Genomic DNA, 57,302 nt, shown 5'->3' with positions numbered 1-57,302 from the left:
TTGCTTGGCCTGAGAAGCGGAGTAGACATCGCCAGATGCCGTGTTGTCATTCACACAGCCTGCAAGGGTAACACCCGCAAGGGCGACGGCCAGAAAACGCTTAATCATAAATTGCTCCTGTTTAAATTTACGCCACCTCAGCCTGATTCTGTATCAGGCGTTAATAGCGCAGGTCTGACGTTCCACGTTTCAACATCCTGTCGGAGGTGTCGAGTAGCTTAGAAACTCCGACGCACACTAAGGTAACTTATTGAAGCTCATTCCTAATGACGCCAAGAGTACATGAAGTCTGTTCAACTAATAATAAACGGTGGTTTATGATTTAGACAGTGTTTGTGTAAATTCACCCAAAACAGACATTCCTCGCTTAAGAGTAGCCAATTGCACAGACTGGTGGTGTGAAAGGAGCCGTAAAGTTAACAAAAAACAAACGCACCAATCACATAGCGCAATAAAAACAGCGTTACTCATAGCGCTGTCAGATGAATTCTGGTTTATTTGACTATTAAGCACGGGTAATCGTTTTTTCCGGAGGGTTTGAGGATGTTATCTATGAAGTCAGGACGCTATATCGGTGTGATGTCAGGGACAAGCCTTGATGGGGTTGATGTCGTACTGGCTGCAATTGACGAAAGAATGGTTGCCCAGCAAGCCAGCCATTCACATCCGATCCCGATTGAAATAAAAAACGCCATTCTGGGCATGTGTCAGGGACAACAGGTTACGCTGGCTCAGGTGGGCGAACTTGATACCCGACTGGGTATTTTATTTGGCGAGGCAGTTGTCGCGTTGCTGGATAAAGCCGGGATCAGTGCCGATGAAGTGACCGCCATTGGTTGTCACGGGCAGACGGTGTGGCATCAGCCGAAAGGGGAAGCGACATTCTCCATGCAACTAGGCGATAACAACCGTATTGCCGCCATCACCGGCATCACCACGATAGGCGACTTCCGCCGTCGTGATATGGCCTATGGCGGGCAGGGCGCACCACTGGTTCCTGCTTTTCATCAGGCCCTGCTGGCCGATCCTGCCGAACGCCGGATGATCCTCAACATCGGTGGCATCGCGAATTTATCGCTTTTACTGCCTGGTCAGCCCATCCGGGGTTATGACACCGGTCCGGGCAATATGCTGATGGATGCCTGGATTTGGCGTCACCGCGCACTGCCTTATGATAAAAATGCCGAATGGGCAAATGAGGGGCGCGTGAATCTGACCTTGCTGCAACAAATGCTGTCGGATCCCTATTTTGCTGAACCCGCACCGAAAAGCACCGGACGTGAATACTTCAACATTGCCTGGCTGGAAAAACAGCTGACTCGCGTACATTCCCTTGCTCCAGAGGATGTTCAGGCGACGCTGGCCGAACTAACTTCTGTCACTATCGCCGAGCAGGTACAACTGGCGGGTGGCTGTGACCGTCTGATGGTGTGCGGCGGCGGTGCGCGTAATCCGCTGGTGATGGCACGCCTGTCGGCGATGTTGCCAGGAACGGAAGTCTGCACCACTGACACTTTTGGTATCAGCGGCGATGATATGGAAGCGCTGGCCTTTGCCTGGCTGGCATTTCGTACGCTGTCGGGGAAATCCGGCAATTTGCCTTCGGTGACCGGAGCCAGCCGTGAGACGGTGCTCGGCGCGATTTACCCCGCCTCGGCCAACAGCACCCGATGATATCTCGGCTTAATCTCAATGTGTTATGCCGCCCGGCATGGTAATAAAACGGACTAAGCCAGAATCACAAGGAGCTACAGAATGAAAAAGGCGATCTTCGCTTTGGCAGGTTTAACGTTGACAGGGTGCAGCCAGTTTCACCATGAGCCGCCGGCTCCGACGCAACAGTTGCATTATCAGTGCGGTACCACGCCGCTGACCGTTACGCTTGATAAACCGGCACAGCAGGTCGATTTTCTGCTCGATGGCAAACAGCTAAAGCTCAAACAGGTAGAAGCGGCATCGGGCACTAAATACAGTGACGGCCAATATACCTTCTGGTCGAAAGGGCCTGCCGCATTCGTACAGCGTGGGGATGCCGTCATTCTCAACGACTGCGTGCAGAAATAACTTTACAACCACGCCCGCCGAATTTCCCCCGTACCGGCGTGTCAGGATGATTGAGATCCTGACGCGTCAAGCGCAGAATAGTCCTACCTCACTTTCTCGTGTACTGAACTCATATGGCTGATAACAATGAATTTGATGTAGCAGACTCCCGGCGTGAATACACCCGTGGTGGCCTGCGTCGTGCGGATCTCCCGGCTGAGCCTTTGCCGCTGTTTGAACATTGGCTGAAACAGGCCTGCGAAGCCAAACTGGCTGACCCAACCGCCATGGTTGTCGCCACGGTTGATGAGAACGGGCAGCCTTTTCAGCGCATCGTCTTACTCAAACATTATGACGAAAAGGGGTTGGTCTTTTATACCAACCTGGGCAGCCGCAAGGCACAGCAACTGGCAACTAACAGCCACATCAGCCTGCTTTTTCCGTGGCACATGCTGGACCGTCAGGTGATTGTGCTCGGAAAAGCCGAGCGTCTCTCAACCTTTGAAGTGATGAAGTATTTCGCCAGCCGCCCGAAAGACAGTCAGATAGGCGCGTGGGTGTCACAGCAGTCCAGCCGTATCTCCGCGCGTGGCGTGCTGGAAAGTAAATTCCTCGAACTGAAACAGAAATTCAGCCAGGGCGAAGTGCCGCTGCCGAGTTTCTGGGGCGGTTTTCGGGTCAGCGTGGACTCGATGGAGTTCTGGCAGGGCGGTGAGCACCGTCTGCACGATCGCTTCATGTATCAACGTGAAGCTGGCGAAACAGAAAATGGTTGGAAAATAGACCGTCTGGCCCCCTGATTTAATAAAATAACTCGATTTCCTAGCGCTCGGACGATGAGCGCTTTATTCTATGTCGTTCCCCGTAAAGGTGAGAGAAAAGGCACATGCACGGCATGATGTCAGACATGAATTTGCACACATTCAGTACTTAATAGACGGAGTCTTTGATGGCGAGCAGCAACCTGATTAAACAACTGCAAGAGCGGGGCCTCGTTGCCCAGGTGACGGATGAACAAGCGTTAGCAGAGCAACTGGCGCAAGGGCCAATTGCACTCTATTGCGGTTTCGATCCTACCGCAGACAGCTTGCATTTGGGTCATCTGGTGCCTTTGCTTTGCCTGAAGCGCTTCCAGCTGAACGGCCATAAACCGGTTGCGCTGGTCGGTGGTGCCACAGGTCTGATTGGCGATCCGAGCTTTAAAGCCACCGAGCGTAAACTGAATACCAATGAGACAGTGAACGAGTGGGTTGAGAAAATCCGCCATCAGGTTTCACCGTTCCTTGATTTCAACTGTGGCGAAAACAGCGCCATTACCGCCAACAACTACGACTGGTTTGGTGGTATGAACGTGCTGACCTTCCTGCGTGATATCGGTAAACACTTTTCTGTTAACCAGATGATCAACAAAGAAGCGGTCAAACAGCGTCTGAACCGTGATGACAGCGGCATCTCCTTTACGGAGTTCTCTTACAACCTGTTGCAGGGCTACGACTTCTCTGAGCTGTACAGTCGTCATAAAGTCGTGCTGCAGATTGGGGGCTCTGATCAGTGGGGCAACATTACCTCTGGTATCGATCTAACCCGTCGTATGCATCAGAAACAGGTTTTCGGCCTGACAGTTCCGCTCATCACTAAGGCAGATGGCACTAAATTCGGTAAAACCGAAGGCGGCGCAGTGTGGCTGGATCCGAAGAAAACCAGCCCGTACAAATTCTATCAGTTCTGGATCAACACCGCCGACGCCGATGTTTACCGCTTCCTGAAGTTCTTCACCTTCATGAGCCTCGAAGACATTAACGCGCTGGAAGAAGAAGATAAAACCAGTGGCAAAGCGCCTCGCGCTCAGTATGTTCTGGCCGAAGAAGTCACCGGTATGGTGCATGGCGCAGAAGGCCTTGCAGCGGCCCGTCGTATCACAGAAAGCCTGTTCTCCGGCGCACTCAGTGAAATGACCGAAGCCGATCTGACACAGCTCGAGCAGGATGGAATGCCGGTGGTGACTCTGGAGGCTGACGCAGACCTGCAACAAGCGCTGGTGGCCGGTGATATGGCGCCTTCGCGTGGTCAGGCCCGTACCATGATCTCATCTAACGCCATCAGCCTTAACGGGGAAAAGCAGACAGATGCAGAATACCGCTTCACGGAAAGCGATCGTCTGTTCGGGCGTTATGCATTGCTGCGCCGTGGTAAGAAAAACTACAGCCTGCTGATCTGGAAATAAGATTGGCGGCGTAAACAAGGGGCTATTCAGCCCCTTTATGTTAACCCCTTTTATTAAAAACTCTGCCAATGCGCCATCCGCCGATGACGTCAGTATCGGGACTTTTCATGAAAAATATTCTTTCTATTCAGTCACACACCGTTTTTGGTCACGCCGGTAACAGCGCGGCAGAATTTCCTATGCGACGCATGGGCGCAAACGTTTGGCCGCTCAATACGGTACAGTTCTCCAACCATACGCAATACGGTCACTGGACCGGTTGTGTGATGCCAGCCAGCCATTTGACTGAGATAGCGCAGGGTATCGCGGATATTGACCGTCTGAAGGACTGTGACGCAGTGCTGAGTGGTTATATTGGTTCACCAGAGCAGGGGCAAAGTATTTTGCAGATCGTCCGTCAGGTGAAAGCGATAAACCCCGATGCCTGGTATTTTTGCGATCCGGTGATGGGGCATCCTGAGAAGGGCTGTATTGTTGCGCCGGGCGTGGCGGAGTTTCACTGTAAAGAGGCCCTGATCAATTGCGACATCATTGCTCCGAATTTACTTGAACTTGAACTGCTCGGCGGTCATACCGTTCACAATGTAGAAGAAGCCGTAGCGACCGCGCGTGAACTGATCGCCAAAGGGCCGAAAATCGTGCTGGTGAAACACCTCAGCCGCGCCGGTTACCACAGCGATCGTTTTGAAATGCTGCTGGTTACCGCTGATGAAGCCTGGCACATCGACCGTCCGTTAGTTGATTTTGGTGTGCGTCAGCCGGTCGGCGTGGGAGATTTAACCAGTGGCCTGCTGCTGGTTGATTTACTGAAAGGCGAAGCGCTGGATAAAGCCCTTGAACACGTGACGGCTGCTGTCTATGAAGTGATGCTGGCGACGCACGCGATGGGCGAATATGAACTGCAGGTGGTTGCCGCGCAGGACAAATTAGTCAGGCCGGAACATCATTTCCCGGCCGTTAAGCTGTAGTAAGAAACTTTACACGCCTGTAAAAAAACGCCCCGGCTGACTCAGCGCGGGGCGTTTTTTATGCTGAAGGGCTGAAACTTATTTCAGACCTTCAGCTACCAGAGCCGCATCAACCGCAGGGCGGGCTGCTACGCGATCCAGATACGTGTTCAAATCAGTCAGTGCGCTCAGATCAAACTTCAGCGCTTTTGCCCAACCCATCACGGTGAACAGATAGGCATCAGCCACGCTGAAACGTGCACCCAGCAGATACTGATGGCCTTTCAGGGAGTCATTCACGTAGGCAAATTTCTTCGCCAGCGCTTCACGGGTCACCACCTTGAACTCTTCCGGCGTTTTCGGATTAAACAGCGGGCTGAAGCCTTTATGCAACTCAGTCGCGATATAGTTCAGCCACTCCAGCGCGTGATAACGTGCCAGCGTACCCACTTCCGGCAATAACTGACGGTCCGATTTCTGGTCGGCCAGATATTGCACGATGGCCACACCTTCGGTCAGGATGCTGCCGTCGTTCAGTTCCAGCGTCGGGATCTGGCCTTTCGGATTAACGGCAAGGAAATCGTCGCCGCTTTCTGTTTTCTTGGTCGCCAGATCAACCCTGACGATGCTGAAGTCCAGACCGGCTTCACGCAGAATGATATGCGGGGAAAGGGAACAGGCACCGGCTTTATAATAAAGTTTCATACAAACTCCGTAAGTTTGAACAATTGTCACACAGGCCTCGCAGCCGCGGCATCAACAGCAGGGCTGCACAGGGTAAAGAGCTGCCACTATCCTAGGGCCGCAGGTGAAAAAAGTCAGTGACTAAATCGCGTTGTTGGCGTGAATGCTCAGATAATGACTGTCCGCATTTTCTGACTGGCGGCCAGTCATTTTTAATCAGTGATTAGCGGGAATGCAGATTCAGATGGTCACGTACCGCGAATTCTACGTTCTCCGGCGCGGGAAGCAGCGGAGCACGCAATTCGTTATGCAACCTTCCCTCCAGTGACAGCGCGTATTTAATCGCCGCCGGATTCGGCGCGCTGAACATCAGGCGCATCAGGGGCAGCAGCGCGAAAAAGGTCTGACGCGCACCCGACAGATCGGCTGCTTTGATCTGCTTAATGAGTTGAACGAACTGTTCCGGGTACAGATGCGCTGACGCTGCAATCGCGCCGGTACCGCCATGACACAGCGTGGAGAATATTTGCGCATCTTCACCGCAGAGTACGTCCAGCTGACCATCGGCGATCAATGCCAGCGTGAGGTCAAGGCTGCCACCGCAATCTTTAATCGCCACGATTTTCGGATGGGTTGCTAATTGTCGCAGCGTATCAAGCTCCAGATGAATACCGGTACGATACGGTACGTTGTACAAAATGATTGGCACCGTTGAGTGATCGGCCAGCTCGGTAAACCAGGCGGCCAGCGCGGCTTGCGAAGGGCGGATATAGTAGGGGGCTGGCAGCAGAATACCTGTAATTGGGCGTAGTAAAATAGCCTCCTGCATGGCGCGAACCGTCGGCAGATGGGTACCTGAAAGGCCCATCACCACCTGATCACCTGGCACGATCGTCAGCACGGCGTCCAGTACCTGGAGTTGTTCCTCTTTGGTGAGCATCGGCGCTTCGCCTGTCGTACCACAAACAACAACACCATCAATACCCTGTTTCAGATAATGGGTACAAAGCGCCTGTAAGGCAGGGAAATCAATTTCTCCCTGATGGAAAGGCGTGACCAGCGGAACCCAGATACCTGAAAACGATGACATGATTAACTTCCTTCGACGGCGTAATGAATGCCAGCGATGATGTCAGCAAAGCGGGGGATGATGCCAATTGAAAGAATTCATAGCAGGATTTAAGTTATTTACCGGGCTTATATCAACCCCCACGTAACATCTTTAGTTCACCGTTAAGCAGGGTACGCAGAACGTCCACGGGCACCGGCCGGGAGAAAAGATATCCCTGCAGGTGCGAGCAACCTGCTGATATCAGAAAAGATTTTTGCAGCTGATTTTCAACGCCTTCGGCGATGACGTTCAGCTTCATTTTATTGCCCAACTGCGACACCGCAGAAACGATGGCGGCAGTATCGTTCACTTCTGTGACGTATTGCACAAACGAGCGGTCGATTTTTACGCTGTCAACGGAAATGTCTTTCAGTAGACTCAGGCTGGAATAGCCGGTGCCGAAATCATCCAGCGAAATTTTCACCCCGGCTTTCCTCAGGCGGACCAGATGCGTCAGGCTGGTTGAGTTGGCGTTCATGACGGACGTTTCGGTCAGTTCCAGCTCCAGACGCGTGGCAGGGAATCCCTCGTCATCCAGCAGAGTCAGGATCCTGTCGGCAAAATTGGCCTCTCCCAGCTGCACCGCTGAAACGTTGATGGCCAGATTGAGATTTTTGAAGCCTTTAATCTGCTGGCAGGCCTGGCGTAAAATAATTTCGCCCAGCTGAATCACCAGTCCGGTTTCTTCGGCCAGCGCAATAAACTGTACCGGCGAAACCGCGCCGAGCACACCGTGGCTCCAGCGTGCCAGCGCTTCCACGCAGACCACTTTCTCATCGACACTGCGCAGGATCGGCTGATAAACGCAGGTCAGATCACCCTCTTTCGCGAGGGATTCAGCCAGCGCTTTCACCATAATGCGTTTACTGACGCTGCTGGCATCGAGCAACTCGGAATAGAAAGAGAACATATTCTTGCCGCGCTGTTTGGCATCCAACAGCGCAGTGTTGCCACGGCGCATGATCTCGCCGCCGGTAATATTTTCTGCGCCAAACATCACAATCCCCAGGGAGAGTGTCACCATCGGATTCGCGCGTGTCAGGCTGAATGGCTGCCGCATCATCACCAGGATCTCCAGCGCCAGATTATTGGCCTGCTCCTGCGTCGGATTATTGCGTAAAACAATCGCGAACTCATCACCACCGATACGCGATACGGTTCCCATGCTGCCCGTCTCATTGCGTAAACGTTGGCCGAATTCACATAAAATTGCATCTCCGGCCTGATAACCGTAAGTGTCATTGATATAGTTGAATTCATTGAGATTAAGTAGGAAAAGGGCATAAGGTTCAGGGTGATACATACGCTGTGCGGCGATCTGACTGAGCTCTTCATTGAGGGCGGTGCGGTTGGGTAATCCGGTCAGCACATCATGACGGGCGAGGTAGCGGATCTGCGCTTCTGAGCTTCGCAGCAGAGAGATATCCATTATCGAGGTCAGAATAAAGTGGCGGTGTTGCAGTGTCAGACGAGTTTTGCGCACCAGCACGTGGCGGCTTTTTCCATTGGCGTCTATCAGCGTTTCTTCATTGACGTTTCTCTCCCCCGTTGTTAACACCTCTATATCGCGTTCACGCTGTCGGGCGGACTGAATATCCTCAGTAAAGAACGAGATATCTTTACCAATAAGATCCTCGCGACGACGGCCAAACAACTCACAGGCTTTCTGATTAAGGAAAACCAATTTGCGCTCGTCATCTTTGAGCACCGTCGCTTCAGTAAGAGCGTCAAGAACCGCCTGGCATATCGCAATATCAGTAAACATGGGTTAATAATCCTGAGCAGAAAATGAGTCTATCAGGGCGATGGAAGAGCCCAACGCAAAATATAGAAAGCTTGCAGAAATCGAAGAATATTCTAATTATTACTCACATTCAGGTCAGAAGATTACAGTAGTTTTTAAATTTTTAAATTCAATCACTTATCATGTACTAAGTCAGGTAGGCGATATTTTATGCGGAGGAATATCGATCAGTTGATCCGATAAGATTTTTGGCTGCATTGTTAAACAGCAAAATGATCAGAATTTGTCAGGGAAGTTTATCTTTATTGCTGTATTTTTCATTCCATTCGCGGCGGTACTTACGCGACTGGTTACGTCCGCGGATCCAAAGAAAAGTACAGACAATGCAGACCCCGGCTGAAAAGACGATATTACGCATATCCTGATCGTAGAAAATAACCAGGGTGCAATCGAGTGCGGCGATAAACGCAAACCATTTATACATATGCGATTGCCGGCGTGTTTCTGCATTAAGGCGTTTTAACTGCCGTCCCTCGTCCAGGACTTTCTTATTATCCATCACTGTTATCCTGTTATTTTGCGAAGGTGAGCGGTAAGTAAAGCGAAGCAAAAGTGGAATCTCGCAGAAATAACGGTTATCCAGTTCAATACAATTATCGCATTAATGTGCCACAACGTCAGCGGGTTCAATATGTTGATTAACGTCCCTGATTTGCTCGCGCAGCCACTCAAGCGCCGGATCACTGTCGGCATTGACCGGCCAGACGATGGAGTTGGGGAACACTTCCAGCTTTAGCGGAACGGCGCAGAGTACCAGCCCGAAAAGGTCGCAGTAGCGGCGCGCGATGCGGCTTGGCAGCGTGACCAGCACCGGAGAATGCTGTGCAAAAGAGAGCAGGGCCAGAAAATTTGGTGCGGAAAACACGGCGTTGAGTGTGGCGTCCGCGCGGTTAAACGCATTTTCGATACATCCCATCAGGCTGCCGGTAAACGACATCAGCGCATGAGGTTGAGTCAGGTAATCCTGCTTTTTAATCGGTGAGGTGAAAGGCATCAGTGCCGGATTAAAACAGCAGGCCAGCTGCTCTTCGAACAAAATTTCGCTGCGGTGCCATTGCGCCTGTTCGCCAAAACAGCCGACGGCCAGATCGATCTCGCCGTTGTCGAGCAGCGCGTGCAAATTTTGCCGTTCCGCGTGCCGCGCCACCAGACGAACGCCGGGAGCAACTATCCGTAAATGTGCCATCAGTTCGGGCAGCAGATGCACTTCCAGTTCGCTGGAAAATCCCAGGCGGAAGGTGCGTTGCTCCGTGCGGGGGGAAAATTGCTCACTGAATGCCAGTGCATCTTCGGCTTTCTGTAACACCGACCGGACCCGGCTGGCCAGACTGCGCGCACGCGACGTCGGTTTCATCGTCTGTCCGACCCGAACAAACAGCTCATCATCAAACAGCATACGCAGGGTTTTCAGGGAGTGGCTCATGGCCGGCTGTTGGATCTTCAGGCGGGCAGCAGCACGGGTGACATTCAGCTCTTCCATCATCGCATCAAAAGCAATCAGCAAATTCAGGTCAAAATTCCGTAAATTGAAATGATCGATAGTTGTCATGCATGGCATCGATTTGAGTAATGGTTAAGAGATTTATACGATGCTTTCACCCGCTATACAAGTGAAGGTAAGCAATGAAACGCGCAGATAAGATTTTTTACGTCGGTGATCTGAAAATCACCCGCATTGATGAGTTGACGCTGAAGGGGACGGATCCTGCCGTACTGTTTGGGGATAATTGGCAACCTGAAGCGCTGGAAAAGCATCGAGACTGGCTGATGCCGGAAAATCTGGATGCCGACAACCACACTCTGGTGCAGAGCACGCACTGCTGGCTGGTCCAGTCACCGGCTTTTACGTTGCTGGTGGACACGGCGTCCGGCAATGATAAAGAACGTCCGCATAACTTAATATTTCACCACCTGCAAACGGATTTTCTGGCGCAACTGGCTCTGGCGGGCGCCACACCGGAAAGCATCGATTATGTCCTGCTGACCCATCTGCATGTTGACCATGTTGGATGGAATACGCGTTGGGTTGACGGCCAGTGGTTGCCTACTTTCCCCAATGCCACATACCTGATGTCGGCTACCGAGGCGGATTACTACGGGTTCGCGGCCAGCAACAATAAGACCAATATTCCCAGTCTGGGCGTGTTTACTGACAGTGTCCTGCCGGTGATCAGCGCCGGTCAGGCGCGGAGGGTGGCGCGTGGCGGAGGTGAAGTGCTTGAGGGCGTACATTTCGTGCCGACACCCGGCCACAGCCTCGACCATATGTCAGTCAGCATTCAGTCACAGGGGGAAGAGGCCTTTTTCGCCGGCGATCTGATGCATCACCCGTTGCAGGTTTATTACCCGGAACTCAACTCAATGTACTGCGAATTTGCCGGCCCGGCCCGGGTGTCGCGCCTCTGGGGGTTGCAGTATGCCGCAGAGCGCCAGGCCATCTGGTTCAGTACGCACTTTGCGGCCAGTTCGGCGGGGCGGGTCACCCGCGAAGATGACACTTTCCGCTGGCAGTTTCTGTGACCCCATCTCATAAGGTTAATTCTATGAATATCAATGCTGAAACCGTTTTTAATACTGATTCAGTCGTTTCAGAATCCCTCATGATCGACAGTGATACGCCGGGAGTCCAACTGCATCTGCGCCGTAAGTACCTGCGTTCGCAGACGCCATTTACCGCTGAAAACACGCTGGTGATGGTGCACGGCGCAACTTACTCTTCCGGCAGTCTGTACGATGTGCGTCTCAATGGCCTCTCGTTTATGGATGCGCTGGCACTGCGGGGGTTTAACGTTTATGCGGTCGATGTGCGCGGCTATGGTCATTCGACCCGTCCGGCTGAAATGGAGGCGCCACCGGAAGACAATCCGCCGCTGTACGGTACTGAAACCGGCGTTCGCGACCTCGCGCAGGCGGTGGAATGGGTGCGGCATTCGCATGGTCTGGAGCGGGTGCAGATCTTCGGTATGTCATGGGGTGGTACCGTGGCGGGGGCCTATACCAGCCGCAATAATGACAAGGTGAACCGGCTGGTGGTACTGGCGCCTCAGTGGCTAAACGATCAGGGAGCGAGGATTGACGAAGGCGGCAAGTTGGGGGCATACCGTCACGTTGCCGTAGGTGAAAGTAAAATGCGCTGGGTCAGCGCCGCGCCGGCTGAACATCGTGAATCGCTGATCCCGCCGGGTTGGTTTGAGGCGTGGGCGGCGGCGTCGCTGGCAGAGGATCCGCAGAGTGCAAGCCATCATCCCGCTGCGATGCGGGCAGTGAACGGTACGATTCAGGACGTGCGCGATTTCTGGAGTGTGAACCACCCGTTCTATCAACCGCAAGACATTACCCGTCCGGTACTGCTGGTGCATGGTGAGTGGGATGCGGATGTCCCGCTGCGTCTGATGACCGGTTATTTCACCTCGTTAACGGCATCTCCCGAACGCCGCTGGGTGGAGATAGGCGAGGCCACCCATATGATGCTGATGGAGAAAAACCGTTTACAGGTATTTCGTGCCGTAGCCGATTTCTATTTTCTCTAAAAACCGTTATGTACAACCTAATGTAGCGTCGGCTCAGGCTGACGTTTTTTTATTCTATTGATTTCCGGGGACAGGGTAGATTATCGTTTAAGAATATTCTTAATTTATGGTGTGTAAATGACCGATTCTTCTTCGCGGAAAATTGTTGATTCAGCCAATGTTTATCAGGATTTTGAAACCCGCTTCTATGAGTGGGAAGACGGCATGTCCAGTGCGGGTTTTAAGCTGGAACTGCCGGACAATAACCGCGAAGGTTTTGACTGGGGTGTGACGGGCTATAACTTTGGCCGGGTGATCGGGGGCGTGCTGACCGTCAGTGAACATGACATTAACCGCCAGTACGGCAATCTGTTTTCTATGCCCGATCACATCGTCATTTTTATTGTCATTATCGGCGGGATGGATGTGCAGTGTTTTGGCCGGCGGTTCCAGATGGTGCAGGGCGATATCCTGATTCAGGATATGTCACAACCTATCCAGATCCGCGTCTTTCCGGGTGATCTCAAACCCCGCCTCTGTACCTATCAGTACATCATTATGCCCAAGCACAGCCTGCATTTTAATGTCGATATCGCCTCGCTGCACGGCAAGCATATTCCGGCCTCCTCGCCGGTGAATATTGTTTTGCGTAATCATTTCGCCACCATGGTGCAGGTTTTTGACCAGATGACGGAACAGGAAGTGCTGAGCACCGGTGAAGGTGCCGCGGCGGTATTTCTGCAAACGCTGCATCTGGTGGCAGGAAAAAAAGTCGAGCACCCGTTCGAGCAAAGTGCCCGTCTGGAGCGTATCTGCCTGCATATCGAAAAGCATATTGCGTCACCGGTCAGCGTCGACGCGCTGTGTAAAACCTTCGCGATCTCCCGCTCAGGCCTGTACCGGTTATTTGAACCACTGGGGGGCATTGCGCAGTTTGTCCGCAGCCGCCGCCTGTTACTCGCCAAACGTTTATTACGTTCTTCTTCGATGTCGGACCAAAGTCTGGCGGCGATAGCGCGCCAGTGCGGGCTGGAACTGAGTGCTTTACGGCGTTATTTCAATGATGTATACGGTGCAACGCCTAAAGAGATGCGTGAGAGATTCCGGCTGGCAGAGAAGCTGGAAGGGCAGAGTGATGCCACACATGTGAACTGGGTCAGCTCATTGTGAGTGAAAATGTGAGCGACCTGTTGGTTTTTTACGCGAATTTTGATCTGTCACTATTCTGATTTTTGCCCCTGAACGCGCTATTTCCCGCGGTTATGCCGCTAAAAGCAGTAAACTCGACCAAACGACACCGATTTAATTGAGAACGCATTATGGTAGTTCCGCAACTGGCTGTTGACGAAACGGCGCGCCTGAGTTTACTGGCTTCGCTGGGCATTCTCGACATGCCCAGGGTCGAAGAGATTGATCGCATCACCCGTCTGGCCGCCCGGCATTTTCAGGTTAAAGCGGTGCTGGTTTCGCTCATTGATGCAGAGAGACAGTGGTTTCTCTCTTTTGCCGGAATCGATTTCAACGAAGCGCCCCGTGACACCTCGTTTTGCGGCCACACCATTTTGCAACCTGACCCGATGATTGTGATGGATGCCCGATTGGATCTGCGTTTTCACGATAATCCGCTGGTGACCGGAGCCCCGAACATTGTTTTTTATGCGGGGTGTCCGCTGCTGTCGCGGGAAGGCGTTGCGCTCGGAACGCTGTGTCTGGTGGACGACAAACTGCGCGTCTGGAGTCATGAAGATCTGCAAACACTGTGTGATCTGGCGGCGCTGGTGCAGAGTTTTATCTTCAGCATGGAGAATGTGCAGTACAAAGCGCAACTGGAATATGAGGCTAATCACGATGCCCTGACCGGTCTGCCTAACCGCCGGGCCTTCCAGCATTCCCTCAATTATCTGGTCAGACAGCAAAAAAATGCCGACCGGGATATGGCACTGCTGTTTCTGGATATCGACAATTTTAAGAACTATAACGATACCTACGGTCATGAGTTCGGCGATCTGGTCCTGAAGATTTTTGGACATGTGCTGCGCGAAAATGTGCGTACGCAGGATATCGTTGCGCGTCTGGCCGGAGATGAATTTACTATTCTTCTGCACCAGCTAGAGCATAGCGAAAGTGACGTGAGCCAGATTTGTAACGGCCTGCTGGCGGCGCTTGGAAAAATTGAGAAAGTGGCCGGTATCCCGGTGGTGCTGTCAGCCAGTATTGGTGTCTGTCTGGGACGCGCCAGACAGCATCTGATGCCCGATACGCTGATGGCCCGTGCGGACTCAGCCATGTATCGCGCCAAACAGGCGGGGAAAGGACGCTACTTCCTCGGCTGAAGACATTTCCTTCCTGTCCAACCCTGTTTTAAAGCCAAAAAAACGCCCCCTTGCGGAGGCGTTCGTCAACCATCGTGAAATCTGAACAGGGCTTATTTAGCCGCGGCCAGTTCGTGCGCCTTGTCATCGTCTTCACGGTCTAACGTCATACGATGCAGCTTAGAAGCAGTGAGCAGCATCAGCACGGCGATAACGCCGGTGGCGATACCAATCTGCAGGAACACGTGGCTGTAAATCGCCAGAGAAGCGTGGCTGTCCTGAATATCGGCAGGAACGGCTGTCAGGCTGGCAACATAACCGGCAATGATAGCGGCTGCAGCGGTGGTCAGGAACCAAGCGCCCATGATGAAGCCCATCAGACGTTGCGGAACCAGCTGTGCCACCATCGCAAGACCCAGACCAGAAATCATCAGTTCACCGATACTTTGCAGTGCGTAGCTCAGCACCAGCCAGTTTACGGAAACGATGCCATGCTCATTGGCTAAGCTTGCGCCCCACGGCAGCACCAGGAAAGCACCTGAACACAACACCATACCGATAGCAAACTTGTGCGGCATTGGCATACGGTCACCGACTTTGGTGTAAACCGCTGCGAGAATCGGGCTGGCAACCATGATCCAGAACGGGTTCAGTGCCTGGAACTGCTCTGGCTGGAAGCTGATACCCAGCAGGTCGTGCCCGACGTTGTGGATCGCGAAGAAGTTCAGCGACGTAGGCATCTGGCTGTAAAGCACGAAGAACACGACGGCTTCCATCATCAGCAGGAAAGCCACAATCATCTTACGACGTGCAATCCCTTGCATCGCGAACGTTTCTTTCGCAAAAACAATGATGATGCCGACAGACACCACAGCCAATACCAGACGGGCGATGGTTTGGTTATGCAGCAACCAGCTTGAAATGAACACCAATGCGACAACGCCGACCAGAACCATCAGCAGTTTCTTGAACTGCAACGGCGCGAAGTCTGGTTTTGAACCCTGACGTTTTACCCATTTACGGCAGAACATGAAGTTCACAATGGTGATCAGCATGCCGACGACGCTAAGGGAGAACGCGACGCTCCAGCCATACTTCGCGGCTAACCACGGGGTGGCCAGCATAGAGAAGAACGAGCCGATGTTGACCGACATGTAATACATGGTGAAGGCGCCATCAAGACGCGGGTCATCTTTTTCGTAGCAGGTTGAAAGCAATGAGGATGGGTTTGCTTTAAACAGACCGCTACCTACGGCGATGGTCGCCATACCAAGGTAGACCCAGAACACTTCGTGGTTGGAATACGCAACGAAGGAATAACCTAGTGCCAGAACGATCGCACCGAGAACGATGACGCGTTTGGATCCCAGCACTTTATCGCCCAGCCAGCCGCCGATTGCTACGAAGCCATACACCAGCGCACTGAATGAGGAGAACAAGGTGATGGATTCAGCTTCACTCAGGCCAAGTTGTTTGACCAGGTAGACTGCCATGATCCCTTGCAGGCCGTAATAACCGAACCGTTCCCACAGCTCGATAGAGAAGATCAGATAGAAGGCTTTAGGCTGCTTAAAAGCATTCAGGCTGACGTTTTCATCCTTGGATGTGTTTTTGTTTGCTGTTGACACGAGTACCTCTGTTTATCACTCCCTGCCCTGAACGACAGGAGACGCAAAAGTGGCGCATATTAAGCACCCTTCGCATTGTTATAAGATGGGATGACGGCGGGTAATGTTCCCTATCTTCGTAAACGAGGCAAGGAGTTTGACATATCCCGTTACATATATCTGATTCAGCCTGATGAAACTATGTTCGAAATGTTATGCAGAATTAAAATTTATGTTTTTGCTGTACAGCAAATGATTCTATCGTATAAATAATAAACGAGGCTTTTAGTTGCGGATGATAGGGCATTTTCTTACAGAGGTAGTGAATATGTTTGTTATTCAATGAATAAACAATGCATAAACGTTGTGGGGTTATTTCAAGGCGGAGTTTTCTGAATAGTAGAAAGAGCAGGAGGCTTATTTACAAAATCGGTGGCGATTGTAGTGTGATCTACTTCGCTTTTTAACACTAAATTTCAGCTAGAAATTAAGATTCGTACGACTTCTGGCGGTTAGGGGGAAAAATGCGTCATATGATCTGGCGGCAAACCCGGTTGTGCCGCGCTCATCGCCAGGAGGAATGAAGAGGAGAGTTAAGGCGCGACGGTATCACCTAAGGTCTGAATCAGCCGGTTAGACCAGGCAAAAAGTGCCGTGGTCAGCAGAATATCCAGCGACTGCGCAGCGTTGTAACCTGCATCCGATAAGGCATGAAGTTCATCGGCGTTAAATCTCTCAGGCGTACGGGTCAGCGCCGCACTCGCCTGCAATAAAACCTGCTCAGGGGACGGACTCTGAGCCCCCGCAACGGCTGCCGTTGCGGTATGTCCTCTACTGCTCTGTTCCCTGAACAACTCTTCAATGTGCCCCTCTGCGCCACCGGCTTCAAGATAGAACCGGCCATGGATACCGGCGCAATATAGACAACCATTGAGTCTTGAGGTTGCCACGGCCGCCAGCTCGCGCCATAAAACCTTTCTTTGCTCGCGGGCATGCATCACATGGTTAAACACGGCTGAGAATTCGCTGAGACAGGGGGCATCTTGCACCAGCAGGCGGTAGAACGAAGAGGAACGTGCGTCGGGCGCGATGAGATCCAGTACATCTTGCTGGTGCTGGCTGGCAGTGGTCAGATCGACTTCAGGTAATCGCGCCTGCCACTGGCGCAATGTCAGGGAAAAACCTTGCTGAACGCAGGATCCCGGTGGTGGAAAGCCCGGCAACACGGCAGCGATACGTCCGCGCAGCGCGCCCAGTACGGCAAGCACACGCGCCTGATAGCTGACAAAACCAATCAACTGAATAAAGGCCACGATATCCTGCGTACTCAGCCCTACGTCATCCAACTGCTGCAACATGGGCGGCGTAATAAGCGTTGGCTGAGTGGCTAAGAGGCGGGCGAACTGTGTGATGTGAGTCTGTCGGATATTACTTTCGCGCGAGGCATCAGGACTGGCAAGCGGAGCGAGGCGTGCAGCGTAGTGGCTGCAAAGCGGCTGCACGCCGGTGACCTGAGCTACCGTCAGGGCACTACTCAGACGGTCATAAAGTGACAATGTTGCCGTGCGTGACAATGTCACATACTCTGGGAAAAGTGCGTCATAACAAGCACGTGAAGCTTTAAGCAGACCGCTATGTTCATGAATCAGCCGGTGTACCGCTGGGTCCAGATGAGTGTCGAGCCCAAGCAAAAAGCAATCCTGTACCCGCATTGCCTGGGGGGCGGTTGGCAGATGACCCTGCTGGCTGGATTGAGTTTCGTGATACCAGCCGTTGTGTACGGCGCGGCGCTGTTGTTCCATGATCGGGTCCTTTGCATGAGGCAATATTACAGACCCTATCCTTGCCGATACGCGCTGCCAGATAAAATAATGTTAAGCGATAAATAATAGCTAAAAAGAATAGTAAACCTGAAAAAAGTGAAAGAAAGAGATAAAAACCCACTGCGCTCATGCGCGAAATACAAAAAAAGCAGCTCGGGAGAGCTGCTTAACAGCGTCTTCTAGCACTGAAAACGCTGTCTCTTATTTGGCTAGGGTTTTTTACCATCACGGCGCCATGCATCGGCCGTCAGTGCCTCACCAAAATGGCTGGATATGAGTCGCTTGGTTAAATCATGCAGCGGAGCTGCCAGTACTTCGGCGGTATTACCGCGTTCTACCACTTCGCCTTCATGCATCACGATCACCTGATCGCTGATGTGCTTCATCATGCCAAGGTGCTGAGTAACGTAGATGTAGGAGATACCCTGTTTTTCCTGCAACTCGAGCATCATATTGATGATTTGCGAGCGCATTGACATATCCAGTGAGGCCAGGGCTTCGTCGGCAATGATCACTTTGGGTTGCAGGATCAGTGCGCGGGCCAGCGCAACGCGCTGTTTCTGACCCGATGCGAGCATATGCGGGTAATAATAGGCATGGTCCGGCAGCATCCCGACCATGCGCAGAGTCTGGTTGATACGTTGCTCACGTTGTATCCCATCCAGTTCGCCATTAAGGCGCAGTGGTGCTTCCAGCAACTGGCCGATGCGCTGACGCGGATTGAGCGATGTATTAGGATCCTGAAAAATCATGCGGATCTGCTGACTGCGAAAGCGGTAATCGCCGTAGGTCAGCGGATGATCGTCGATTACAATCTCGCCGTCGGTCGGTTCAATCATCCCCGACAGCATCTTGGCAAGGGTGGATTTCCCGGAGCCATTTTCTCCAATGATCGCCAGCGTCTGCCGTTCGCGCAGGGTAAAGCTGACAGGTTTTACCGCGTCGAGATCCATCTTGCGAAACAGGCCGGTGCGATAACGGAACGTTTTTTTCAGATTACGCACTTCGAGCAGGGTCTCAGCCATTATTGCTCCTCCATGTTCAGCGGGAAGTGACAGGCGAAGGCATGGGTTTTCACCAGACGCAGACGAGGCGTTTCAATGCATTTTTTCTGCGCGTACGGGCAGCGCGGGCCAAGACGGCAGCCTATCGGCAAGTGTTCGAGCGAAGGGATCGCTCCGGGTAGCGTATTAAGGCGGCTTTTGTGAGGTAATGAGCGACCAAAGTCAGGCATCGCGCGGATCAGTGCCTGCGTGTAGGGATGATGAGGTGCTACAAGGAGGTCGTCGCACAGCGCACTTTCGACCGTTTGTCCGCAATACAACACATTTATCCGGTTAGCCCATTTGCTCATCATTTGCAGGTCATGGCTGATAAGCAAAATGGTGGTGTTGTTATTCTGATTGAGACGCGATAACAGGCGGAAGATTTGCGCCTGAGTGGTGGGCTCCATGGCGTTGGTCGGCTCATCGGCAATCAGCAAGCGTGGCTGGTTAGCCAGCGCAATGGCAATCATTACTTTCTGACATTCGCCTTCGGTCAGCTCATAAGGGAAGCTGGCCATAATATCTTTATGATCTTTAATCCCGACGCGGTGCAGCAACTCAATGGCACGGCGTTTTCGCCAATGGAAACGTTGATACCAGCGGCCCTTGTAGGTCCAGCCAGGAATGGCCTGCATTAGCTGTTTACCAATATTTTCCGAAGGATCCAGACAGGACTGAGGCTCCTGAAAGATCATCGAAATATTCTGACCAATCAGTTTACGTCGCTCACGCGGCGAGAGGTGCAGCAGGTCAATATCGTCAAACCGCATCCTGTCGGCAGTCACGCGCCAGTTATCTTTGGTCACGCCGCAGATGGCCTTGGCAATCAGACTCTTGCCTGAGCCAGACTCTCCGACCAGACCGCGGATCTCACCGGCATTGAGCGTCATACTGACGCGATCAACTGCTTTAACCGGACCATCTGAGGTCATAAATTCAATGGTCAGATTGCGGATATCGAGTAACGGCATTATTCCACTCCCGCATTAATTGCCCGACGCATTCCGTCACCGAGCAGGTTAATCAGTAATACGCTCACGAGAATTGCGGCACCTGGCAGCATCACTGACCACGGTGCGACGTAAACCAGCTCCAGCGAGTCACCCAGCATCGCACCCCATTCGGGCGAAGGCAGCTGCGCACCTAAATCGAGGAAACCCAGTGCGGCAATATCCAGCACGGCCATGGAGAGGGCGCGGGTGAATTCGGTGACCAGCACGGCAACGATATTTGGTAAAACCGCGTAGCGCAGGATCTGCCAGGTTGACGCACCGTCCAGACGAACAGCAATCACATACTCTTTTTCTAATTCATCATGCACCGCGCTGTAGATGGTGCGGGCGATTCGCGGTAAAAGTGCCAGCCAGACGGCCAGCATGGCGTGTTCCAGCTTAGGACCGAGGAAGGCCACCACAATAATCGCCAGCAGCAGCGAAGGAATTGAGAGCAACGTATCGAGAATGTGGTTAAGAATGGCGGATTTCAGACCTCGGGTGATCCCTGCCAGAACGCCGATGACAACGCCAACGACAGCAGCAGCCAGTGTGATCACTATCGCGCCGCCAATCGTCGGTGCAGCGCCGGTAAGAATGCGGCTTAGCAGATCACGGCCCAGATCGTCGGTGCCGAGGAAAAACGCTACGTTACCATTGCGCGACCAGGACGGCGGCAGCAACTGTGAGCCAAGAAACTGTTGGTCCAATGCGTAGGGTGCCAGCAGGTGCCCGAAGACGCAGACAAACAGCAGGCCGAGCACGCCATAAAAACCAATCATCGACAGCGTGTCGCGATAGAAAATGCTCCACATCTGGTGGAACGGGCTGGGCATCTGTTTTTCACGGTATACGTTATCGTAGGGCATACCATTCCTTATGTTTCAGCGGATTCATCATAGCGCCGAGAATATCTGACAATACGTTCACAACGATCACCAGCGATCCAACGACCATCACGCCGGCGGAGATGGCAGCATAATCCTGCTGGCGGATGGCGTTGATCATCCAACGCCCGATGCCCGGCCAGTTGAAGACCATCTCGGTGATCATAGCCAGCGTCAGCATGGTGGAAAATTGCAGGCCCAGTTTGGGGATAATCGGTGGTAGTGCATTGTGCAGCACGTGGCGACGAATAATCGTCAGGCGTGATAAGCCACGGGTTGCCGCCGCCTTCACATAGTTTTGAGCCAGAACGTCATCGGTGCTGATACGCATCAGGCGGATAACTTCCGTCGTTGGTGCAACGGCAAGGGCTGCAATCGGCAAAATCATATGACGGATTGCGCTGGCAATCATCTCATGGCGATAGGGCGAATCGGACAGCCAGGCATCTACCAGCGTCAGGCCGGTGACCGTCTTTAGCTGATAGAGTAAATCAAGCCGCCCGGAGACCGGCAGCCAGCCGAGTTGCAGCGAGAAGAACAGCATCAGCAACAGCGCGAGCCAGAATACCGGAATCGAAAAACCAATCAGGGCAAGGGTGCTGATGGCAACGTCAGGCCATTTTCCTCTCATCACGCCAGCGGTGATCCCCAGAGGGATCCCCACCAGCAGTGCAAAAGTAAACGCCAGCACGCAGAGTTCCATCGTAGCAGGGAATACGGCTTTCAACTGGGTGCTGATATTTTCGCCGTTAATACTTGATACGCCGAAATCAAACTGCAACAGGCCGGAGAAGTAAAAACGGTAGGCATCCCAGAGTGACGCGCCGCGCAGAGGAGCATTCGGCGTAAAATAGCTCAGGCTGAATGCCACCATGCTGAGAAGAAACAGGGTGATGAGTAACAGCAATAAACGCCGCAAAATGAAGATGATCATGGCGCTTTCCTCGTTTCACTTTCACGGAATACTCCGGCAAACGATGAGTTCCCAAACGGGCTTAGCACTAATCCCTTGATATCATAACGGTAGGCTTGCAGGCGAAGGGAAGAGGCCAGCGGCAGAACCGGCAACTGCTGTTCCAGAATTTTTTGCGCCTGCTGGTAATATTCGATGCGCTGCGAAAGCTGTTGGGACAGCAAGCCCTGACGCAGTAACTGGTCAAATTCAGGGTTACACCAGTGAGCATAGTTGGTCTGCGAACGGATTGCCGCGCAGCTCAGCATCGGGCGGAAGAAACTGTCTGGGTCATTACTGTCGGTTGCCCAGCCGACCAGCGTCAGGTCATGGTTCATTTCCATCAGGCGGGCTTCCTGGAAACGGCCTTCAACCGGCACGATCACTACTTTAATCCCCACCTGAGCCAGATCGGCCTGCAGGAGTTCAGCCGTTTTCAGCGGACTCGGGTTATAAGACTGCGAAACCGTAGGCACCCAGAGATGCAGCGTCAACTTTTCCTGTCCCAGATCTTTGAGGATTTGCCGGGCTTTGTCCGGGTCAAATTCAGTTACTTTGGCATTGCTGTCATAAGCCCAGGAGGCTCGCGGCAAAATAGAGGCAGCCGTTTCAGCCGTACCGTAGTAGATGGATTGCATCAGGCGCTGATTGTTTATCGACAGTGCAATGGCTTGCCGAATACGCGGATCGTTTAGGGGAGCCTTGTTGGTATTGAACGCCAGATAAGCGACGTTCATGCCAGGGCGCAGCGTCAGACGCAGGCGGGGGTCATCGCGCAAAATAGAGAGCTGGCTGGCCGCCGGATACGCGAGCACGTCGCACTCACCGGTCAGCAGCTTTGATAAACGCCCGGTCCCGCCGACACCCATGTCGATCACCACCTGCGACATACGCGGTACGCCTTTCCAGTAATCGCCATTTCGCGCCAGTCGTACATACTGACCGGTACGGTATTCGCTGAGCTGGAAAGGACCGGTGCCCACAGGTTCGCGGTCTATCTGTTCTTCATTCCCCGTCTTTTGCAGATTATCGGCATATTCCGCTGAAAGCACCGGCGCGTAGTGCGTCGCCAGATGCCACAGGAAAGAGGCATCCGGGTTTTTCAGCCGAAATTCAACCGTAGAGTCATCGATTTTTTTCACACTTCTCACTGCACTGGCGAATTGCAGACTGTCGAAATACGGGTATTCGTCGCCGTTAACGCTGTGGTAATGATTTTGCGGATCGATAATACGCTGGGTGCTGAAGACTACGTCGTCAGCGTTCATCATGCGCGTTGGCTTAAACCATGGCGTGCTCTGGAAAGGGACATCTTTACGAAGATGAAAACGGTAGGTTGCGCCGTCATCCAGGACTTCCCAACTCTGCGCAAGTTCCGGGATCAGCCGGTAAGTGTAAGGATCGACGTCGAGCAGCCGGTCATACAATTGAGCTGCGAGCGTGTCGATAATCAGCCCGCTGCTGGCTTTCTGCGGGTTGAAGGTGTTGATCATCCCGTTCACGCAATAGACAAAACCGCTCTGGCGGATGTCATTTTTTTGCGCGGTGGCAGGCGAACTGGTTGTCAGCGGCTTGGCAGGCGGTGAGGGTGGCACGGCGACAGCCGCGTTGGTCAGACCGCCCAGTAACAGCATCCACAAAGGTAAACGACGCATAAGGGCTTCAATGTTAAGTAGCAATAGCTTAAGTGTACCGTACTCTGTCAACCTCCCCAATCCATTGCGCAAAACTCCGCTCCTTCTGCCGAGACTTCATGCAATTTTCTGCAAGTGCTTGCAATAAAGACCTTGAAAATGATCGGTAATTGTAATGTTATAATATAACAATTAATCCGAGTGCATTGTCTTTGCATTCGTCCACGTGAGGTCAAAATGTCTTTATTACCTGTGACTGTGCTGTCCGGATTTCTGGGTGCCGGTAAAACTACCGTGCTAAATCATATCCTTCATAACCGCCAGGGCATGCGCGTAGCGGTGATCGTCAATGATATGAGTGAAGTCAATATCGACGCCGCGCTGGTCGCAAATGAAATTACGCTTGACCGCCAGCAGGAGAAGCTGGTGGAGATGAGCAATGGCTGTATCTGCTGTACGTTACGCGAGGATTTACTGATTTCAGTGCGTGAAATGGCGCAGGCAGGACGCTTTGATTATTTACTGATCGAGTCGAGTGGTATCTCAGAACCGCTGCCGGTGGCTGAAACGTTTACCTTTGAAGATGAAGAGGGGCAGAGTCTGTCACAGTTTGCCCGTCTGGATACGCTGGTGACCGTGGTCGATGGCGTTAACTTCATGCGGCAATATCAGGAAGCGCGCAGTGTAAAGGAAGCGGGTGAGAGCCTTGGGGAAGAGGACGAGCGCAGCGTCACGGATTTGCTGATCGACCAGATTGAATTTTGCGATGTACTGCTGGTCAGCAAAACCGATCTGCTCGACAGCGCACAGCAGCGTGAAGTAGTCGCGTTACTGAAAAGCCTGAACCCGCAGGCGGACATTTTACCCATTTCGCCCGGCAGCCTGCCGCTGGACCGCGTGCTGAATACTCACCGTTTTGATTTTGCTAAAGCGCAGCAGGCACCGGGCTGGCTGAAAGAGCTGCGCGGCGAACATACGCCTGAAACTGAGGAATACGGTATCGGCAGTTTTGTTTATACCGCCCGCCGTCCTTTTGACCCTGACAAGTTTTATCGCGTGGTGCACGGTGACTGGGGCGGTGGCACGCTGCTGCGGTCAAAAGGATTTTTTTGGCTGGCCACGCGTCCGCGTCATGCGGGTAACTGGAGCCAGGCTGGCGGAATTGCACGCTATGGTATGGCTGGAATTTTCTGGCGTGCGTTACCGGAAAGCGACTGGCCACAGGATCCGGAAACTCGTGAGGGCATAATGGAGAAGTGGCGGGAGCCGTTTGGCGATATGCGTCAGGAACTGGTATTCATCGGGCAGCATCTTGATAAAGAAGAGATTATCCGCAGACTGGATGATTGCCTGTTAAGCGAAGAGCAGATGGCGGAGGGGATCGACAGCTGGATGGCGATGGCAGATCCCTTCCCTCAGTGGTGATCCACACCAACTTCAGGGCTATGACTTGTTGATAAACAAGTAGTTGCATCTTTAGTGTGGTAATGAGAAATATTCTCAATAACTACTTTACAGGCGATACTGATAACCATTATCATTCTTTCTACCGGAAGAGAGGCTCCCGCCAGGGTGTCTATTAACCGGTACGACATTGCTCACATTGCTTCCAGTATTACTTAGCCAGCTCGGGTGCTGGCTTTTTTTTTGCCTTTTTTCAGTCACTTTCCTGCGCATTCACCTGAATTTCATGCTTCTTCAGCATTCCACGTAGCTGATGATACGTCAGGGTCAGTAAATCTGCCGCTTTCCGCTGATTAAAGCGCGCCTGATGCAGAGCTTGTTCAATCAACTTTTTTTCCTGTCCGTTCATCCATAATTTTAAATCCAGCGGCAGATCAGGTAAGGCGATGGGAATGTCCGCGTTCAGCGAGGTTTCCTCCACGGGCGAGGATTTCGCAAACGGGTTAAGAATAATGTCATCGAGCTGGAATTCGCTGGTGCCGTGACGGTACATCGAGCGCTCCACCACGTTTTTCAGTTCACGCACATTTCCCGGCCAGCGGTATTGCAGCAGTGTATTTCGGGCGTGGAGAGTGAAACCGGGAAACAGCGGCAGCGAGAGTTCGCGGCACATCTGAATTGCGAAGTGTTCGGCCAGTAACATGATGTCCTGTTGGCGTTCGCGCAGGGGCGGTAACTGGACAACATCAAACGCCAGCCGGTCGAGCAGGTCAGCACGGAATCTTCCGGCGGCGGCGAGTGCGGGCAAATCATCATTGGTGGCGCAAACCAGACGCACGTCCACCTGCAACGGCTGGCTGCCCCCCACGCGTTCAAGATGCCCGTATTCAATCACCCGCAGTAATTTTTCCTGCACCAGCATCGGCGCAGTCGCCAGCTCATCGAGAAACAGCGTACCGCCGTCCGCGCGCTCAAAACGGCCCAGATGGCGCTTCTGCGCCCCAGTAAATGCGCCAGCTTCATGGCCGAACAGTTCTGAGTCCAGAAGGTTTTCATTCAGTGCCGCGCAATTGAGTGAGATAAACGGTCCCTGCCAGCGGGGCGACAGATAATGCAGGCGGTGTGCAATCAGCTCTTTACCGCTGCCACGTTCGCCAGTGACCAGCACGGGTTTATTCAACTTTGCCAGACGGGAAACTTGCTCCAGCACTTCAATAAAGGCGTTGGCTTCGCCGAGAAGGTTGTCTGTTGTGCCGTTCATGGCGATTCCTTATGGTGAAAAATACCAATTCTTAGTGAATTTAATCATACGTCAAATGAGTGTTATCTCATCAAAAAATAAAATTCCATATAATTCAATGGCGTGGCTGTGAGAAAAAGTTGGCACGGGAATTGATATGAATTATGTGTATAGGAAGCCTTGCGGCTGACTCTTTTCACCGGCAACACATTGGCCGGTCGCTAACAGAATCAAAGAGGAATTTCGATTATGGGTATTTTTTCTCGTTTCGCTGACATCGTAAATGCCAACATCAACACGTTGTTGGATAAAGCCGAAGATCCGCAGAAACTGGTCCGCCTGATGATTCAGGAAATGGAAGACACGCTGGTCGAAGTCCGTTCGACTTCAGCCCGTGCGCTGGCTGAGAAAAAACAGCTTAACCGCCGTATTGAGCAGGGCGAAGCCCAACAGGCGGAATGGCAGGACAAAGCCGAACTGGCCTTGCGTAAAGATAAAGATGATCTGGCCCGTGCGGCGTTGATCGAAAAACAAAAACTGGCAGAACTGGTTGCCACGCTACGAAATGAAGTGGTCACGGTTGAAGAGACGCTGGACCGCATGAAGTCAGAAATTGTTGAACTGGAAAACAAACTGACCGAAACGCGTGCCCGTCAGCAGGCGCTGACCTTGCGCCATCAGGCGGCGTCTTCATCACGTGATGTGCGCCGCCAACTCGACAGCGGTAAAATTGATGAAGCGATGGCGCGTTTTGAGCAGTTTGAGCGCCGTATCGATCACATGGAAGCCGAAGCGGAAACTGTCAGTATCGGTAAAAAGAAGTCGCTCGATCAACAGTTTGCTGAACTGAAGGTCGATGATGAGATCAGTGCTCAAATCGCAGCGCTGAAAGCCAAGATGCAGAACACGCCTGAGGCTTAATGGGTATTGTTAAACTTGCCTGCCTGTTCTCTGGCAGGCAAGTTTTCGCAGCATAAACGTCGTGTCGGCAGTAATAAGACTCATAAGGAGATGCAATGAGCTTCCTGTTTTTAGCCATTCCACTGACCATTTTCGTGTTATTTGTGGCGCCGATCTGGCTTTGGCTGCACTACAGTAATCGTTCACAAAATGGCAGTCAGTTAACGCAGCATGAGATGCAAAATCTCACTCAGTTAACGCAAGATGCACGCCGTATGCGTGAGCGAATTCAGGCGCTGGAAGAGATTCTGGACGCTGAGCATCCTACCTGGAGGCAATCATAATGGCGACGGGGCTATCTGAACGAAAGCTGTACCGGGTGCCGGAAGAGGGCATGATCAAAGGTGTACTGGCCGGGCTGGCGCACTATCTGGGTGTACCGGTCAAGCTGCTGCGCATTATGGCCGTGCTGTCGATATTCTTCGGTCTGTTTATGTTTACTTTCGTGGCGTATGTGATCCTCAGCTATGTGCTGGATCCGGTCCCTGCACATGAGTTTGACGATGAAAATGCGCCGTCGCCACGCAATTTGCTGGACGAAGCCGACCGCGAACTGAAGGCCAGTGAGCAGCGATTGCGACAGGTAGAACGCTACGTGACCTCTGAAACGTTCGGGGTGCGTAGCCGTTTTCGCCAACTGTAATATTGCTTCTGGCCGCCGGACGTCGCGCCGGCTGCCACTCTCCCTTTCACGTCCAGCTTAAGGAATCGTTATGACCCGTTTTTTGAATTCCTCGCTGCCGGGTAACAGCAGTCTGTTGAAGAAAATCTTTGGCGTACTCGTTACGCTGGCGCTGACTTTCGGGCCAGCCGGAATGGCTGCCCGCGTGCTGAGAGTGGCAGGAAAAGGTCCTCTGCGTTACGTTTTAGCACTATTATTAGAACCGTTATTCAAACGTATTTTGACCGCGCTGTTTGGGCGCTACGCTAGGGAGAGCAATGAAAAGACTACAAAACGAGTTTAATTCACTGGTCAATCGCGGAATGGACCGGCACTTGCGTCTGGCAGTGACCGGCCTCAGCCGCAGCGGGAAAACCGCCTTTATCACGGCTTTCGTCAATCAGCTGCTTCATCTGCACAGCGGCGCACGTTTACCCCTTTTCTCCGCCGCCCGTGAAGAGCGACTGCTCGGCGTAAAGCGCATTCCGCAGCGCGATCTCGGTGTTTCCCGCTTTACCTATGACGAGGGCATGGCGCAGTTGCACGGCACACCGCCAAATTGGCCTACGCCGACGCGTGGTGTGAGCGAAATCCGCCTCGCGCTCCGTTACCGCTCTAATGATTCGCTGCTGCGTCATTTCAGAGATACCTCAACGCTGTATCTGGAAATTGTCGATTATCCCGGCGAATGGCTGCTCGACCTGCCGATGCTGGAGCAAAACTATCTTGAATGGTCGCGGCAGATGGCAGGGCTGTTACAGGGCGAGCGGGCGGAGTGGGCAAAGCCGTGGCTGACGCTATGCCAGCAATGTGATCCGCTGGCTCCGGCTGATGAAAATCAGTTGGCGGCTATTGCGCAAGCCTATACCGATTACCTGACTCGCTGTAAAAAGGAAGGGCTGCATTTTATTCAGCCGGGCCGTTTTGTACTGCCGGGCGATCTGGCCGGTGCGCCTGCGTTGCAGTTTTTCCCGTGGCCCGAGATGCAGCAATACAGCGATGCACAGCTGGCTCAGGCGAATAAACACAGCAACCTCGGTATGCTGCGTGCGCGTTTCGATTATTACTGCCAGTCGATCGTGAAAGGTTTCTATAAGGAGCACTTCGTCCGTTTTGACCGGCAGATTGTGCTGGTCGATTGCCTGCAACCGCTCAATAGCGGGCCGCAGGCCTTCAACGACATGCGGCTGGCGCTGACGCAGCTGATGCAGAGTTTCCACTATGGGAAGCGTACGCTGTTCCGCCGGCTGTTTAATCCGTGCATCGATAAACTGATGTTTGCCGCCACCAAGGCTGACCATATCACCGGCGATCAGCACGCCAATCTGGTGTCGCTGTTACAGCAACTGGTGCAGGAAGCCTGGCAGAACGCCGCGTTTGAAGGGATCAGTATGGATTGTGCGGGACTAGCGTCGGTGCAGGCCACCGAAACGGGGATCGTCGAGTATCAGGGGCAGCCCCTTCCTGCGCTTAAAGGGCACCGGCTGAGTGACGGCGCGCCGCTGACTGTTTTCCCCGGCGAAGTTCCCGCGCGTCTGCCGGGCGGCGTTTTCTGGCAACAGCAGGGTTTTCATTTTGACGAATTTCGTCCGCGTGAAATGAGCGTGGATGCACCGTTACCGCATATCCGTTTGGACGCGGTGATGGAGTTTTTACTGGGAGATAAAATGCGATGAGCGAGCCAATCAAACCGCGTATCGATTTCGAACAGGGGCTGAAAGATCCAGAGCAACCAGTACTGCGTGCCGGTCAGACTTTCGATGGTGCGCTGGCTGAACGTTTTTTGCCGGTAGACTCCGCAGTGGCTGAGATTGAACAGCAGGAAGGGGAAGCCGAAGCGGTCATCAACCGTGCGCTGAAACCGCGCCGCAGTTTGTGGGGCAAGATGGTCCGGCTGGGGCTGGCCGTTTTTGGTATCAGCGTAGTGGCTCAGGGTGTGCAATGGGTGCATACCGCGTGGATCCAGCAGGACTGGATTGCGCTCGGCGGTTGTATTGCCGGGGGGCTGATTGTGGTGGCAGGCGTGGGTTCAGTGCTGACCGAATGGCGTCGCGTGTACCGTCTGCGCCAGCGTGCCGATGAACGCGATACCGCCCGCGACTTATTGCACAGTCATGGTCTGGGGCAGGGACGGGTGTTCTGCGAGAAACTTGCGGCTCAGGCTGGTTTGGATCAAAGCCACCCGGCGCTACAACGCTGGCAAGCTTCTCTGCATGAAACGCAAAATGACCGCGAAGTGGTGGAGCTCTACGCCCGTCTGGTTCAGCCGGTGCTGGACGCGCAGGCCCGGCGTGAGATTAGCCACTCAGCCGCGGAATCGGCGCTGATGATTGCAGTCAGTCCGCTCGCGTTGGTAGATATGGCGTTTATTGCCTGGCGCAATCTGCGTCTGGTGAACCGGATTGCTGTACTGTACGGCATTGAACTGGGTTATTTTAGCCGCCTGCGCCTGTTCCGTCTGGTGCTGCTAAATATCGCCTTTGCCGGCGCTTCCGAACTGGTGCGGGAAGTGGGAATGGACTGGATGTCGCAGGATCTGGCTGCGCGGCTCTCGGCCCGGGCGGCGCAGGGTATCGGTGCCGGATTACTAACGGCGCGCCTGGGCATTAAAACCATGGAATTATGCCGCCCGCTGCCGTGGCTGGAAGGGGATAAACCTAAGCTCGGAGATTTTCGCAGTGAACTGATTGGCAAGCTGAAAGCCAGTCTGGTGAAGACCGATAAGCGTAATGCCGGTGTTTAAGCGAACTTGCCGTGAAATGAAAAAAGAAGGCGCTCACCGAAGTGAGCGCCAGCATGAACCCAATTGTAAACTCAGGTTGTGAGATACCAGGTTTTGGTACTACGATTCAGAACTAGGTGGTCAGATAATTTTGTGCGTCGGCCAGACCTTTAGAAATCTGGTCATAAGCTTTATTCACAGCATTACCGGTATCACTCACTGCATCCTGACCGAAGCTCGACAGGCGGTCAGCGACTTTATTCACGTCTTCAGACCAACCAGCACCATTAACCATTTCAATGTCACGTTCTGTTAATTGTTTCATCTTGGGTCATCCTCTTGTCTGTTAAACAACGATCCCGTACACCTGGGATCTTATGAAGGCATCGGGTAAATATTGTTACTTGATGTCCTCACGAGACTTAAGACTAGAACAGACCGGCGCAGAGTTGACTAGGATTAATCTCCTTAAGCCAAATTAACTTATAAATCATTGATTTTATGCTGATAAAACTTATCTCCCGAGCATTTTTCACATGTTTTTTGGTTTATTTTTTCAAGCATTCGCTATGAAAACATTATTTCTGCAGAAAAGTTCCCTTTGCGTAAATAGGGTTTTTGAAAATTAGCCACTCAATCCCTTCAATTTTATTTATAACTCTTTTTCTATTGAAATATTCCATCTTCACGTATAAAAGATATTCCCCGTGAGTAACTATTTTCGTTGTGATTTATATTATCCAACCTGTTCAGGTATTTCAGAGTAATCATGATTGCCAGCTTCAGGCCGGCTGACTATCTTCTTATTACTATTATTCTTAGGTGTCATCATTATGTTGATCGGGATTGACCGCCATGCTCTTTCGTAAAGAGGTTAATGAACATCAGCAAAGCCATTGGGCGGGTAAGGCTCTCCTGTTGGCAGGGTGGCCGGTGTGGATTGTTGCCTCCCTGACTGCACTGTTTTTGATTGCACTGATGACATTTTTAATCTCAGCCAATTATACCCGGCGCATTAATGTCAGCGGCGAGATCATCACTCAGCCGCACAGCATTAATCTCTTCAGTCCCGAGCAGGGTGTGATCACGGGGTTATTTGTTGATACCGGCAGACCCGTCAAAAAAGGCCAGCCGCTCTACCAGATAGACGTCAGCCGGGTTACGCAAGCCGGGAATGTCAGCACCACTACGCTTGCGGCCATTAAAAAGCAGCGTGAGCAGATCGATACCATCATTACCCAATTGCAGAACAATAAGCGCGCCACGCTGGAGAATTTGCAGCAGCAGCTGGATCAGTATGAAAAAGCCCATCTGGTATCAAAAAGCATGGTGGATTCCGCCCAGGAAGGGTTGAACGCCATGAAGAAAAGTATGCAGAACTATGGCGCCTATCAGAAGAAAGGACTGATCAATACCGACCAGTTGAATAACCAGCGATACCTCTTTTATCAGCAGCAAACCTCCTTCCAGAGCCTCAATACTCAGTCTATCCAAGAGTCGTTACAGATAACTAATCTGCGCAGCGAGCTGGTAACTAAAGCTGCCGATTTTGATAACCAGATTTCTCAGTACGGTTTTCAGCGTAATGATCTTGAACGGCAGCTGGCGCAGGCGGATGCCAAAGGTTCACTGCTGATCACTGCGCCAACCGACGGGAAAATCTCTTCACTCAGCGTAACACCAGGTCAGATGGTCAATGCTGGTGACAGTCTGGCGCAGCTGGTTCCGGCCAAAAATTCTCCGTTCTTCCTGGTTGCCTGGTTGCCTAACGAAAGTCTGCCTTACGTGAAGCCGGGGGAGCACATCAATATTCGTTATGAAGCTTATCCGTTTGAGAAGTATGGGCAATTCCCCGGCAAGGTGGAGTCTGTCTCGTCAGCCCCTGTCTCCGAACAGGAGCTGAACTCTTACTCCAGCGCGCCTCGTGACGCCAACGGAAAGGTCAATGGGCCTTATTATAAGGTGATGGTATCGCTGGATAAAAACCAGCTTAACTGGCACGGTGAGCAGCTGAATTTATCCAGCGGGATGAAAGCTGAATCGACCATGTTCCTGGAAAAACGTCCGCTTTATCAATGGATGTTGTCACCGTATTACAGCATGAAGAAAAGCGTGGTGGGGCCAATCAATGAATCTCGATAACGTCCGCGAGCTGGCTGACCGCCTGCATTTCAGTTTTCGCCATAAGGTGCCGCAGATTATTCAGACCGAAGCCGCAGAGTGCGGTTTGGCTTGTCTTGCAATGGTCTGCGGTTATCACGGCAAACATGTCGATTTACAAACATTGCGTCAGCGATATGGAATTTCATCGCGCGGGGCGACGCTGCGTACTCTGATGGATATCGGCAACGCCAACGAACTGAAATCACGCGCCTTGAAGCTCGATATTGATGAGCTGAGTGCATTGAAAACGCCCTGTATTCTGCACTGGGATCTCAACCATTTTGTGGTGCTGGTGGCGGTTAAACAAGGCAAAGTGATCATTCACGATCCGGCCTTTGGTCGCCGTTCGCTAGGGATGCGCGAAGTCTCGGAGCATTTCACCGGCGTTGCGCTTGAACTGTGGCCGGACAGTGGGTTTACCTCGGAAAAACCCCGAGTGAGACTGAATCTTCGCAAGATGATGGGCAATGTCAGCGGGCTGGTGCCAGCGCTGACCAAAATCTTCTGTCTGTCGCTGATGATTGAGTCGGTCAATTTGTTGTTGCCGGTGGGGATGCAGTTGGTGATGGACCATGTGATCCCGGCCAAAGATCCGGATTTACTGACGCTTATCTGTCTGGGTTTGCTGTTCTTTATTATCTTCCGCACCGGTGTCAGCATGTTGCGTGCCTGGACGTCGCTGGTGATGAGTACGCTTATCGATGTGCAGTGGAAAGCGCGGCTGTTCGACCATCTGCTCAGATTACCGCTCGATTACTTTGAGAAACGTAAACTCGGGGATATCCAATCCCGCTTTACCTCGCTCGACACCTTACGTACAACGCTGACTACCAATGTGGTCAACAGCATTATCGACGGCATTATGTCCATCGGCCTGATTGTGATGATGGTGCTGTACGGTGGTTGGCTGATTTGGGTGATTCTGGGCTTTACGGCGGTTTATGTGATTTTCCGTCTCTCTACCTATAACGCTTACCGGCAGGTGTCGGAGGAGCAGATCGTTAAAGGCGCGCGCGCTGGCTCGCACTTTATGGAAACGCTGTATGGCATCAGTACGCTAAAAGCGCTGGGGTTGTCGAAAGCGCGGGCGAATTTTTGGTTGAATATGAACGTGGATAATGCCAATGCCACGGTGCGAAAAACCAAATTCGAGATGATGTTCACCGGTGGGAATACGCTTATCGCCACTCTCGATCAGGTCGCGCTGTTGTGGTTGGGTGCGACTCAGGTGATTGATGGGCATATGACGTTGGGGATGTTCGTGGCATTTAACACTTACCGCGGGCAGTTCTCTGAGCGAGCGGCCAATCTGCTGAACATGGTGCTGCAATTGCGCATGCTTTCGTTGCACCGGGACCGTATCGCCGATATTGCCCTGACAGCCCCGGAACAGAGCCTGCCGGAACGCGAGTTATTGCGCGCTGGCGAAGCGGCCTCGCTGGAAGTGCGCGACCTTGTTTTCCAGTATGACAACCTGTCCGCGCCTCTGATCAACGGTCTGAATTTATCGGTCGGTGCTGGCGAGAGCGTCGCGATCGTAGGACCATCGGGGCAGGGGAAAACGACCCTGATGAAAATCATGACTGGTTTACTGTCGCCAACGGAAGGCAGGATCCTGATTAACGACATGGATATCACCACCGCAGGGCTGAACAACTACCGAAGCTGTATCGCCTGTGTATTGCAGGACGACACGTTGTTTGCCGGTTCTATCGGCGAAAACATTGCCAGTTTTGATGAACAAAAAGATGAAGCGCGCATTATTGATTGCGCTCAGCGCTGCAACATTCATGCGGATATCGAAAAGATGCCGATGGGATATGAAACCCTGATCAGTGAACTCGGTGGCAGCCTGTCGGGTGGGCAAAAGCAGCGGTTACTGATCGCCCGCGCGCTGTATCGTCGACCGGCTATTTTGTTCCTGGACGAGGCGACCAGCCATCTGGATCTGGATAATGAAGCCACAATCAATCAGGCTATCAGCCAGCTGGATATTACCCGTATATTCATCGCGCACCGACCATCGACTATTGAGTCAGCGGACAGGGTAATTAAATTAGGGTAGTGGAGGGTTTGGCTCAAACCTTCGGGTTGAAGATTCTCTGTCCTTCTCAATCTGCTTTTCTTTTGAATTGTTTTTTTGGAAGGCAAAGCTTGAGTATTTGAGATGGTGGTGGGGGAAGGATTCGAACCTTCGAAGTCGATGACGGCAGATTTACAGTCTGCTCCCTTTGGCCGCTCGGGAACCCCACCACGAAATTCGTGGATTTCTAATTGTGTACTACGTAACGCAATATCATCATCCACTGCGTCGGCTATTGCGGTGAACGGGGCGCATAATACCAAATGAAACGAAGCTGTAAAGTGCTGAAACTGATAAAAATGTTCGTTTGATGTTTTTTTGCCCGCAGCGGTGCTTCTCTATACAAAAAGCACCGCCGTTGAGTGTATTACAGAATAACGGTACGGTTTCCGTAGACGAATACACGCTGGGCAAGAACATGGTAAAGCGCACGGCTGAGAACGTTTTTCTCGACGTCACGGCCTGCGCGCATCATGTCTTCTGCAGTGTAGGTGTGATCTACATTAATGACGTCCTGCATGATGATCGGGCCTTCATCAAGGCTGTCATTCACATAGTGCGCCGTAGCGCCGATGATTTTCACACCGCGCTCATAAGCCTGTTGATACGGGCGCGCACCGATAAAGGCCGGCAAGAATGAGTGGTGAATGTTGATCACCTGATGGGGATAGTGCTGTACAAAACCTGGTGTCAGAACGCGCATATATTTCGCCAGAACCACATAGTCAGGCTGATACTGATCGATTTGTTCCATCATGGCGGTGTCATGCTGTTCTCGGGTCAGGCCTTCGTGGCTGACCAGGTGGAACGGAATATCAAAGCGCTCGACCAGGTTTTGCAGGGTGTCATGGTTGCCGATGACGGCTGCAATTTCTACATCCAGACCACCATAGACGGATTTCATCAGCAGATCGCCCAGACAATGGGCTTCTTTGGTCACCAGGATCACAATGCGGCGGCGGCCGGTACTGTGTAGTTCGCGCACTGAGCCTTTAGGCAGGGCGCTGTCGAGATCGGCGAGCAACGTGTTGTCGTTGAAAATACCTTCAAGCTCGGTGCGCATGAAGAAACGGCCGGTGCGGTGATCGACGAACTCGTTGTTCTGCACGATATTCAGTTCATGCTTGTAGCAAATATTAGTGATCTTGGCGATCAGGCCCTTAGCGTCAGGGCAAATGGTGCGTAATACCTTGGTTTGTACATTTTGTTGGGGCATGGCGTTGAGGATCCTGTCCTGTGCGTCGAAATTCGTAATGTTGTAATGTGAGTGCGGAATATCTGCCAGGCAGAGTTAGTGGCCGCAGCACTTCTTATATTTTTTGCCGGAACCGCAAGGGCAGGCGTCATTTCTGCCGGGCTGTGGTTTGACTCCGTCAATATAGTACCAGCGTTCATTCACACGAAGAAAGCGCGAACGTTCATGAACCAGATGGGTATCTTCAGCGTCAGTTTCCTGAAAGCGTGCGGCAAATTCTACATAGCCTTCATCACTGTTTTTCCCCTCTTGTTGGGCAATGACATTCAAGCCGAGCCATTCAGTATTCGCGAACCCCTCTTGCAGGCTTTCACGCCAGCGTGCGGGCTGGCAGTCGGGATGCCAGGTTTCAAGCAAATAATCGGCATCTTTCATGACGTATGCGCTGTAGCGCGAACGCATCAGGGCTGACGGGGTTGGTGCAGAACGTGCGTTAAGCAGAAAAGGTTGGCAACACTTTTCAAACGCTGCACCGCTTCCACAAGGGCAGGGATGTGACAAAGTAACTCCTGAATGGGCCTAAACAGCGCTGACTGCGCTATTGAATGCATGATCGCGATATGTTACCTAACAATCTTACCGGGTGACAACGCACTTGCACGATCAATCACAAGCCAGCGGGCTGGAGTCAGCAGAAATGGAAGCAAATACAGGCACGGGCAGGCAATTCAAGATCGGGCTGGCGCTTGGCGCAGGGGCGGCGAAAGGCTGGGCCCATATCGGGGTCATCAATGCCCTGAAAGAGATGGGGATCGAAATTGATGTCGTTGCCGGGTGTTCGGTGGGGGCGTTAGTCGGCGCTGCGCATGTCAGTGGCCGTTTGCCTGCTATGGAGTCTTGGGTGCGTTCGTTCAGTTACTGGGATGTGCTGCGGTTGATGGATTTTTCATGGCGCCGCGGTGGTTTACTGCGCGGTGAACGTGTCTTTAATGCAGTCGGACAACTGATTCGTGTGAGCGACTTTGATCAATGCCACAGTAAGTTTGGCACCGTGGCGACCAACTTGAGCACTGGACGGGAGTTATGGCTGACCAAGGGTGATTTACATCAGGCGATTCGTGCGTCATGCAGTATGCCCGGCCTGCTGGCACCGGTTTGGTATAATGGCTACTGGTTGGTCGATGGTGCAGTGGTGAACCCTGTGCCGGTTTCACTCACGCGAGCCCTTGGTGCCGATATTGTCATCGCCGTCGATCTTCAACATGATGCCCATCTGATGCATCAGGATCTCCTTTCTGCTCCTGTGACGCCGGATCATCTGCAGGATGAAAAAGAACTGGGATGGCGTAATAAAATCCGTCAGCGGTTATCACGCCCGAGGATAAAACGGCCGGATGTCAGCCCTACGGCGATGGAAATTATGTCGACATCGATTCAGGTTCTCGAAAATCGCTTGAAGCGAAACCGTATGGCCGGTGACCCGCCAGATGTCATTTTGCAGCCTTATTGTCCTCAAATTTCCATGCTGGATTTTCATCGTGCAGAGGAGGCAATTGAAGCGGGCAGGCTGGCAGTAGAAAAACAAAGAGAGCAGTTACTCCCTTTGATAAAAAACAAACATTTCTGAGTAACTTAAAAACTCATTGAAGGAATCTGACAATTCTGACAAGCAAAATCAGGCTTTATGGGCCACTATTAAGAGAAGAATTACTGGGAGACCCTGATGGATAAGCCACTTACAAGCAAGCACATTCTGATCGTGGAAGACGAAGCCGTTTTCCGTTCGGTGCTCGCTGGGTATGTGAGTTCATTGGGCGCGACGTTCACTGAAGCAGCGAATGGTCTTGAGGCGCTTGCGCTGGTCGAAGACTACCCCCCAGACCTGATTTTATGCGATCTGGCGATGCCAGAAATGGGCGGCATTGAGTTTGTCGAAAACTTACGTCTGCAGGGCATTAAGATCCCCGTTCTGGTGATTTCCGCCACGGATAAAATGACCGATGTAGCAACCATGCTGCGTCTGGGGGTTGAAGACGTCCTGCTTAAACCTATCAATGATCTCCAACGTTTGCGCGATGCGCTACTTGCCAGTTTATTCCCTAAACTCTTCACGTCTCAGGCCCTGCAAAAAAGCGATTTAATGCAAGACTGGGAGGCGCTGTGCCGTAACCCCAGAGAGGCCGCAAGGTTGTTGCAAGAGCTTCAGCCACCTGTACAGCAAACGCTGGCGAATTGCCGAATCAATTACCGGCAACTGACAATGGCAGAGAATGCAGGGCTGGTGTTGGATATTGCCGCGCTCTCTTCAAAAGATTTGGGCTTTTATTGTCTGGATGTGACTCGGGCGAAAGAAAACGGCGTATTGGCGGCATTATTACTGCGCGCCATTTTTAACGGTTTGTTGCGCGAACATCTTAGCGATCAGCAACAGAGGTTACCCCAAATGTCGACCTTGCTGAAACAAGTCAATCAACTGTTCAAACAGGCGCGTCTTGAAGGGCAGTTTCCTTTATTGCTGGGTTATTATCACGCCGAACAAAAAAATCTGATTTTGGTGAGTGCCGGGCTGCATGCTAACGTGAACACCGGCACTAACATAATTCAGTTGAGCAACGGTGTACCTCTTGGCACGACAGGTTCAACGTATTCCAACCAGATAAGTCAGCGATGTGACGCATTTCAATGTCAGGTTTGGGGGGCTGGCGGACGTTTACGGCTCATGTTGTCCAGTGAATGACTTCTAAGATGTATCATTTTGTTTCACCTGAATTGAAATATCTCCCGCCACACTGTTTTAAATTCCTCTGGACCTCTCTGAAAGTTAGACATAGCACGTGTTTGAAAGCGCCTTGTTCATCGAAGCTGTTATACTGCGCCACAGAATTTTTGCCATTTTCACGTACCAAATAGAAAATCACAGATTAGGAATTCGCTGATGAAAGTAACGGTTTTTGGAATCGGTTATGTTGGGCTGGTCCAGGCTGCGGTATTAGCTGAAGTAGGACACGAAGTGTTGTGTATTGATGTCGACGCCAAAAAAGTCGAAAACCTGAAAAATGGTCAAATCCCTATTTTCGAACCCGGCCTCACTCCGTTGGTCCAGCAAAACTATGAAGCAGGACGTTTACGCTTCAGTACGAACGCAGAGGATGGCGTCGCCCATGCTGAGATTCAGTTTATCGCCGTAGGTACGCCACCTGATGAGGACGGTTCCGCTGATCTCAAATATGTGACCGCTGTTGCCCGCACCATTGCCCAATATATGACTGAACCTAAAGTGGTTATCGACAAGTCTACCGTACCTGTAGGTACCGCCGATAAAGTCCGTCAGGTTATGAGTGAAGCGCTTAAACAACGTGGCAGTGATCTCAGTTTTAATGTCATCTCTAATCCGGAGTTCCTGAAAGAAGGTGCTGCTGTCGCTGACTGCATGCGCCCGGAACGTATTGTGATTGGCACCGATAACCCGGACGCTATTGATCCTATCCGTGAGTTATATGAGCCGTTCAACCGTAATCATGATCGCATGATCCTGATGGATATTCGCAGCGCCGAATTGACCAAATATGCAGCTAACTGCATGCTAGCCACCAAAATCAGCTTTATGAATGAAATGGCAAATTTGGCGGAATTGCTGGGTGCGGATATTGAAAAAGTGCGCCAGGGCATTGGTTCTGATTCCCGTATTGGCTATCACTTTATATATCCTGGCTGTGGCTACGGTGGTTCTTGTTTCCCGAAAGATGTTCAGGCACTTATTCGTACCGCAGAACAAATTGGTTACCAGCCGAAACTGTTACAAGCGGTTGAGGAAGTTAATTTCCAGCAAAAGTATAAATTGCCCACGTTTATTCATCGTCACTTTGGCGAAAATCTGCAAGATAAGACCTTCGCTTTGTGGGGACTTTCATTCAAACCTAATACTGATGATATGCGTGAAGCTTCAAGCCGGGTTTTAATGGAACAATTGTGGGCCGCCGGAGCAAAAATTAAAGCCTACGATCCCGAAGCCATGAATGAGGCTCAACGTATTTATGGACATCGTGATGATTTAGAATTAATGGGCACGAAAGAAGCCGCATTGCATGGAGCAGATGCATTAGTTGTCTGTACTGAGTGGCAAAATTTCCGCGCGCCTGATTTTGATGTGATCAAAAAAACGTTAAAAAATCCGGTTATCTTTGATGGGCGTAATTTGTTTGATCCCGAACGTCTTGAAAAACGCGGTTTCACTTACTATGCCATCGGGCGCGGCGCGTCTGTTAATCCAGTTCTGTAAGGGGAGCCTATGAAGTTTTTAGTGACAGGAGCCGCTGGCTTTATTGGATGTTTTGTAGCACAACGGCTGCTCGATCAAGGGCATCAGGTGACGGGCATAGATAATCTTAACGATTACTATGACGTCAACCTTAAATTAGCCCGCTTAAAGTTGCTGGAAAATAAACCGGGCTTTGAGTTTATCAAAATAGATCTCGCCGATCGTAGTGGCATTGCCGATCTGTTTGCGGCACAGCAATTTGAGCGGGTGATCCATTTAGCCGCTCAGGCGGGGGTCCGTTATTCCCTTGAAAACCCACTGGCTTATGCAGACTCTAACCTGATTGGTTTTGTTAACATCCTGGAAGGATGTCGCCATAATAAAGTGGGGCATCTGCTCTATGCGTCCTCGAGCTCTGTCTATGGTTTGAATAAAAAACAACCGTTCTCAACAGAAGACTCGGTTGACCATCCGATTTCGTTGTATGCCGCGACTAAAAAAGCTAATGAGCTGATGGCGCACAGCTATTCTCATCTGTATGGGGTGCCAACTACCGGAATGCGTTTCTTTACGGTCTATGGCCCATTAGGACGCCCTGATATGGCCCTCTTTAAGTTCACCAAGGCTATTCTCGCAGGGCAGAGCATTGACGTTTATAACCATGGCGAAATGCGTCGGGACTTTACTTATATCGACGATATTGCTGAGACGGTGGTTCGGCTGCAAGATGTCGTTCCTGTCGCGGATAATAACTGGACAGTAGAACAAGGTTCATTGGCCGGCAGCTCAGCACCTTATCGGATATACAACATTGGCAACAGCGATCCGATCAGTCTGATGACCTATATTCATGCGCTGGAGGCTGCGCTCGGCATCGAGGCTCGCAAAAATATGCTGCCGATGCAAGCGGGCGACGTACTTGAGACCAGTGCGGATACGCAACCGCTGTACGAGGCTATTGATTTCAGGCCTGAGACACCGGTAGAGCAGGGTGTAAAAAACTTCGTGAACTGGTATCGCGAGTTCTATCAGAGCTAAACCTGTTGATGTAAGGGCATTTAGAGGCTGCTACGGCAGCCTTTTTTACATCTCAATTATGGCCAGTTAAATCTGATCTTAAAACTGCTGTTTAATAATTCTACAACTGATTATCAGTGCTCATCTATTGGCGAGAAAGTAGGTGATCGTTCTGTATCCTGAAATGAAAAAACCCACCGTTAAGGTGGGTTTGTAAGAAGTATTAAGCGAGAGCAGTAATAGGATATTACAGCAGGAAATCTTCCAGCTTTTTACCTTGTTCTTCGATAGCTTTTTTAATCACTGCAGGAGTACGGCCCTGGCCTGTCCAGGTTTTGTTTTCGCCGTTCTCATCAATGTATTTGTATTTAGCTGGACGCGCAGCACGTTTCGCTTTACCGGTTGCTTTGGTAGCAGCCATGGTTTGCAGCAATTCGTTAGGATCAATGCCGTCAGCAATCAGCATCTCACGGTATTGTTGCAGTTTACGAGTACGCTCTTCGATCTCAACCGCTGCCTGAGAATCTTCCTCACGACGTTCGTTAACTACAACTTCTAATTTCTCAAGCATCTCTTCCAGAGTTTCCAGAGTACATTCTCTCGCTTGGGCACGCAGAGTGCGGATGTTGTTCAGAATCTTTAATGCTTCGCTCATTATACTAGTCTCAATTTATATTGGTGGGGGGCGTTGTTAAGGTAATAATAGATTGCTCTTTAACGTTCTGCAATAGCCAATTTGTTTACTTGACGGGAATTTACCATTTAAATCCTTAATTGCATTTTCTGCTAAAAATATAACCGCCTTATAGAGCCCTATTTATCTGGTGGCTATAAGCGAAATTTCAATATGCCGATGGCTGGTTTTTTGTTAACACGGTCATAGAATTTTATAACTTAAAGCCCTGCACCACCGAATTAAATCCCCTCATTACAACGGCAAAACGTCTGTGCAATGTAAGTAAATCGCCAACACTATCTAAGCTATAAGTGCCCAGCAATGAGACAAAGGCGAATCACTTTGAGTAACTATACTGCCCTGTATCAGGAAAATTCTTACAAGGCACGCTGGGAAAGGGTTTATATAGCAACGAAAGTAAGCATTTTTACCTGCATATCGGGCGGGTTTATATGTTTTAAAATTATTCCTAATATTCGATTGTAAATAACTGTGACTCTTCAGCTGAAAACAAAAGCAGCCATCTGCATGATTTTGTAGCACGTTTACAACCCAATGTCGGTCAGCACGCAGCTTATGATACAATTGATAACACAGTCGTTACCCCCACAATATACTTATGGAGTTGCCTTTTCATGGCTCAACTTTATTTTTACTATTCGGCAATGAACGCCGGAAAATCCACCTCTTTGTTACAGTCATCATATAACTATCAGGAGCGTGGAATGCGCACACTGGTATTAACTGCGGAATTTGACCATCGCTTTGGTGTGGGTAAAGTGAGTTCCCGTATTGGACTATCTTCACAGGCGCAGCTCTACAATAAAGAAAGCGATTTGTACACGATGATAGCGCAGGAACACCGCGAACAAACTGCCCACTGTATCTTGATAGATGAAAGCCAGTTCCTCTCTAAAGCGCAGGTAGCGCAACTCACAGACATTGTTGATGAGTTGGATATCCCGGTGCTCTGCTATGGCTTACGTACCGATTTTCGGGGTGAGTTATTTGAAGGGAGCGAATATTTGCTGGCCTGGGCCGACAAATTGGTTGAGCTTAAAACTATCTGTCATTGTGGCCGTAAGGCCAACCGTGTACTCAGACTGGATGAGCATGGCGAACCGCTTCACGATGGCGCACAGGTGGTTATAGGCGGGAATGAGAGCTATGTATCAGTGTGCCGCAAGCATTTCAAAGAGGCGATGGCAGCGTGCAGTTCAGACGCACCTGGACACTCTGAAAGCCTAGAATAAAGCTGAGCAATGTTTTATAGCCAATAAAAAACCCGCCAAAGCGGGTTTTTTATTTTAGCCAGCGAGCTAATTATTTCTTAGCAGACTTTTTTTCTACTTTTACTGCTGGAGCAGCCACCACGGTATCAGTTTCTTCTTCACTGAATTTACGACCGTAGTAAGTATCCATCAGAATCTGTTTCAGTTCGGCGATCAGTGGGTAACGTGGGTTAGCACCAGTACACTGGTCATCGAAAGCATCTTCAGACAATTTATCAACTTTAGCCAAGAAGTCAGCTTCCTGAACGCCTGCTTCACGGATGGAAGTAGGGATGCCCAACTCTGCTTTGATTTCATCCAACCAGGTCAACAGTTTTTCGATTTTCTGTGCAGTACGGTCACCAGGAGCGCTCAGACCTAAGTGGTCAGCAACTTCTGCATAACGACGACGCGCTTGTGGGCGGTCATACTGACTGAAAGCGGTCTGTTTAGTTGGGTTGTCATTCGCGTTATAACGAATAACGTTAGAAATCAACATGGCATTAGCCAGACCGTGTGGGATATGGAACTCTGAACCCAATTTGTGGGCCATGGAGTGGCAGACACCCAGGAAGGCGTTGGCAAATGCAATACCCGCGATAGTTGCCGCATTGTGAACACGTTCACGAGCAACCGGGTTTTTAGCGCCATCTTTATAACTTGCTGGCAGGAACTCTTTCAGCAGTTTGAGGGCTTGCAAAGCCTGACCATCTGAATATTCGTTAGCCAGTACGGAAACATAGGCTTCCAGTGCGTGAGTTACGGCATCAAGGCCACCGAAAGCACACAGGGACTTAGGCATATTCATTACCAGATTGGCATCAACAATCGCCATGTCTGGAGTTAACGCGTAGTCAGCCAGTGGATATTTTTGACCTGTTGCATCATCAGTTACAACCGCAAATGGTGTAACTTCTGAACCAGTACCTGAAGTGGTTGTAACGGCGATCATTTTCGCTTTTACGCCCATTTTAGGGAATTTGTAGATACGTTTACGGATATCCATAAAGCGCAGCGCCAAGTCTTCGAACTGAGTATTTGGATGTTCGTACAGAACCCACATGATCTTCGCAGCATCCATCGGTGAACCGCCACCCAGAGCGATAATTACGTCTGGTTTGAAGGAATTCATCTGCTCAGCACCTTTACGTACGATACTCAGTGTTGGATCAGCTTCGACTTCGAAGAACACTTCAGTCTCGATACCGTGACCTTTCAGTACGCTGGTGATCTGGTCTGCATAGCCAGCATTGAACAGGAAACGGTCAGTTACGATGAAGGCACGTTTTGCACCGTCAGTCGCTACTTCTTCCAGTGCGATTGGCAGTGAGCCACGACGGAAGTAGATTGATTTCGGAAGTTTGTGCCACAACATGTTTTCTGCTCGCTTCGCTACAGTTTTCTTGTTGATCAAATGTTTAGGACCGACGTTTTCAGAAATGGAGTTACCACCCCATGAGCCGCAACCTAAAGTCAATGATGGAGCAAGTTTGAAGTTGTAGAGGTCACCGATACCACCCTGAGATGCTGGGGTGTTAATCAGAATACGTGCGGTTTTCATTTTGTCGCCAAAATAGTTAACACGTTCTGGTTGGTTATCCTGGTCAGTGTACAAGCAAGATGTATGACCGATACCACCCATTTCTACCAGTTTCTCAGCTTTCTCTACCGCATCTTCAAAGTTCTTAGCACGGTACATCGCGAGGGTAGGGGACAGTTTTTCGTGAGCGAACGGCTCAGATTCATCGACATTCTTCACTTCACCAATCAACACTTTGGTGTGCGATGGAACTTTGATGCCTGCCATTTCAGCAATTTTAGTCGCTGGCTGACCAACGATTGCCGCATTCAGGCCACCATTTTTCAGGATAATATCCTGAACAGCTTTCAGCTCTTTACCCTGCAGCATGTAGCCGCCGTGGGAAGCGAAACGCTCACGAACTGCATCATAGACAGAATCAACAACGATGATTGACTGTTCTGAAGCACAGATCACGCCGTTATCGAAGGTTTTTGACATCAGGATTGAAGCAACAACGCGTTTGATGTCAGCCGTTTCGTCAACAACAACAGGTGTGTTACCTGCACCAACACCGATTGCTGGTTTACCAGAGCTGTATGCTGCTTTCACCATGCCCGGACCACCGGTTGCAAGGATCAGGTTCACGTCTGGGTGATGCATCAGTTGGTTAGACAGTTCTACACTTGGTTCATCGATCCAGCCGATGATGTCTTTCGGAGCACCCGCTGCAATCGCTGCTTGCAGAACGATATCTGCGGCTTTGTTAGTCGCGTTTTTAGCTCGTGGGTGTGGAGAGAAGATAATACCGTTACGGGTTTTCAAGCTGATAAGCGCTTTGAAAATCGCAGTAGAAGTTGGGTTGGTGGTAGGGACGATACCGCAAATGATACCGATAGGCTCAGCGATGGTGATGGTACCGAAAGTGTCATCTTGTGACAGGATGCCACAGGTTTTTTCGTCTTTGTAGGCGTTATAGATGTATTCGGAAGCGAAGTGGTTTTTAATCACTTTATCTTCAACGATACCCATTCCCGATTCTTCTACGGCCAATTTCGCAAGCAGGATACGGGCATCGGCGGCAGCCAGAGCGGCGGCGCTGAAGATTTTATCTACTTGTTCTTGGGTGAAGTTAGCATATTCGCGCTGTGCTTTTCTGACTCGAGCTACGAGTGCGTTCAATTCAGCGACATTTGTTACAGCCATAATGCTCTCCTGATAAAGTTAAACTCTTTTAGTAAATAATCCGCCAGAAACTAGTATAGCTGTGCTAACTCATCCTGTGAAAAACAAATTAAAATCATTGTTCTCAGTATGTTGTCTCTGTCTCTTTATTTGCTCAAACAGCTTTCAATGGAAAAGAACATCCTGTAAGTAGATAAAATGTTAAAACAGCCTGGGAGTATGGTTCTATCCTGTTTGCCCTACTCACTGACTATGCATAAAGCTTACCTACTAATGGCTAGGTCAATTTTGATCTGGATCACATAACACTTCTGCTGATACCTTTCAGCTTTGTGATAATGGGAATTATTCTCAATATTGCTTATGTGCTTCACAATCATAACGGATTAAGAACGATCTAGGTCGATATTTTTTAACATCAGCGATTTAGACTGCTTAATCTTGCATGTCTGGTGCTAAATACTGCGAAACGGCATGGCGTCTAATCCGCAATTCCAGTACATTAGCGGCCAATCTTGACCCATCCTTTACTGGCATATTGTGCGGAGTTCTGCGTGAGCCAATCTTTGTTAGATTTTTCAGGCTACATCAAATTTTTTGTTGGGCTCTTTGCTCTGGTAAACCCGGTCGGAATTTTACCGGTGTTCATCAGCATGACCAGCTATCAGGCAGCGGCAGGCAGAAATAAAACCAACATGACGGCTAACCTCTCGGTAGCCATTATATTGTGGACTGCGCTCTTCTTGGGCGACGCCATTCTGCATGTGTTTGGCATCTCCATTGATTCATTCCGAATTGCCGGCGGCATTCTGGTAGTGACTATCGCCATGTCGATGATCAGCGGCAAGCTCGGCGAGGACAAACAGAATAAGCAGGAAAAGTCAGAAACGGCCATTCGTGAAAATGTAGGTGTGGTACCGCTGGCTCTTCCTTTAATGGCGGGGCCGGGGGCGATCAGTTCGACAATTGTATGGAGTTCGCGTTTTAGCGGCTGGCAAAACTTGCTGGGCCTGACAATCGCGATTGCCTTTTTTGCTTTCTGTTGCTGGCTACTGTTCCGTGCTGCGCCATTGCTGGTCCGTCTGCTGGGGCAGACCGGTATCAACGTAATCACCCGTATCATGGGTTTGTTGCTGATGTCGCTGGGTATCGAGTTCATCGTGACGGGCATTAAGGCTATTTTCCCCGGTCTGCTTTAACTCCTGCAACTCTTCTTCGCAGGTGGATTATCTCAGTATTGGTGGCGTGAGTTATTAACGCCACTAATAACTGGGCGCATTCATATAGTGCAACTAATGACTTATTTATGACCATTTGCACTCAAATGTGGCACAAACTCACTTCCTGAACCTATTTATATCTCAAACAGCTATTTCCCCCTGTTTACCTCCGCGAAAATTCTCTTTATTGGCACTTTTATTGCCCGTTTCGTTGTTAATTTAATCACATCATTCTGTAGGGCTTGTGCAGGATGTATCGAGATGTTATTAGTGTTTACCTCACCACAAATAGGTGTTTATTCTTAAAAGACACTAAATGTTAACTTATTATGTCAGTTGGTTTTTTAGACAAAGATCATGAGGGATTAACCGCTTTTTTGGGTTACATTTCTTTATGAAACATTGAGTTATACACCATTTTCATTCCGTTGCAGAACGTGGAGGAAAACGCTTATTAACAGATAAAGGAGAAATGCTTAACATTTTCGTAAAATTAATTGGCGCAGTTAACAGGGTTCTGATAATTTTCGGGACGTCTCCACAAATGGAAAGTTGTTTCGGGTTAATACCGAAGTGAAATTGGATCTCGCTAAGAGAATAAAAATAAGCACTTTCATTTGTTTTTGGAGCGTACTGTGGTCGAAACTATGCATGTAAAGGAAACCGAACCTCCTTTGTGTTACAGCATCGTTCAGGCAATGTGTTTGGCATCTTTTATGCATAACGTTGCGGCGACCTGCCATCCAGCGAATCAGTTTCCTCTGTCCCCATTTTTGCAGGCTGCTTAATAATGCGGTGCGACAGGTGTCATCTGAATCTGGAAAGTTAAGACAAATAAAGCATTAGCCTGCTGTGTTCTAAAAAGGTATTACGTCCTCAAGTAGAATACTTTTGAACACAGTAAGCGAAAGGAGGGGGTCTTCCTTAAACGATCTCTGAAATTGAAAGACGATTAACAGCCTTAAATTTCATTCATTAGAAAAAGGTAGTAGGGGTTAGCCAGCTTCCTCGCATGGCTAAGACATCGGGTTTTTCTATCGGGTAATTCGTTCCTGCCCATGATCAACCGAAAACCCAGCAGGGGTTTATCTTGCTCCGTAGTGCGCAAGTTCATAATAAAAACTGGAGTTGAATAACAATGACCAACATCACAAAAAAAACTATCCTCGCCGCCTGCATCATGGCCGCAATGGGTGTGGCTACTGCAGGCAGCGCCTTCGCCGCTGACGTTCCGGCTGGTGTGAAACTGGCTGATAAGCAAGAGCTGGTGCGTAACAACGGTTCTGAAGTACAGTCCCTGGACCCACATAAAGTAGAAGGTGTGCCGGAGTCCAACGTGATCCGCGACCTGCTTGAAGGCCTGGTTAATACCAACAACGCCGATGGCCATGTGATCCCTGGCGTCGCCGAAACATGGGAAAACAAAGACTTTAAAGTCTGGACCTTCCACCTGCGTAAAGACGCTAAATGGTCAAATGGCGATCCAGTTACCGCCGAAGATTTCGTTTACAGCTGGCAGCGCCTGGCTGACCCTAAGACCGCATCTCCGTATGAAAGTTACCTGCAGTACGGTCATATCGAAAACATCGATGACATTATTAGCGGCAAAAAAAGTCCTGATACTCTGGGTGTGAAAGCGCTGGATGACCATACTCTCCAGGTAACCCTGACTGAGCCAGTACCTTATTTCGTTAAAATGCTCTCTCACACCGCGATGAAACCGGTGAACAAAAAAGTCGTTGAGAAATTTGGCGACAAATGGACTCAGCCGGAAAACTACGTCAGCAACGGTGCTTATAAGCTGAAAGCCTGGACCGTCAACGAACGTATCGTTTTGGAACGTAACCCTGAGTACTGGGATAACGCCAAGACAGTGATCAATCAGGTGACTTACCTGCCAATCTCTTCAGAAGTGACAGATGTTAACCGTTACCGCAGCGGTGAAATCGACATGACCTATAACAACATGCCGATCGAACTGTTCCAGAAACTGAAAAAAGAGATCCCAACTGAAGTTCATGTTGACCCGTATCTGTGTACTTATTATTACGAAATCAACAACCAGAAAGCCCCGTTCACTGATGCGCGCGTCCGTACCGCACTGAAACTGGGCCTGGACCGCGATATCATCGTGGATAAAGTCAAAGCTCAGGGCGACCTGCCAGCCTACGGTTACACCCCTCCTTACACTGATGGTGCCAAACTGACGCCACCGGCCTGGTTCAAAGAAACTCAGGATCAACGTAACGCCGAAGCGAAGAAATTGCTGGCTGAAGCCGGTTATACTGACGCTAAACCATTAACGTTCAGCCTGCTTTACAACACGTCAGACCTGCATAAGAAACTGGCAATTGCAGCGGCAGCTATCTGGAAGAAAAACCTTGGCGTGAACGTGAAACTGGAAAACCAGGAGTGGAAAACCTTCCTGGACAGTCGTCATCAGGGCAACTTTGACGTAGCACGTGCTGGCTGGTGTTCTGACTACAACGAACCTTCTTCATTCCTCAATACCATGCTCTCTGACAGCAGCAACAACACCGCTCACTATAAGAGCGCTGACTTTGACAAAGCCATTGCTGACACGCTGAATGCGAAGACTGATGACGAGCGCGCAGCGCTTTATCAGAAAGCTGAAACCCAGCTGGATAAAGACTCTGCCATCGTGCCTGTTTATTACTACGTGAATGCCCGTCTGGTGAAACCCTACGTCGGCGGCTACACCGGTAAAGATCCTCAGGACAACGTCTACGTTAAAGATCTGTACATTATCAAACACTAATCAGTGAAAGAGCAGGGCATCCCCGAGCTGTCCTGCTCGTAATTTGATAAAGGTAATGTTCTTGGTACTGACGTTGTCAGTGCTAAAGCAAAGAGCCACCGCTACGGCAATCTCTTTTTGCCGTAGCGATCAAGCCAAAACTATCAAGCTGTAGTGCAGGCTTAGAAACAGGTACGGGCAATGTTAAAGTTTATTTTACGCCGCTGTCTGGAAGCGATTCCGACGCTATTCATCCTGATCACTATCTCGTTTTTTATGATGCGTCTCGCGCCGGGAAGCCCATTTACGGGTGAGCGTAATCTTCCGCCAGAAGTTATGGCGAATATTGAGGCCAAATATCACCTCAATGATCCCATCTATAAGCAATATTTCAATTATTTGGGACAACTGGCCAAAGGTGATTTCGGCCCGTCGTTCAAATATAAGGACTACACCGTTAATGATCTGGTTGCGGCTTCGTTCCCGGTTTCTGCGAAACTCGGACTGGCGGCATTTATCATGGCGATTGTCTTTGGTGTGACCGCCGGTGTAATTGCCGCGCTTAATCAGAACACCAAATGGGATTACACGGTAATGGGGGTAGCCATGACCGGTGTTGTTATCCCGAGCTTCGTGGTGGCACCTCTGTTGGTACTTATATTCTCAATTACCCTGAAATGGCTACCGGGCGGTGGTTGGAACGGCGGCGGGGTGAAATATATGATCCTGCCAATGGTAGCTCTGTCACTGGCTTACATCGCCAGCATCGCGCGTATTACCCGCGGTTCGATGATTGAGATCCTGCATTCCAACTTTATCCGCACCGCACGCGCCAAAGGTTTACCGCTGCACCGCATTATTTTGCGCCATGCGCTGAAGCCTGCGCTACTGCCGGTACTCTCTTATATGGGACCTGCATTTGTCGGCATTATTACCGGCTCAATGGTTATCGAAAGCATCTTCGGGTTGCCGGGCATCGGCCAGTTGTTTGTTAACGGTGCTCTTAACCGTGACTACTCCCTGGTATTGAGCCTGACGATTCTGGTAGGCGCACTGACCATTTTGTTCAACGCGATCGTCGATGTGCTTTACGCCGTAATCGATCCGAAAATCCGTTATTAATGCTGGAGCTTGTCAATGATGCTAAGTAAGAAAAAAAGCGACGCTCTGGAAAACTTCAGCGAAAAGCTGGAAGTTGAAGGCCGCAGTTTATGGCAGGATGCGCGTCGCCGCTTTATGGGTAACCGCGCTGCGGTCACCAGTCTGATTGTACTGGCTATCATCGCGCTGTTCGTGACCTTCGCGCCGATCCTGTCGCAGTTTGCCTACGCAGATACTGACTGGAATATGATGTCAGCCGCGCCTGATTTCGCCTCGCACCACTATTTCGGTACTGACTCATCAGGCCGTGATTTGCTGGTTCGTGTGGCTATCGGTGGGCGTATTTCCCTGATGGTCGGCGTGGCCGCTGCGCTGGTGGCGGTCATTCTGGGGACGCTCTACGGTTCGCTCTCCGGATACCTCGGCGGTAAAATCGACTCCGCGATGATGCGTCTGCTTGAGATCCTCAACTCCTTCCCGTTCATGTTCTTCGTTATCCTGCTGGTGACCTTCTTCGGGCAAAATATTTTACTGATTTTCGTGGCAATCGGCATGGTCTCCTGGCTGGATATGGCGCGTATCGTTCGCGGCCAGACCCTCAGCCTGAAACGCAAAGAGTTCATCGAAGCGGCTTTAGTGAGTGGGGTCAATACTCGCAATATCGTCCTGCGTCATATCGTGCCAAACGTGCTGGGCGTGGTAGTGGTTTATGCTTCCCTGCTGGTGCCAAGCATGATCCTGTTCGAATCCTTCCTGAGCTTCCTTGGGCTGGGTACGCAAGAGCCGTTAAGCAGTTGGGGCGCGTTATTAAGTGACGGTGCCAACTCGATGGAAGTTTCACCGTGGTTACTGCTGTTCCCGGCAGGCTTCCTGGTTGTGACGCTGTTTTGTTTCAACTTTATCGGCGATGGCCTGCGTGATGCCCTCGACCCGAAAGATCGTTAAGGAGTGCGACTATGAGCACCATTGAACATTCCACTTTTGCCGCGCCTGCGGCTGTTGACGGCCAGGTGCCGCCAATCCTGCTCGACGTTAAAGACCTGCGTGTGACCTTTGAAACGCCGGACGGTGATGTCACCGCGGTTAACGATCTCAATTTCGACCTGCGTGCGGGTGAAACACTGGGTATCGTCGGTGAATCCGGCTCCGGTAAATCACAAACTGCCTTTGCCTTGATGGGGCTGCTGGCCAGCAATGGCCGCATCGGCGGCTCAGCAAAATTCAACGGACGTGAGATTCTTAACTTGCCACCGAGACAGCTCAACAAGCTTCGTGCCGAGCAGATTTCGATGATTTTCCAGGACCCCATGACTTCGCTGAACCCGTATATGCGCGTCGGTGAGCAGTTGATGGAAGTGCTGATGCAGCATAAGCACATGAGCAAAAGAGAGGCATTTGACGAGTCTGTGCGCATGCTGGACGCGGTGAAAATGCCGGAAGCGCGTAAACGCATGAAGATGTTTCCACACGAATTCTCCGGTGGTATGCGTCAGCGCGTGATGATTGCGATGGCGTTGCTGTGCCGTCCTAAATTACTGATTGCGGATGAGCCAACAACGGCGCTGGACGTTACCGTTCAGGCGCAGATCATGACACTGCTGAATGAGCTGAAGGCGGAGTTCAATACTGCCATCATCATGATCACCCATGATCTGGGCGTCGTCGCCGGTATTTGTGACAAAGTGCTGGTGATGTATGCCGGACGTACTATGGAATATGGTCAGGCTCGCGACGTATTTTATGACCCGTGCCACCCGTACTCAATTGGCCTGCTTAACGCGGTTCCCCGTCTTGATGCCGAAGGCGGCATGATGACCACGATTGCCGGTAACCCACCAAACTTGCTGCGTTTACCGAAAGGCTGTCCGTTCCAGCCTCGCTGCCAGTATGCGATGGAAATCTGTAGCACCGCACCTCCGCTGGAGCGTTTTGGTGAGGGTCGTTTACGTGCCTGCTTTAAGCCGGTCGAGGAGTTGGTATGACAGATCACACAGTGATGCACAGCCCGTCTGCAAATAATGAAGCACCGCCGGATAAAAAAGTGCTGCTCGAAGTAGCTGATTTAAAAGTTCACTTTGATATCAAAGACGGGAAGCAGTGGTTCTGGCAGCCTTCAAAAACGCTGAAAGCCGTTGATGGCGTCACCCTGCGTTTATACGAAGGTGAAACCCTTGGTGTGGTCGGGGAGTCAGGTTGCGGTAAGTCGACTTTCGCCCGCGCGATTATCGGGCTGGTGAAAGCCACTGAAGGCAAAGTGGCCTGGTTAGGCAAAGACCTACTGAATATGTCGGATGCAGAATGGCGCCATACGCGCAGCGATATCCAGATGATTTTTCAGGACCCGCTGGCTTCACTTAACCCCCGTATGACCATTGGCGAGATCATTGCTGAACCCCTGAAAACCTATAACCCGAAAATGCCAAAGTTGCAGGTGAAGGAGAAGGTTAAGGCGATGATGCTCAAGGTTGGCCTGTTGCCAAACCTGATCAACCGCTATCCCCATGAGTTCTCCGGCGGCCAGTGTCAGCGTATTGGTATCGCCCGCGCCCTGATCCTTGAGCCGAAACTGATCATCTGTGATGAGCCGGTGTCGGCCCTCGACGTATCGATTCAGGCGCAGGTCGTTAACCTGCTTCAACAATTGCAACGTGAGATGGGCCTGTCTCTGATCTTTATCGCCCACGACCTGGCGGTGGTTAAGCATATCTCCGATCGTGTGCTGGTCATGTATCTCGGCCATGCGGTAGAACTTGGTACCTACGACGAGGTTTACCACAACCCGCAGCACCCTTATACCCGCGCGCTGATGTCAGCGGTGCCTGTACCGGACCCGGATAAAGAGCGTAATAAGGTGATACAGCTGCTGGAAGGGGATCTGCCCTCGCCGATTAATCCGCCGTCAGGTTGCGTGTTCCGTACCCGCTGCCCGATTGCCGGACCAGAATGCGCAATTACCCGTCCGTTGCTGGAAGGCAGCTTCCGCCACGCTGTCTCCTGCCTGAAAGTGGATCCCCTTTGATTCACTAACATCCGTTTGGAAGCATAAAAAAACCTGCCACTGGCAGGTTTTTTCTTTGGAGCTGTATGATCACTCTTTCCAGAGGATATGGCAGAGCTTGTTATCTTTTTCACGACACATCAGCACGCGCGCGAAAATGTCGTTGATCGGCTGATCTTCTGCATCCGCCAGACCAATCACCACTTCGGCGAAGAAGTCAGGGTTCAGGTCGTAATCTACATGCTCAACCCAATCTTCGGCCGGGTCATGCAGCTCAGCGCCGCCGCGTTCTTCGAACTCAAGATTGAAGATCAGGATATCAGCAGGATCGAGGTTGTCGCCCGCCAGTTCCAGAAAAATATCGTAGGCTTGTTCAAGGGTTTCGTCTTCGGTCAGGCGATTATTCAGATCCATAACATTCTCATCAGTAAAAGTGGTGTATTGCTGGACGTATTAAAACATTCCCGCCGCGGCTTTTACAGCAACGGGCTGAAAAAGTAGAACAGCCGTTCGATAATCCGGTGCCAGAATGGCCGTTTCAGCCAGGCTTCAACGTCGAGCAGGTGCGAACGGGCAATATAATCATCCTGCACCTGAGCCAGTTCGTTACCAAAACCTGCATCATCGATAACCAGCGTAATCTCAAAATTCAGCCACAGGCTGCGCATATCCAAATTCACCGTGCCGACCAGACTGAGCTGCCCGTCCACCAGAATGCTTTTGGTGTGCAGGAGACCATCTTCAAACTGGTAAATCTTAACGCCGGCTTCCAGTAATTCATTAAAGAATGCGCGGCTTGCCCAGCCTACCATCATCGAGTCATTTTTCATCGGCATCACGATGCTGACATCGACGCCACGCTGTGCGGCGGTACAGATGGCATGCAGCAGGTCATCGCTGGGGACGAAGTAAGGTGTGGTCATCACGAGCTGTTCACGGGCAGAGTATGCGGCGGTTAACAGCGCCTGGTGGATCATATCTTCCGGGAATCCTGGGCCTGAAGCGATCACCTGAATGGTGTGGCCGCTTTCCTGCTCGAAAGGCATCTGATTGACATCAGGCTCAGGTGGCAGAATGCGTTTACCGGTTTCAATTTCCCAGTCGCATGAATAGACAATACCCATTGTGGTCGCCACCGGGCCTTCCATTCGTGCCATTAAATCAATCCACTGGCCGACGCCCGCGTCTTGTTTAAAGAAGCGCGGATCAACCATGTTCATGCTGCCGGTATAAGCCACGTAGTTATCGATTAAGATAATCTTACGGTGCTGACGTAAATCCATGCGGCGCAGGAAAACGCGGAACAGATTTACTTTGAGCGCTTCAACCACTTCGATACCGGCATTACGCATCATCGCAGGATAAGGACTGCGGAAGAAGGCGACACTGCCTGCCGAGTCCAGCATCAGACGGCAATGGATACCGCGACGCGAGGCGGCCATCAGTGACTCAGCAACCTGATCCACAAGGCCACCCGGCTGCCAGATATAGAACACCATCTCGATATTATGCCGCGCCAGTTCGATATCCCGCATGATCGCATGCAGGGTGTCATCACTGGTGGTCAGCAACTGGAGCTGGTTACCTTTAACGCCCGCAATGCCCTGACGGCGCTCGCACAGCTGGAAAAGGGAACTGGCAATTTCACTGTTTTCTGTCGCAAAAATCCGGTGGCAGCCTTTCAGATCATTAAGCCAACGTGCCGTCGAAGGCCACATCGCTTTAGCGCGCTCGGCACGACGTTTGCCCAGATGCAGTTCGCCAAAGGAAAGATAGGCAATAATTCCGACCAGCGGAATGATGTAGATAATCAGCAACCATGCCATGGCCGAAGGCACCGCGCGTCGCTTCATTAAAATGCGCAGCGTGACGCCGGCAATCAGTAACCAGTAGCCAAAAATCAAAAGCCAGCTAATTACCGCATAAAAAGTTGTCATAAAGGCGAAAAGTCCTGTTCGCAAGCCATGGAATGCAGTGTACGCAGTGTGGGTGAAAGGGGATATTGTTTTAACGAATTTACGCCCTTCAATCAATCAGCTACCTCTGAAAACGGTGCCGGGAGTAAAAACCTTCACCGTATTGTCATCAAGGGTAGCTGAAAACTGACATGTTAGGGTGAAACAAGGCTTGGATCACAAAATCATCGGCCTATAATGTGCCCGCAGTCTGTGCAGAATAGAGCACAGAGAAAGTGGTCAACGGGAACAATTTGCATGAAACGCAGCAGGAATGAAGTCGGGCGCTGGCGAATGTTACGCCAGTCTCAGCGCCGCAGAAGCCGCTGGCTGGAAGGTCAGTCCAGACGTTATCGTCATATCTACCGTATCCGGCAGATTCACCACCAGCAGCATCAGCGTCTTTCGCTTTATGCCGTGGCATACGAATGGGGTTCTTGATCAGCGGTCTTTCGGTTGGAACAGGGCACCGCATTTCGGGCAAACCAGCGTTGAATTCTTACGAACTTTTGAGCTTATTTGTTCGGTAACCGCTTTGCATTCCGGGCAGGTCACTTTGGTTTTCTGGCTGGAAAGAAACTTCAATCCGTCGAAGAATGACATAAGAGCGTACCTCTGGGGTAGGGAGCCGCATTCTACCATAGAAGCTGTCGGTTGATTGTGATTGCTTTAACAGCCCGAACTCAGGTGTCGATACGCCTCGCAAAAATGGCCGCACAATGGCGGCCACCTTTCATTGAGATAACATTTTCTGCCGATTCCGGCAGCGTAATGACTCAGAAAACGCGTTTGAACGGCTTCACACTCACGCTTTTATATACTCCCGCTTCTACATACGGATCTGCATCAGCCCAGGCTTTCGCCGCTTCCAGCGTTTCAAATTCCATAATCAGCACCGAGCCGCTCATGCCGGCATCGCCCGGATCATTACTGTCGATGGCGGGCGTGGGGCCGCCAATCAGCACACGGCCAAGTTCATGCATTTTTTGCAAACGTTCAATGTGCGCAGGGCGCGCAACACGGCGTCTTTCCAGCGAGTTTGCCACATCTTCTGAATAAATTACGTAAAGCATGGATCACCTTTACTATCATAAGGTTTATCAGGGAATAACGGGAAAACGGCCTCACATTCAACCGCCTTAATCACCATAACGAAACCTCAAGCGGGAGGAAAGTGCTTTGCGTTAGATCAAATAGACTCTGATTTGAGAATAGTTGTCATCTCGGTGTTGAATATGATTGCTATTTGCATTTAAACTTGCGGCTTCACGGGGAAAATGAATCATTATGCCGCTAAAAAAGTTTGGATTTATTCGCATCACTTTGCCGTTTGCCATTGCC

The 57,302-nt window shown here is 51.0% G+C and carries 54 protein-coding genes and 1 tRNA gene (2 of these 55 running past the window's edge); 31 read left to right on the top strand and 24 right to left on the bottom strand.

What is annotated here, in order from left to right; genetic code table 11:
• On the bottom strand, positions 1 to 108 hold the 5' end (the start) of the coding sequence (locus ACZRKO_RS08055) for an outer membrane lipoprotein (RefSeq protein ID WP_463736688.1). The gene continues 363 nt to the left of window position 1, outside the view; the window shows 108 of its 471 coding nt (coding positions 1–108); its start codon is at positions 106 to 108; its stop codon lies off the left edge, out of view.
• 444 nt (positions 109 to 552) lie between these two features.
• Here ACZRKO_RS08055 and anmK point away from each other — a divergent pair, with 444 nt between their 5' ends.
• From anmK to pdxY, 5 genes are all read left to right on the top strand, one after another.
• On the top strand, positions 553 to 1,674 hold the full coding sequence (anmK, locus tag ACZRKO_RS08050; protein WP_463736687.1) for an anhydro-N-acetylmuramic acid kinase: 1,122 nt from the start codon (positions 553 to 555) through the stop codon (positions 1,672 to 1,674).
• Between the two features lie 81 nt (positions 1,675 to 1,755).
• A complete protein-coding gene (locus tag ACZRKO_RS08045; RefSeq protein ID WP_463736686.1) occupies positions 1,756 to 2,064 on the top strand; it encodes an MliC family protein in 309 nt (102 codons plus the stop codon).
• Positions 2,065 to 2,177: 113 nt separating this feature from the next.
• Positions 2,178 to 2,843 carry a pyridoxamine 5'-phosphate oxidase gene (gene pdxH, locus ACZRKO_RS08040; protein WP_463736685.1) on the top strand — a complete coding sequence of 222 codons (666 nt, stop codon included), beginning with the start codon at positions 2,178 to 2,180 and terminating at the stop codon, positions 2,841 to 2,843.
• Between the two features lie 149 nt (positions 2,844 to 2,992).
• Positions 2,993 to 4,267, top strand: coding sequence for a tyrosine--tRNA ligase (tyrS, locus tag ACZRKO_RS08035; protein WP_463736684.1), 1,275 nt, complete (start codon positions 2,993 to 2,995; stop codon positions 4,265 to 4,267).
• A 107-nt stretch (positions 4,268 to 4,374) separates the two neighbouring features.
• Positions 4,375 to 5,235, top strand: a complete 861-nt coding sequence (pdxY, locus tag ACZRKO_RS08030) for a pyridoxal kinase PdxY (protein WP_463736683.1) — start codon at positions 4,375 to 4,377, stop codon at positions 5,233 to 5,235.
• Positions 5,236 to 5,313: 78 nt separating this feature from the next.
• Here the strand turns inward: pdxY and gstA are convergent, their stop codons facing one another.
• The 5 genes from gstA to ACZRKO_RS08005 all read right to left on the bottom strand — a co-directional run bounded on the left by gstA (position 5,314) and on the right by ACZRKO_RS08005 (position 10,362).
• Positions 5,314 to 5,919: a glutathione transferase GstA gene (gstA, locus tag ACZRKO_RS08025; protein ID WP_463736682.1), complete on the bottom strand. Its 606-nt coding sequence runs from the start codon at positions 5,917 to 5,919 to the stop codon at positions 5,314 to 5,316.
• A 202-nt stretch (positions 5,920 to 6,121) separates the two neighbouring features.
• A complete protein-coding gene (gene dapA, locus ACZRKO_RS08020; protein WP_463736681.1) occupies positions 6,122 to 6,988 on the bottom strand; it encodes a 4-hydroxy-tetrahydrodipicolinate synthase in 867 nt (288 codons plus the stop codon).
• A 112-nt stretch (positions 6,989 to 7,100) separates the two neighbouring features.
• A complete protein-coding gene (locus ACZRKO_RS08015; protein WP_463736680.1) occupies positions 7,101 to 8,774 on the bottom strand; it encodes an EAL domain-containing protein in 1,674 nt (557 codons plus the stop codon).
• 265 nt (positions 8,775 to 9,039) lie between these two features.
• Positions 9,040 to 9,312: a hypothetical protein gene (locus ACZRKO_RS08010; RefSeq protein WP_463736679.1), complete on the bottom strand. Its 273-nt coding sequence runs from the start codon at positions 9,310 to 9,312 to the stop codon at positions 9,040 to 9,042.
• A gap of 102 nt (positions 9,313 to 9,414) precedes the next feature.
• Entirely contained in the window at positions 9,415 to 10,362 is a 948-nt protein-coding gene (locus ACZRKO_RS08005) for a LysR substrate-binding domain-containing protein (protein WP_463736678.1), read from the bottom strand.
• 74 nt (positions 10,363 to 10,436) lie between these two features.
• Here ACZRKO_RS08005 and ACZRKO_RS08000 point away from each other — a divergent pair, with 74 nt between their 5' ends.
• The 4 genes from ACZRKO_RS08000 to ACZRKO_RS07985 all read left to right on the top strand — a co-directional run bounded on the left by ACZRKO_RS08000 (position 10,437) and on the right by ACZRKO_RS07985 (position 14,655).
• Positions 10,437 to 11,333, top strand: coding sequence for an MBL fold metallo-hydrolase (locus tag ACZRKO_RS08000; protein ID WP_463736677.1), 897 nt, complete (start codon positions 10,437 to 10,439; stop codon positions 11,331 to 11,333).
• 80 nt (positions 11,334 to 11,413) lie between these two features.
• Complete coding sequence (locus tag ACZRKO_RS07995; protein WP_463736676.1) at positions 11,414 to 12,343, top strand: alpha/beta hydrolase; 930 nt, start codon at positions 11,414 to 11,416, stop codon at positions 12,341 to 12,343.
• Positions 12,344 to 12,460: 117 nt separating this feature from the next.
• A complete protein-coding gene (locus ACZRKO_RS07990) occupies positions 12,461 to 13,492 on the top strand; it encodes a helix-turn-helix domain-containing protein (protein WP_463736675.1) in 1,032 nt (343 codons plus the stop codon).
• A gap of 149 nt (positions 13,493 to 13,641) precedes the next feature.
• Complete coding sequence (locus ACZRKO_RS07985) at positions 13,642 to 14,655, top strand: GGDEF domain-containing protein (protein ID WP_463736674.1); 1,014 nt, start codon at positions 13,642 to 13,644, stop codon at positions 14,653 to 14,655.
• A gap of 92 nt (positions 14,656 to 14,747) precedes the next feature.
• On the opposite strand, the gene dtpA is transcribed toward ACZRKO_RS07985, so the two are convergent.
• The 7 genes from dtpA to sapA form a co-directional block, all read right to left on the bottom strand.
• Complete coding sequence (dtpA, locus tag ACZRKO_RS07980) at positions 14,748 to 16,262, bottom strand: dipeptide/tripeptide permease DtpA (protein WP_463736673.1); 1,515 nt, start codon at positions 16,260 to 16,262, stop codon at positions 14,748 to 14,750.
• 572 nt (positions 16,263 to 16,834) lie between these two features.
• Positions 16,835 to 18,043: a CMD domain-containing protein gene (locus tag ACZRKO_RS07975; protein WP_463736672.1), complete on the bottom strand. Its 1,209-nt coding sequence runs from the start codon at positions 18,041 to 18,043 to the stop codon at positions 16,835 to 16,837.
• A gap of 230 nt (positions 18,044 to 18,273) precedes the next feature.
• Entirely contained in the window at positions 18,274 to 19,089 is an 816-nt protein-coding gene (sapF, locus tag ACZRKO_RS07970) for a putrescine export ABC transporter ATP-binding protein SapF (RefSeq protein ID WP_463736671.1), read from the bottom strand.
• Positions 19,089 to 20,081 (bottom strand): putrescine export ABC transporter ATP-binding protein SapD, encoded by a 993-nt coding sequence (gene sapD / locus ACZRKO_RS07965; RefSeq protein WP_463736670.1) that lies wholly within the window; start codon positions 20,079 to 20,081, stop codon positions 19,089 to 19,091. The genes sapF and sapD overlap by 1 nt, the downstream gene beginning before the upstream one ends.
• Positions 20,081 to 20,971, bottom strand: coding sequence for a putrescine export ABC transporter permease SapC (gene sapC, locus ACZRKO_RS07960; protein ID WP_463736669.1), 891 nt, complete (start codon positions 20,969 to 20,971; stop codon positions 20,081 to 20,083). Before sapC ends, sapD begins: the two co-directional genes overlap by 1 nt.
• The gene (gene sapB, locus ACZRKO_RS07955) at positions 20,958 to 21,923 is read right to left on the bottom strand and encodes a putrescine export ABC transporter permease SapB (RefSeq protein ID WP_463736668.1); all 966 of its coding nucleotides are present in this window, start codon (positions 21,921 to 21,923) and stop codon (positions 20,958 to 20,960) included. Before sapB ends, sapC begins: the two co-directional genes overlap by 14 nt.
• Positions 21,920 to 23,596: an ABC transporter substrate-binding protein SapA gene (sapA, locus tag ACZRKO_RS07950; RefSeq protein ID WP_463736667.1), complete on the bottom strand. Its 1,677-nt coding sequence runs from the start codon at positions 23,594 to 23,596 to the stop codon at positions 21,920 to 21,922. Before sapA ends, sapB begins: the two co-directional genes overlap by 4 nt.
• 216 nt (positions 23,597 to 23,812) lie before the next feature.
• On the opposite strand from sapA, the gene zigA reads away from it, so the two are divergent.
• On the top strand, positions 23,813 to 25,000 hold the full coding sequence (gene zigA, locus ACZRKO_RS07945; protein WP_463736666.1) for a zinc metallochaperone GTPase ZigA: 1,188 nt from the start codon (positions 23,813 to 23,815) through the stop codon (positions 24,998 to 25,000).
• Between the two features lie 232 nt (positions 25,001 to 25,232).
• Here zigA and pspF read toward each other — a convergent pair whose 3' ends face one another.
• Positions 25,233 to 26,240, bottom strand: a complete 1,008-nt coding sequence (gene pspF / locus ACZRKO_RS07940) for a phage shock protein operon transcriptional activator (RefSeq protein WP_463736665.1) — start codon at positions 26,238 to 26,240, stop codon at positions 25,233 to 25,235.
• Between the two features lie 228 nt (positions 26,241 to 26,468).
• On the opposite strand from pspF, the gene pspA reads away from it, so the two are divergent.
• From pspA to ACZRKO_RS07910, 6 genes are all read left to right on the top strand, one after another.
• Positions 26,469 to 27,140, top strand: coding sequence for a phage shock protein PspA (gene pspA, locus ACZRKO_RS07935; RefSeq protein WP_463736664.1), 672 nt, complete (start codon positions 26,469 to 26,471; stop codon positions 27,138 to 27,140).
• Between the two features lie 95 nt (positions 27,141 to 27,235).
• Entirely contained in the window at positions 27,236 to 27,463 is a 228-nt protein-coding gene (gene pspB, locus ACZRKO_RS07930) for an envelope stress response membrane protein PspB (RefSeq protein ID WP_463736663.1), read from the top strand.
• Positions 27,463 to 27,822 carry an envelope stress response membrane protein PspC gene (pspC, locus tag ACZRKO_RS07925; RefSeq protein WP_463736662.1) on the top strand — a complete coding sequence of 120 codons (360 nt, stop codon included), beginning with the start codon at positions 27,463 to 27,465 and terminating at the stop codon, positions 27,820 to 27,822. Before pspB ends, pspC begins: the two co-directional genes overlap by 1 nt.
• A 70-nt stretch (positions 27,823 to 27,892) precedes the next feature.
• Positions 27,893 to 28,144, top strand: a complete 252-nt coding sequence (locus ACZRKO_RS07920) for a phage shock protein PspD (protein ID WP_463736661.1) — start codon at positions 27,893 to 27,895, stop codon at positions 28,142 to 28,144.
• Positions 28,119 to 29,516, top strand: coding sequence for a YcjX family GTP-binding protein (locus tag ACZRKO_RS07915; protein WP_463736660.1), 1,398 nt, complete (start codon positions 28,119 to 28,121; stop codon positions 29,514 to 29,516). The genes ACZRKO_RS07920 and ACZRKO_RS07915 overlap by 26 nt, the downstream gene beginning before the upstream one ends.
• Positions 29,513 to 30,583, top strand: coding sequence for a TIGR01620 family protein (locus tag ACZRKO_RS07910; protein WP_463736659.1), 1,071 nt, complete (start codon positions 29,513 to 29,515; stop codon positions 30,581 to 30,583). The genes ACZRKO_RS07915 and ACZRKO_RS07910 overlap by 4 nt, the downstream gene beginning before the upstream one ends.
• A gap of 112 nt (positions 30,584 to 30,695) precedes the next feature.
• On the opposite strand, the gene ACZRKO_RS07905 is transcribed toward ACZRKO_RS07910, so the two are convergent.
• The gene (locus ACZRKO_RS07905; protein ID WP_140471671.1) at positions 30,696 to 30,887 is read right to left on the bottom strand and encodes a chemotaxis protein; all 192 of its coding nucleotides are present in this window, start codon (positions 30,885 to 30,887) and stop codon (positions 30,696 to 30,698) included.
• A gap of 530 nt (positions 30,888 to 31,417) precedes the next feature.
• Between ACZRKO_RS07905 and ACZRKO_RS07900 the strand changes: the two genes are divergently transcribed.
• The gene (locus ACZRKO_RS07900; protein WP_463736658.1) at positions 31,418 to 32,704 is read left to right on the top strand and encodes an HlyD family secretion protein; all 1,287 of its coding nucleotides are present in this window, start codon (positions 31,418 to 31,420) and stop codon (positions 32,702 to 32,704) included.
• Positions 32,691 to 34,790, top strand: a complete 2,100-nt coding sequence (locus ACZRKO_RS07895) for a peptidase domain-containing ABC transporter (RefSeq protein ID WP_463736657.1) — start codon at positions 32,691 to 32,693, stop codon at positions 34,788 to 34,790. Before ACZRKO_RS07900 ends, ACZRKO_RS07895 begins: the two co-directional genes overlap by 14 nt.
• 103 nt (positions 34,791 to 34,893) lie before the next feature.
• Here the strand turns inward: ACZRKO_RS07895 and ACZRKO_RS07890 are convergent.
• The 3 genes from ACZRKO_RS07890 to ACZRKO_RS07880 all read right to left on the bottom strand — a co-directional run bounded on the left by ACZRKO_RS07890 (position 34,894) and on the right by ACZRKO_RS07880 (position 36,564).
• Positions 34,894 to 34,978: transfer RNA gene (locus ACZRKO_RS07890), tRNA-Tyr, on the bottom strand.
• Between the two features lie 197 nt (positions 34,979 to 35,175).
• On the bottom strand, positions 35,176 to 36,024 hold the full coding sequence (gene purU / locus ACZRKO_RS07885) for a formyltetrahydrofolate deformylase (protein WP_463736656.1): 849 nt from the start codon (positions 36,022 to 36,024) through the stop codon (positions 35,176 to 35,178).
• Between the two features lie 75 nt (positions 36,025 to 36,099).
• On the bottom strand, positions 36,100 to 36,564 hold the full coding sequence (locus ACZRKO_RS07880) for a YchJ family protein (protein ID WP_463736655.1): 465 nt from the start codon (positions 36,562 to 36,564) through the stop codon (positions 36,100 to 36,102).
• Between the two features lie 136 nt (positions 36,565 to 36,700).
• On the opposite strand from ACZRKO_RS07880, the gene rssA reads away from it, so the two are divergent.
• From rssA to ACZRKO_RS07860, 4 genes are all read left to right on the top strand, one after another.
• Positions 36,701 to 37,630 (top strand): patatin-like phospholipase RssA, encoded by a 930-nt coding sequence (gene rssA / locus ACZRKO_RS07875; RefSeq protein ID WP_463736654.1) that lies wholly within the window; start codon positions 36,701 to 36,703, stop codon positions 37,628 to 37,630.
• A 96-nt stretch (positions 37,631 to 37,726) separates the two neighbouring features.
• Entirely contained in the window at positions 37,727 to 38,740 is a 1,014-nt protein-coding gene (gene rssB / locus ACZRKO_RS07870; RefSeq protein WP_463736653.1) for a two-component system response regulator RssB, read from the top strand.
• A gap of 198 nt (positions 38,741 to 38,938) precedes the next feature.
• A complete protein-coding gene (locus ACZRKO_RS07865) occupies positions 38,939 to 40,282 on the top strand; it encodes a UDP-glucose dehydrogenase family protein (RefSeq protein WP_463736652.1) in 1,344 nt (447 codons plus the stop codon).
• Between the two features lie 9 nt (positions 40,283 to 40,291).
• Positions 40,292 to 41,299 carry an NAD-dependent epimerase gene (locus ACZRKO_RS07860; RefSeq protein WP_463736651.1) on the top strand — a complete coding sequence of 336 codons (1,008 nt, stop codon included), beginning with the start codon at positions 40,292 to 40,294 and terminating at the stop codon, positions 41,297 to 41,299.
• 226 nt (positions 41,300 to 41,525) lie between these two features.
• On the opposite strand, the gene hns is transcribed toward ACZRKO_RS07860, so the two are convergent.
• Positions 41,526 to 41,933 carry a histone-like nucleoid-structuring protein H-NS gene (gene hns / locus ACZRKO_RS07855; protein WP_463736650.1) on the bottom strand — a complete coding sequence of 136 codons (408 nt, stop codon included), beginning with the start codon at positions 41,931 to 41,933 and terminating at the stop codon, positions 41,526 to 41,528.
• Between the two features lie 656 nt (positions 41,934 to 42,589).
• Between hns and ACZRKO_RS07850 the strand changes: the two genes are divergently transcribed.
• Positions 42,590 to 43,207 carry a thymidine kinase gene (locus ACZRKO_RS07850; RefSeq protein WP_463736649.1) on the top strand — a complete coding sequence of 206 codons (618 nt, stop codon included), beginning with the start codon at positions 42,590 to 42,592 and terminating at the stop codon, positions 43,205 to 43,207.
• Between the two features lie 70 nt (positions 43,208 to 43,277).
• Here the strand turns inward: ACZRKO_RS07850 and adhE are convergent, their stop codons facing one another.
• Complete coding sequence (gene adhE / locus ACZRKO_RS07845; protein ID WP_463736648.1) at positions 43,278 to 45,950, bottom strand: bifunctional acetaldehyde-CoA/alcohol dehydrogenase; 2,673 nt, start codon at positions 45,948 to 45,950, stop codon at positions 43,278 to 43,280.
• A gap of 533 nt (positions 45,951 to 46,483) precedes the next feature.
• Between adhE and ACZRKO_RS07840 the strand changes: the two genes are divergently transcribed.
• The 6 genes from ACZRKO_RS07840 (at position 46,484) to oppF (ending at position 54,027) form a co-directional block, all read left to right on the top strand.
• The gene (locus tag ACZRKO_RS07840; RefSeq protein WP_463736647.1) at positions 46,484 to 47,128 is read left to right on the top strand and encodes a YchE family NAAT transporter; all 645 of its coding nucleotides are present in this window, start codon (positions 46,484 to 46,486) and stop codon (positions 47,126 to 47,128) included.
• 1,159 nt (positions 47,129 to 48,287) lie between these two features.
• On the top strand, positions 48,288 to 49,928 hold the full coding sequence (gene oppA, locus ACZRKO_RS07835) for an oligopeptide ABC transporter substrate-binding protein OppA (protein WP_463736646.1): 1,641 nt from the start codon (positions 48,288 to 48,290) through the stop codon (positions 49,926 to 49,928).
• Between the two features lie 180 nt (positions 49,929 to 50,108).
• On the top strand, positions 50,109 to 51,029 hold the full coding sequence (gene oppB, locus ACZRKO_RS07830) for an oligopeptide ABC transporter permease OppB (RefSeq protein ID WP_463736645.1): 921 nt from the start codon (positions 50,109 to 50,111) through the stop codon (positions 51,027 to 51,029).
• A 15-nt stretch (positions 51,030 to 51,044) separates the two neighbouring features.
• Positions 51,045 to 51,953, top strand: coding sequence for an oligopeptide ABC transporter permease OppC (oppC, locus tag ACZRKO_RS07825; protein WP_463736644.1), 909 nt, complete (start codon positions 51,045 to 51,047; stop codon positions 51,951 to 51,953).
• An 11-nt stretch (positions 51,954 to 51,964) separates the two neighbouring features.
• Positions 51,965 to 52,990 (top strand): oligopeptide ABC transporter ATP-binding protein OppD, encoded by a 1,026-nt coding sequence (gene oppD / locus ACZRKO_RS07820; protein ID WP_463736643.1) that lies wholly within the window; start codon positions 51,965 to 51,967, stop codon positions 52,988 to 52,990.
• 14 nt (positions 52,991 to 53,004) lie between these two features.
• The gene (gene oppF / locus ACZRKO_RS07815) at positions 53,005 to 54,027 is read left to right on the top strand and encodes a murein tripeptide/oligopeptide ABC transporter ATP binding protein OppF (RefSeq protein WP_463737505.1); all 1,023 of its coding nucleotides are present in this window, start codon (positions 53,005 to 53,007) and stop codon (positions 54,025 to 54,027) included.
• Between the two features lie 69 nt (positions 54,028 to 54,096).
• On the opposite strand, the gene ACZRKO_RS07810 is transcribed toward oppF, so the two are convergent.
• Both ACZRKO_RS07810 and cls read right to left on the bottom strand, forming a co-directional pair.
• Complete coding sequence (locus ACZRKO_RS07810) at positions 54,097 to 54,420, bottom strand: HI1450 family dsDNA-mimic protein (RefSeq protein ID WP_463736642.1); 324 nt, start codon at positions 54,418 to 54,420, stop codon at positions 54,097 to 54,099.
• 62 nt (positions 54,421 to 54,482) lie between these two features.
• The gene (gene cls / locus ACZRKO_RS07805) at positions 54,483 to 55,943 is read right to left on the bottom strand and encodes a cardiolipin synthase (RefSeq protein WP_463736641.1); all 1,461 of its coding nucleotides are present in this window, start codon (positions 55,941 to 55,943) and stop codon (positions 54,483 to 54,485) included.
• Positions 55,944 to 56,219: 276 nt separating this feature from the next.
• On the opposite strand from cls, the gene ACZRKO_RS07800 reads away from it, so the two are divergent.
• Positions 56,220 to 56,402: a YciY family protein gene (locus ACZRKO_RS07800; RefSeq protein ID WP_463736640.1), complete on the top strand. Its 183-nt coding sequence runs from the start codon at positions 56,220 to 56,222 to the stop codon at positions 56,400 to 56,402.
• Here the strand turns inward: ACZRKO_RS07800 and ACZRKO_RS07795 are convergent, their stop codons facing one another.
• Positions 56,403 to 56,564: a YnfU family zinc-binding protein gene (locus ACZRKO_RS07795; RefSeq protein ID WP_463736639.1), complete on the bottom strand. Its 162-nt coding sequence runs from the start codon at positions 56,562 to 56,564 to the stop codon at positions 56,403 to 56,405. It lies immediately after the preceding gene.
• A gap of 173 nt (positions 56,565 to 56,737) precedes the next feature.
• A complete protein-coding gene (locus ACZRKO_RS07790; RefSeq protein ID WP_463736638.1) occupies positions 56,738 to 57,034 on the bottom strand; it encodes a YciI family protein in 297 nt (98 codons plus the stop codon).
• Positions 57,035 to 57,248: 214 nt separating this feature from the next.
• On the opposite strand from ACZRKO_RS07790, the gene ACZRKO_RS07785 reads away from it, so the two are divergent.
• Positions 57,249 to 57,302 carry the start of an energy transducer TonB gene (locus ACZRKO_RS07785; RefSeq protein WP_463736637.1) on the top strand. Its footprint extends 678 nt past the window's final position, so 54 of the gene's 732 nt are visible here — the first part of the coding sequence; it begins with the start codon at positions 57,249 to 57,251; its stop codon lies off the right edge, out of view.

The sequence above is a fragment of the Ewingella sp. C233 genome (assembly GCF_055407225.1).
The sequence above is the reverse complement of the archived record's forward strand: the minus strand, read 5'-3'. Positions and strand labels throughout refer to the sequence as shown.

Bases quoted from the DNA above. Each gene is read 5' to 3' on its own strand.
- anmK (WP_463736687.1), top strand. From the start codon at position 553: ATGAAGTCAGGACGCTATATCGGTGTGATGTCAGGGACAAGCCTTGAT.
- ACZRKO_RS08045 (WP_463736686.1), top strand. From the start codon at position 1,756: ATGAAAAAGGCGATCTTCGCTTTGGCAGGTTTAACGTTGACAGGGTGC.
- pdxH (WP_463736685.1), top strand. From the start codon at position 2,178: ATGGCTGATAACAATGAATTTGATGTAGCAGACTCCCGGCGTGAATAC.
- tyrS (WP_463736684.1), top strand. From the start codon at position 2,993: ATGGCGAGCAGCAACCTGATTAAACAACTGCAAGAGCGGGGCCTCGTT.
- pdxY (WP_463736683.1), top strand. From the start codon at position 4,375: ATGAAAAATATTCTTTCTATTCAGTCACACACCGTTTTTGGTCACGCC.
- gstA (WP_463736682.1), bottom strand. From the start codon at position 5,919: ATGAAACTTTATTATAAAGCCGGTGCCTGTTCCCTTTCCCCGCATATC.
- dapA (WP_463736681.1), bottom strand. From the start codon at position 6,988: ATGTCATCGTTTTCAGGTATCTGGGTTCCGCTGGTCACGCCTTTCCAT.
- ACZRKO_RS08015 (WP_463736680.1), bottom strand. From the start codon at position 8,774: ATGTTTACTGATATTGCGATATGCCAGGCGGTTCTTGACGCTCTTACT.
- ACZRKO_RS08010 (WP_463736679.1), bottom strand. From the start codon at position 9,312: ATGGATAATAAGAAAGTCCTGGACGAGGGACGGCAGTTAAAACGCCTT.
- ACZRKO_RS08005 (WP_463736678.1), bottom strand. From the start codon at position 10,362: ATGACAACTATCGATCATTTCAATTTACGGAATTTTGACCTGAATTTG.
- ACZRKO_RS08000 (WP_463736677.1), top strand. From the start codon at position 10,437: ATGAAACGCGCAGATAAGATTTTTTACGTCGGTGATCTGAAAATCACC.
- ACZRKO_RS07995 (WP_463736676.1), top strand. From the start codon at position 11,414: ATGATCGACAGTGATACGCCGGGAGTCCAACTGCATCTGCGCCGTAAG.
- ACZRKO_RS07990 (WP_463736675.1), top strand. From the start codon at position 12,461: ATGACCGATTCTTCTTCGCGGAAAATTGTTGATTCAGCCAATGTTTAT.
- ACZRKO_RS07985 (WP_463736674.1), top strand. From the start codon at position 13,642: ATGGTAGTTCCGCAACTGGCTGTTGACGAAACGGCGCGCCTGAGTTTA.
- ACZRKO_RS07975 (WP_463736672.1), bottom strand. From the start codon at position 18,043: ATGGAACAACAGCGCCGCGCCGTACACAACGGCTGGTATCACGAAACT.
- sapF (WP_463736671.1), bottom strand. From the start codon at position 19,089: ATGGCTGAGACCCTGCTCGAAGTGCGTAATCTGAAAAAAACGTTCCGT.
- sapD (WP_463736670.1), bottom strand. From the start codon at position 20,081: ATGCCGTTACTCGATATCCGCAATCTGACCATTGAATTTATGACCTCA.
- sapC (WP_463736669.1), bottom strand. From the start codon at position 20,971: ATGCCCTACGATAACGTATACCGTGAAAAACAGATGCCCAGCCCGTTC.
- sapB (WP_463736668.1), bottom strand. From the start codon at position 21,923: ATGATCATCTTCATTTTGCGGCGTTTATTGCTGTTACTCATCACCCTG.
- sapA (WP_463736667.1), bottom strand. From the start codon at position 23,596: ATGCGTCGTTTACCTTTGTGGATGCTGTTACTGGGCGGTCTGACCAAC.
- zigA (WP_463736666.1), top strand. From the start codon at position 23,813: ATGTCTTTATTACCTGTGACTGTGCTGTCCGGATTTCTGGGTGCCGGT.
- pspF (WP_463736665.1), bottom strand. From the start codon at position 26,240: ATGAACGGCACAACAGACAACCTTCTCGGCGAAGCCAACGCCTTTATT.
- pspA (WP_463736664.1), top strand. From the start codon at position 26,469: ATGGGTATTTTTTCTCGTTTCGCTGACATCGTAAATGCCAACATCAAC.
- pspB (WP_463736663.1), top strand. From the start codon at position 27,236: ATGAGCTTCCTGTTTTTAGCCATTCCACTGACCATTTTCGTGTTATTT.
- pspC (WP_463736662.1), top strand. From the start codon at position 27,463: ATGGCGACGGGGCTATCTGAACGAAAGCTGTACCGGGTGCCGGAAGAG.
- ACZRKO_RS07920 (WP_463736661.1), top strand. From the start codon at position 27,893: ATGACCCGTTTTTTGAATTCCTCGCTGCCGGGTAACAGCAGTCTGTTG.
- ACZRKO_RS07915 (WP_463736660.1), top strand. From the start codon at position 28,119: ATGAAAAGACTACAAAACGAGTTTAATTCACTGGTCAATCGCGGAATG.
- ACZRKO_RS07910 (WP_463736659.1), top strand. From the start codon at position 29,513: ATGAGCGAGCCAATCAAACCGCGTATCGATTTCGAACAGGGGCTGAAA.
- ACZRKO_RS07905 (WP_140471671.1), bottom strand. From the start codon at position 30,887: ATGAAACAATTAACAGAACGTGACATTGAAATGGTTAATGGTGCTGGT.
- ACZRKO_RS07900 (WP_463736658.1), top strand. From the start codon at position 31,418: ATGCTCTTTCGTAAAGAGGTTAATGAACATCAGCAAAGCCATTGGGCG.
- ACZRKO_RS07895 (WP_463736657.1), top strand. From the start codon at position 32,691: ATGAATCTCGATAACGTCCGCGAGCTGGCTGACCGCCTGCATTTCAGT.
- purU (WP_463736656.1), bottom strand. From the start codon at position 36,024: ATGCCCCAACAAAATGTACAAACCAAGGTATTACGCACCATTTGCCCT.
- rssA (WP_463736654.1), top strand. From the start codon at position 36,701: ATGGAAGCAAATACAGGCACGGGCAGGCAATTCAAGATCGGGCTGGCG.
- rssB (WP_463736653.1), top strand. From the start codon at position 37,727: ATGGATAAGCCACTTACAAGCAAGCACATTCTGATCGTGGAAGACGAA.
- ACZRKO_RS07865 (WP_463736652.1), top strand. From the start codon at position 38,939: ATGAAAGTAACGGTTTTTGGAATCGGTTATGTTGGGCTGGTCCAGGCT.
- ACZRKO_RS07860 (WP_463736651.1), top strand. From the start codon at position 40,292: ATGAAGTTTTTAGTGACAGGAGCCGCTGGCTTTATTGGATGTTTTGTA.
- hns (WP_463736650.1), bottom strand. From the start codon at position 41,933: ATGAGCGAAGCATTAAAGATTCTGAACAACATCCGCACTCTGCGTGCC.
- ACZRKO_RS07850 (WP_463736649.1), top strand. From the start codon at position 42,590: ATGGCTCAACTTTATTTTTACTATTCGGCAATGAACGCCGGAAAATCC.
- adhE (WP_463736648.1), bottom strand. From the start codon at position 45,950: ATGGCTGTAACAAATGTCGCTGAATTGAACGCACTCGTAGCTCGAGTC.
- oppA (WP_463736646.1), top strand. From the start codon at position 48,288: ATGACCAACATCACAAAAAAAACTATCCTCGCCGCCTGCATCATGGCC.
- oppB (WP_463736645.1), top strand. From the start codon at position 50,109: ATGTTAAAGTTTATTTTACGCCGCTGTCTGGAAGCGATTCCGACGCTA.
- oppC (WP_463736644.1), top strand. From the start codon at position 51,045: ATGATGCTAAGTAAGAAAAAAAGCGACGCTCTGGAAAACTTCAGCGAA.
- oppD (WP_463736643.1), top strand. From the start codon at position 51,965: ATGAGCACCATTGAACATTCCACTTTTGCCGCGCCTGCGGCTGTTGAC.
- oppF (WP_463737505.1), top strand. From the start codon at position 53,005: ATGCACAGCCCGTCTGCAAATAATGAAGCACCGCCGGATAAAAAAGTG.
- ACZRKO_RS07810 (WP_463736642.1), bottom strand. From the start codon at position 54,420: ATGGATCTGAATAATCGCCTGACCGAAGACGAAACCCTTGAACAAGCC.
- cls (WP_463736641.1), bottom strand. From the start codon at position 55,943: ATGACAACTTTTTATGCGGTAATTAGCTGGCTTTTGATTTTTGGCTAC.
- ACZRKO_RS07800 (WP_463736640.1), top strand. From the start codon at position 56,220: ATGAAACGCAGCAGGAATGAAGTCGGGCGCTGGCGAATGTTACGCCAG.
- ACZRKO_RS07795 (WP_463736639.1), bottom strand. From the start codon at position 56,564: ATGTCATTCTTCGACGGATTGAAGTTTCTTTCCAGCCAGAAAACCAAA.
- ACZRKO_RS07790 (WP_463736638.1), bottom strand. From the start codon at position 57,034: ATGCTTTACGTAATTTATTCAGAAGATGTGGCAAACTCGCTGGAAAGA.